We start from the raw sequence: 57,671 nt of genomic DNA on the forward strand, positions 1-57,671 counted from the left end.
ATGCGTAGCAGATCGAATTCGTCCGAGTTCTTCTTCTGGGATGTGGTATTTGAATAAGGCTTGGTAACGCTTCGCTCGCGTTTCCTGCTGACGGCTCAGCTTGAGATAAAGTTCATGTGGTTGCCAGAGCTCACTTTGTAGAGCCAGTGACTCCTGAGCATGAAAGCGATAGCTCGACCATTGGTAGTCAGCTGGATGAGCGACCATATTAGCTCTAACGGGATTTAGCTCAATATATCGCTGGCAGATAAAAAAGTATTCCTCAGCACTGATGACACAAGATTTAAATCGCCCTTCCCACAATGTGCCCGTTCTTTGGTAAGTTTTCTATTTTCATCTGACTCCAATTTCAGCCCCCAATTTCATTTCTGAGTAGGCTTGTTCTAAAGCGTCAAAGGCATCAGTGGGCACTTCATATTGAAACTGATCTCTACGTTTCTTAGATATCTTGCCGCTTTGCTCTAAACAGAAGACGACCAACTTTGAAAGTGTTCGGTCATTAATATCGTACTGCTTATTGATATGGCGTTTTAGAGTGTCGTATTGGTTGAGATACGCCACTTCCTGCTTGATATAGTGTTCCATGGCTTCGTCGCACGCTTCCGCCATCAACTCAGCACAGGCGGTGCCATCCCAATGGCGATAGATAGATTCATGACCTTTGAACTCAAAAGCATAGTTTTCTGTGTCGAGGTAGTCAACTTGCCAGAAGGTTCTGATTTCGGAGGAGTAAGCGCTTAATGTAGCCAGATACTCTCGCTCTTTGTTATACAAAACGGCCGAGACAGGCAGTAACAAGCCATTCGCGAGCTGACCGCTGCGGCATAATACGTGATGAAACATAAAGCGTGATAAGCGTCCATTCCCATCCATAAAAGGGTGTAAGAATACAAAACCAAATGAGATGACCGCACCAAGTACAATAGGATCTACTTGCTCTGGTAACTGGTTGGTCAATTGCTCCCACTCTTGCATGAGTTCACGGCATAAATTCGGTGAGGGTGGTATATACGTAACGCCAATAGATCCAGGAGCATTAATTAAGTAGTTCTGCTCATTGCGATAGGAGACGGCCCATTCATAGGGGTTGTTGATCGTGGCCTTTTGCAATTCTGCTAAATAGTCTTCATCGATTGCACGGGGAATGTGTGCTTGTCTCAGTAGGTTGGTATACCGCTGGATTTTATTGGTATCGGGCTGCTCTTTCTCGATAGCGAAGGAATCTTTGGTTTCACTGAGATACATCCAAGATAAAGCTCGGTTGAGCATGGCGTCATCTAACTCATCAGTAAACTCTTTGGCTTTTTGCAAAGTATTTTTGGCCAATGCTTTTTCAAGTCGCTCAGTTCGCTTCACGATGATGCTGTAGTCTAAGGAGCCGATTACATTGACATGGACGCGCCAGCGTTTATTCGTCTTATTATCTGCGGTGATAAAACGCTTTGGATCTAATAAAGGGATATAGTTACCACGTGTTAGTTCAGCGGTGCGTGGTAATGATTGCTGATGAAAGTGTTCCCAAAGTAGGCAGGCAATACGGATATATTTCCCCATAGGAGCGGATTCATAGCACTCTAGGAGCGCTTCTGCGCTAACTTTGAGCAGTGTTTGGGAAAGTATTTGTAAATTAAGGTCTTCGTATTTCAGTGCAAAAAGAATGTGATCGAGTATCTTATCCAAAGGCTTTAATGAGGCTGGCGTTGCTAATGTATTGTCAATTAGTTGCACCTTAGTTACTGACATAACACGGGCAGATACTTGCAACGGTAGCGCTTTGATATCTGCGCGCTCTAGTAAGTAAGCGTAGCCTACGGATGTATTTGTCATATTCAGTACCAAAAAATGTTTACAAAACTAAGATTTTAGTTATATCTGCTTCATTCGCTAAGATAATAGTTACATTCTAAGCATTGTTACTTGGTGTTGGATACGCCTAACTGCAATTTAGTCTAAGAAAATGTTTACGGAGCTAAGATTTTTGTTACAAATCTCCATTTCTTCATGAAAAAGATTACAGCAATTGGGATCTGTAGCAATTGGGGAAAAATTGGGGTCAGATAAAAATTAAGCTCTCTGACTCTGTTTCCGCCCTCGCTTCATAGGCGACACACGACTGCCCGTTAGCATTTCAATCTCTTTTTAAAATCTGTCATTCTCCAATGCTATGTCGGAACGGATGACTGTGCGTACTCGACCTAGCTCCTCATCTGATGCATGTACTTTGAACAAGGCTTAGTTCAGACTAAGTTTTTATACCAAGAAAAAGCGCTTGCAATCTGTATTAATATGCACGAGGCTTGTCCTGTGTCCCGAGACACAGGACAAGAGGTTTTATAATGCCATGAAAAGTCAAGACATTGGTTTGCTATTAAAGCTCATCTCTCTCGAACACCAAGAAAACTCGTCCTCACAAGACAGAGGTATATTCACATGGCCTCACGACTGGCGAGACTGGGAAAGCCATAGCGATGACATTGGTCAGCCGTTACTCTTCCCAACAGTAAGCAGTGAATTTCGTGATTTTGCCTATACCACTCGTAACCTTGAAGCAGAAACAGGCATAAGCAAAACTCAGATCAGCGAATCACTAAGACGCTGCATAGACATTGGGTTAGCTAAGAAAGATCGACAATTTGGCGTGCCGAGGGCCAATAAAAAAGCTCTATTTGAGTTTATTATTTCAGGTATTAAATATGTCTTTCCTGCCAAGCTAGGCGAAGTAACTAGAGGTATAGGAACATCGTTCGCTGCGCCTATCTTACAAAACGATATTTTAAGTTCTGGGGAACTCATTCCTGTGTGGCCTGATGCCAGAGGCACGAATAAAGGACAAGCTGTTGAGCCCTTATTTAAATCAGCGACACTAGCAATAAAAAAAGACCCTGACATGTACGCCATGCTCGCCTTAATCGATTCCATACGATTAGGCAATGCGCGGGAAACCAACATAGCAAAGGACAAGCTAAAGTCTTTTTTGGAGTAAGCAATGAGCGCAAGAGACGTCCAAAAAGAAATGCTAAAGCAAGTCGCCTTAGCATTAGATGAGTTAAGGGGAACGGTAACCTTTGTCGGCGGCTGCACAACAGCCTTGCTGATCACAGATGAATTGACCGTTGAGCAAGTAAGACATACCGAAGACGTAGATCTGATTGTTAGCATAATGACCTATGTAGAATACAACAAACTAAAAGCACAACTACAATCAAAAGGTTTCAAAGAAACACCTCTTACAGAAGAAGATTGGCCTATTTGTGCAATGAAGCCTGTATCGAAAGACACGGGCTTTTTTATACCTGCCGCAGACGTCCTCACCATCACATCTAAAAAACACTAAAAAGTGGTGAAGCGTTACCATTTTCTTAGCAAAATGGTGAAATCTAGCGAAAAGCTTAGCTTCAACAGCAAAACATCCAAAATACTCTCATGACCAAAAAATCAGACTCCTCCCTTGAATATCGGCTATTTACACTCTTTTCATCAAATCCCAATTTACAATTTTGTGGGGATACCTCAACATCTGCCCCCAATTTACGCACTCTGAATAATGAATAAAAATCGCAAAAACGGCTGTTTAGCCGATTTGCTTGCGTAGAAATGGTAGTTTTTAACGTGTTTGCTACTCACCAGAAGTAGCCACGCGAAACACACACACTTGAATGTATTGTTGCTCTTCGGTGTATGTAACATCAGTGAAACAACAAATGCCGTTAACCATACCTCATTTTAATGGCCGATAAATATGGAGAAAGTCCGATGAAAAACAGATACCAGTTACCCTTGTTGGCCATTTTTGCCACACAATTGGCGTACGCGGCAGACACGAACCCACAGAATAAGAGCGACAAATCTTGGCAAGGCTCTGCCGAATTAGGTGTGTTATTAACATCCGGTAACAGTGACACCACCAACCTCAATAGTAAGTTCAATGTGACTCAACAGCTAAAAACCTGGCGTAACACTTATACCTTTGCTTCCATTTACGCTGAATCCGACGACATCAAAACAGAAGAACAGTATCGCAGTTCAATACAAGCAGACTACATTTTTAACGACCGTCAATTTTGGTACTTACGAGGCGCTTACAATAAAGATTTGTTCTCGGGTTATGAATACCAAAGTTCAGCATCAACCGGTTATGGTAATCGCTTCTGGCAAGAAGAAGATGGCTCTTATTTAGAAGCGTCGGTGGGTGCCGGTTATCGAAATAATAAGATAGACGAAGACTACACAACGGACTCTTCAGAACGGACGCCGATAGCGCGATTCAGTGCAACCTACGAAGAGCACCTCTCTAAAACGTCGTTGTTTAGACAAGAGCTAAACTCCGAAATCAGCACCGAAAATGGCAGCGCCATTTCTGAGTCCATTTCATCGCTTCAAGCAAACATAGTCGACAACCTAGCGATGAAGCTTTCCTACCGTGTCAAACATTCGACGGATGTGCCTGTAGATACGAAAAAAACCAACACGGAAACCTCTGTCTCTGTGCTCTACTCATTTTAGGTTAATTAGGGGCGGATGAAAATGACGCTCTCAGGCTCGGGTTCTGCCTGATGAACAGCCTTGTTTTCATCCGCCCTCAATTTCCCAATCACTAAAAAGATCCAATCGGCTGTTCAGTACGTAAACAAGGCTATGACACACAAAAAACCTCATTTACCTGAAAAGATTTGCCTTGTCTGCCAGCGTCCATTTGCGTGGCGTAAGAAGTGGGAGCGCGATTGGCTGCAGGTGAAATACTGCTCTGAACGGTGCAAGCGCCAAGCAAAAAAAGAGGCCAATTAACCAGCCTCTTTTTTGTTTTTTGACGCCTATTTAGTGTTAGCCAATGGCCTCTTGAAGCTGTGTTGACAGGGCTTTTGCTTCGAGTGTTTGTTCATTGAGACGTTTTAATCGTTCGTTCACTTCCACAGCCAACTTGCCAATATTGATTTGTTTGGCCGAATTTTCCTGAACCAGTTGGTTAATACCATGCACTTCGGTACAAATTTCCGTCAGAGATTCACCGGCTTTGTTGGTGAGCTCGACGGTATTTTGTACCGATTGAACGCTGCCGTCGATGTTGTTTACCGCTTGTGTCACGCCCTTTTGCAGGCTTTCAATCATGGCTTGAATGTCTTGAGTGGATTGTTGAGTTTTGCTGGCAAGGTTACGTACTTCATCGGCGACAACAGCGAACCCTCGGCCTTGCTCGCCTGCCCGCGCGGCTTCAATAGCAGCATTCAGCGCCAACAAATTCGTTTGGTCTGCAATACTACGAATCACGTCGAGTACAGAGGAAATTTGCACCGAATTGTTCGACAGCTGGTTAATCACAGCCGCTGTCGAGGACACTTGCTGAGTAAGCTCTTGCAGGACATTTTCGGCTAATTGCAAATTGCGCTGACCTTGATTGGCATCGTTTACCAGAGTACCGACTTTTTGGGCGATAATGTCGGTGTTGGCGGCAACGCCTTGAATAAGTGGCGCGCTGTGCTGGCGGCGTTCAAGAATATCGGACAAATCTTGTTCTTGTTGGTTGGCAATCTGACTCAGCGCATCAATGTGACTCTGCAGTACGGTATCTCGTTCCGTGACAGACCCGGCTTCTTGTTTTGGCTGTGTTAACTCGTGAAAAACACGATCGACCCAACGTGGAAAGTCATCTGCATTTGTCGGCAAGCTCAACTGAGAATGATCGGCGTAATGCTTAGCCATTGTGTCCCTGACAGATTGCAACATTTGATCTTGCTGGCGACCTTTTTTCTGGCCAATGGCAATCGCCAGTATGGCGACGGCGGTAAGCAGCCAAACCAATATCAAACTGATAACCGTTGGCAAACTAACGGTTAGTGTGAACTGAATTGTCAACGCAATGGCCGCAAGGACTGCGGTGATCAGCAACCCAGCCAGCCACATATTCTGTCTCGCATTCATGATGAATTCCTATTCTTATTGTTGTGAATAATGCTTTTTAAAAGATTGGATCAGATCACAAAACAGATGTTGTGAATAATTGTTTATCTGCTAACCAATTTCAATTTTGAGATAGGCACCTTAAGTCCCCCTTTTTCTATTGCTTTTACTGACGGTCATGACAAAAAACACAAATTCCACACCGCTTGTTGACCATCTATGCTGAGTTAATCAACTTTCATACAGACCGCTTTGCTTTACAGTATTCGTATCAATTAAAAGTGATTCAGGAGCGAGTTATGTCTAACTACAAAAGCGGTGTTTCGCTAAAGGCAACGCGTTATAACGACAAGCTGTTACTTAACATGAAAACATCAGGCCACCCAAGCGAGCTGGATTTTGAACGCATTACGCCTCAGTTAGAGGCGGCGATTTATTCTATCCATTCCCCTTACGCGGTGTTGCTAGTCGATATTAGTGAATTCGAAGGCTGGAGTATAAAAAGCGCGTGGGAGGAGTTTTTATTAAGCCAACGACTCGGTGGTGAGTTTAATCGTATTGCTATCTATGGAAAGAGTCGTTGGCAAAATAGACTCATTCGCGTCATAAGCTGGTTTATCTCAGCGGACATCAAGGTATTCAAGCGTAAGAAAGAAGCGACTGACTGGGTGATGGCTTCTTAAGTCGGTCTTGGACGGTTGGACTTAACAAACCCTTTATAAGTATAGCAGTAGATTACTAATATCAGAGATGTAAGTGGCTCCATAAATCCATTTGCAACCACATTAAATGAGCAAAACTATGCTCATAAATAACCTTAAAAGATATTTTTGAGCAATTATCTTCTCATAAAATACTTTTTATAGCTATAATGAGCAAAACTATGCTCATAAAGGCATTCGATGAAAACACTTACTATCCAAGCTCTGACTCAACAAGAATGGCGCGATATCGCTATATTAAAACTACTCAATCCTGAAAGAGGGACAGCTAGCCCGAGTCGTCTTGGTTATGAGTTTGAATATTCCGTCGAGTGGTTAGATCTTAACGATGAGCGTGCTTGCAGCTTAGTGCTACCTGTACAAATTATGATTGAGCATGAAGCCGATCATTGGTTTGGCTTTTTAGAAGATATTGTTCCGGCTGGTGCAGCCCGTCGATATTTAATCGACTTATGGGGACTTCAAACCCTTTCTTCTAGTGAACAAGACACTGCCTTATTGGAGAAAGGTACTATTGCGCCAGTTGGCAATCTGAGAATAAAAGAGTCTCTCCCCACCTTACCAGCTGATTCCACTCTTCATCTTAGAAAATTCACTTTACATGATGTGGTCGAACGCGACTCTAGCTTTTTAGAATATGCTCAAGAGATGGGAGCCATTAGTGGCGGTGCAACGGGCGCAGGGGGCGAAGCCCCCAAACTGTTAGTGCGTTGCTCAGCACAAGGAGAAATTTGGATTGATACGTTTCAAGAGCAACATGATATTGCTGATGCTCATTATCTGGTGAAGTTCCCACGTGGTCGCAAGACACGAGATGACTGCGATATTCTACGAGCGGAGTATCATTTCTACCATGAATTAACTGATATGGGATTTAATACGATCAGCACAGAGAAAATGAAGCTACTAGAGGGAAGCCGATACCCTTCTCTTTGGCTTCCAAGGTTTGATACTCATTGGAATGAACTCAACTGGGAACGCTATGGTTTGGAATCTATTTTTTCTGTGTTAAACAAACCTGCTGGGAGCTACCTTAATCATTTTGAGGTCATCCGTTCTGTTTGTAACGTACTACAAAAGCAATCAACAGAGTTTGATACTGCACGTTTTGTGTGCGAATGGCTAAGCCGCGATTTGCTCAATATCGCTTTCGGCAACTCAGATAACCATGGTCGTAATACCGCTCTCCTTAAAAAGCCTAACGATATTTGGTTATCCCCTATTTATGACTTTGCACCAATGAAAGTAGATCCTGAAGGTATCACTAGAACCACAAAATGGGGATCACCATTTGAAGAAGGCGGAGAGTATCGCTGGCAAGCCATTACAGAAGAGCTTGATGATTTATGCCCGTATGACACTTCATTCTCAGCATTAAAACAAACCGCAAGCAAGCTTATTGGTTTACAACAACGCCTGGAGGCGAGAGGCGTACCTGAACGTATTTTAGAGGTTATTCAAGTTAAATGGTTAGAAACGAAACTAGCACGTTGGGGTCTTTTATGAACATGACAGCTTCCGAACGCCAAGCTTTATTAGTAGAGCTTCTACAACAGCACATGTTAGGTGGGCTCACCCAAGGACAAATGTTAAAACGCCTTCGTAAGGAGGTATTGGGCTTTTCTCAAACTCGTTATGCAGAGTTAGTTGGAGTGAGCCGTCGTACCTTGACGGATATCGAACAAGACAAAGGCAGCCAAGTACAAAGCATTATCGACAAGGTATTCAAGCCACTGGGAATGAAATCTGGACTAACGCCAATTCATCCTCATGTCGCGAAACATATAATGGCTGGCACTCAACTTGATGGCGACTTAAAGGTGAAATAGCAATATTGTGAGCTCTAGCTCCACAAGTAATCGAATTAATCCAACCCCTACTTTATCCACTCAGCTAAACGTTCTGACTCCGGCCACCAAGTAAAAACATCCAGCCAAGCATTGGCATCTGGGCTGAACCAGTAACCCACAGCACAGCCGAGCACTAACATCAATGAAGCCAGTGGTTCGCCCCAATCCGTTAGTTTCAGTGCGCTACCAAATGAGCGTTTAATACGCATGCCAGACAGTTCAATACTGTAGAGTTCATCCAGAATCAGATGGATGGTCGCGCCGAAGAAGATAAATCCGCCAATGCCCCAGGCGGTTTTCGCCTCCAGTGCAAACAAGTGGTAAGCGGTAGGTACGGCAAGAGCCGCAAACATAAGATTCGCAAGCAAACTGTGCAGCGCCCCTCTGTGTATGGTGAATTGTTCAAACACACACTGGATGGGGAAGCGCACGACGAGATAGCTCACGATCGCTAAGGCAAGCACTTGCCAATGGAGCAGTTTATCCAACGAAAATGCGATGGCGAGCCCCGCGACCAATGCTCCAAACAATCGAAAGACTAATCGAATCGCGGCGGAGTCATCGGCGTCAATATCAGGCAATAAGCCTCCCAGCGTTCCAGCCAAAACGTAAAAAATCGCCTCGTTCATATTGGCGTAGCCCAAAATAAAGGCGCTCGCGGCCAATGGCGCACTGAGTATGGCGGCCACAGTAACGTGGGTTTTGAAGTCAGCCATATAGGAGTTTCCTTGTTGTTTTATAAGGTGAAATCCGCTTTTGCGGAGGATGAAATTTCGATGGGCGCATGCTACAGGAATCGAGATCTAGAATCTGCGCACGCTAAATTAAAGATTCATTAAAGATTCGCTTCTTTATTGTTTATACTTGTGTAAGCAATAGGCTAAGAAAAGCCTCGTTAAACCGATTAAGAGACAATGAATGGCAAAGCGTAAACGCGGTATTTTCAAAACAATTTGGGCCATTCTGTGGCGTACTTTGCTGTTACTGGTGCTTGTTTTACTGGTGTTTCGCTTTGCGTCAATACCCACAACAGCGTTTATGCTGCAAAGCGATTATCCAGTGAAACAGACATGGATCAGCATTGATGAGTTGCCGCCTCATATGCCGTTGGCAGTGGTGGCGTCGGAAGATCAGCGTTTCCCTGAGCACTTTGGTGTCGATTTCGCTGAAATCAGCAAAGCACTCAGCCAATACGACGAAGGCGACGGTCTGCGTGGCGCGAGCACCATCTCGCAACAAACCGCAAAGAATCTTTTTCTATGGTCGGGTCGCAGCTTTGTCCGCAAGGGGCTAGAAGCCGGTTTGGCGATAGGGCTGGAAACTCTTTGGGGTAAAAAACGTATCTTAGAAGTGTATTTAAACGTGGCGGAATTTGGCAAAGGCATTTACGGTGTCGAAGCCGCCAGCCAACATTATTTTGGTCGCTCCGCCAGCAAACTCAGCATGAACCAAGCCGCACGACTTGCCGTGCTGCTACCCAGTCCACGAACTCGCAACCCTAATAGTTTAACCTATTATCTTGGCCAAAGAGTCGACTGGGTCGAACGCCAAATGCAGCAACTAGGGCCTGACTATTTAAAACCGATTCTTGATCATTAAGAGATAAATCAGCTACCCATTTTTGTCTTACCTCTTAGCTATGTGAATAGCAACTGTTTAAAAGTATTCGGACTATCAACGAGCGTTCCACCTATTGGAACACTTTCTAGTTTTTCATTTACTTTTTTTGTCTTAACGTAATGATGCATGTAATAAAAACAACAAAACAGGCTCAGATTATGATGAAGCAAATTTCCCAATACGCTCTTTTATCGATAGGTTTGGTAACTGTACCAGCGATAGCGAAAACACAAGTAATTACACTTGGCACTGGTACGCCAGTGACAACCCCTGAGCGGGTCGGCTCTTCTACCGCCGTGGTGTATAACGACAAAGCTTATCTTTTCGACATTGGCCCAGGAGCAGTCCATCGCGCTATTCAGGCAGCGGCAAATGGCTTTCCTCAACTTGCTCCAACCAAGATTGAGCATTTATTTATCACGCATCTACATAGCGACCATATTTTGGATTACGCAGAGCTTGCATCAACACTCTGGTGGCGTCGTGACAATCAGATTTCTGCCTACGGTCCGAAGGGTATTCAATCCTTAACCGACGGTTATTATCAAATGTTGCAAGTCGATTTAGATTTACGTATCAATGGTTCACAGCCAGTCCAAAGCCCAGAACTATACAAAGTTAAGGTCAATGAATATGAACAGGGTGGATGGGTGTTTAAAGATGGTGATGTAACTATTGAGGCCTTTGATGTCCCCCATGGCGATATTAAACCAGCCTTTGGCTATAAAATTACGACACCAGATAAAACGATCGTGATCTCTGGCGATACTGGTTATAGTGAAAAGCTCATTGAGATGGCACAAGGCGTTGACATCTTAGTCCATGAAGTAATCAATGATGAAGCATTGAAAAAAGTCTCACCAGCTTGGCAAAATTACCATTCTCATGCCCATACGCCTGCCACGGAGTTGGCAAAAGTCGCCAATGCCACTAAGCCAAAATTGTTAGTTTTAACGCACCTTCTGTATTACGCAGAACCAGTACAGTCGACAGCCGAACAGGTACGTGAGCATTATAATGGCAAGGTCGTTCTCGCCAATGATTTGGACGTTTTTGAATAACAAAGCGAGCTTACATTTATGACAATAGCCCTTGATCGTGGTATCAAAATCCTAAAAGAGCTTGGTAATGCTCAAGGGCTAACATTGTCTGAAATCACTAAGCGAACAGGCATTCCGAAAAGCACCACACATCGGCTTTTAAAAAGCCTTTGTGGGCAAAACTTAGTGAGACAAAACAGACTCGATCAACGTTATCGAAGCAATGTATTATTACCCCAGCAGTCCGAGATTCACATCCCTCCTGCAGATCAACCTCTGCTTGAAATTGCATGCAAATATGCAGAGTCACTGACCAGTCAAGTACTCTGGCCTTCCGATATTTTCATCCCAATAGGAGATGAACTTTTTTTTATTGAAAGCACTCGCGCGTTAACCCGCGTGTATATCCCACATTGTCGAATTCAAACAAAAATAAATATTATAAATTCCGCCGCTGGTCGCGTATTACTTGCTTACAGCGACGATCAAACAGCCGATAGATACTTACAGCAAACTTGGCTGGAGAAAACCTCCTCCGAGATAGAAAAGAAACAATTCTTAGAGGCTTGGCCCACACTGCGTAACAAAATACGTCAACAAGGATTTGCTTTTCGTGCACCGACCTACTTTGGAAAACCTGGAGCGGGAGATGGGCTCCGAGCAATAGCGGTACCGATATTAAACGGCAATAAAGTAAGAGCCTGTATCAATTTAGTTTGGCCTAGTTTATATGCAAGCGAAGAGGCTTTTGCCAGAGATTACGCTAAACTACTCATCCAAACCGCCAATGAAATTAGCTCGTGCTTAAAAGACTAGATGGCTTTCAATTCCTTAACGTCCGCTCTACGACTTTCCCCATATAAAGCCTCACAGGTCCCGAATTTACAGGGCTTTTTTGTAGGTCATTTGCTAGAATCTGCCTTATTCCGTTTCGGTATTATTTTAAAGGCAAGCTATGACCGTTCTTCTGATGACCCCACCCATGACGCAATTGAATACGCCGTATCCCGCGACGGCGTATCTGACTGGCTTTTTGCGATCTCGGGGCTATGAGGCGGTGCAACGCGATCCGGCCATTGAGCTGTTCCTTGAGATGATGACAGCACCGGCGCTGGACATTATTCGTCAGCATGTAGAAGACAATTTTGAGTCATTTGAAGACGATGAACTGCCCGATGCGGTGTTTTGTTTCTTAGCCGAATTTGACCGCTACCGTCTGTGTGTCGAACCGGTTATTCGCTTTTTACAAGGCAAGGATTCCAGTCTTGCGCTGCGTATTGTTTCGCGGCGTTTTTTGCCAGAAGGCCCAGCGTTCGACACCATTACGCAGATGGAAGAAGTGTCAGGCGATATTCTCAAAACCGCTTTTGGTCAGCTTGGCGTGCAGGACAAAGCCAAGTATTTGGCTACGTTGTTTATCAATGATTTGTCGGCGGTGATCACGCAAGGCGTTGACCCGTATTTTGAAGTCAGCCGTTATGGCGAGCGTTTGGCAGCGGCCAACCCAAGTTTTGATGACCTCTACAATACCCTGATGGGCGAGCCGAGCTTTAGCTCAGAAATCCTAGAGCAGTTAGTTGAGCAGTACTTGGAAGAAACTCAGCCTAGTGTGGTGGCCTTAACCGTACCGTTTCCCGGCAATATGCTAGGCGCATTACGCATTGCGCAAACGTGTAAAGCCATCAACCCTGACTTGCCTGTTGTGTTGGGCGGTGGGTTTGTCAACACAGAACTGCGCGCACTGAAAGATCCTCGCGTATTTGAGTTTGTCGATTTCATCTGTCTGGATGATGGCGAACGCCCGTTTATGACCTTGCTGGAATTCTTTGACGGCCAGCGTGAAATCGATGAGTTAGTACGTACTTACTTTCTTGCTGAAGACAACAATGGCGAGCCTTATGTTCACTACAATGAAAATGCCGAGCTGCATGATATTCCGCAAACCGATGTCGGCACGCCAATTTATGACGGCTTGCCGTTAACCGAATACTTGTCACTCTGTGAAATGCTCAACCCCATGCACCGCATCTGGAGCGATGGACGCTGGAATAAGCTAACCATCGCCCACGGTTGTTATTGGCGTAAATGCAGTTTCTGTGATGTGACGTTGGATTACATCGATCGTTACGATGCGGCTGGCGCCGATATTCTGGTAGATCGTATTGAAGAGTTGATTGCCGAAACCGGTCAGACTGGCTTCCACTTTGTCGACGAAGCCGCGCCGCCAAAAGCGCTGTTTGCGCTAGCAAGACGCCTAATCGAACGGGGCGTAGTGATCAGTTGGTGGGGCAATATTCGTTTTGAAAAAACCTTTACGCCAGAGCGCTGCCAGTTATTGGCGGATTCTGGCTGTATCGCCGTAAGCGGTGGTCTTGAAGTGGCCTCTGATAGATTGCTAAAACTGATGAAAAAAGGCGTCAGTGTTGAGCAAGTGGCGCGCGTAACCAAAGCTTTCAGTGATGCGGGTATTCTAGTGCATTCTTATTTGATGTACGGTTTCCCCACACAAACCGAGCAAGAAACCATTGATGCGCTCGAAATGGTGCGTCAAATGATGGCGCAAGAATGCTTCCAATCGGCGTTCTGGCATCGATTCGCGGCTACGGCACACAGCCCAATTGGCATTAATCCGGAAGAATATGGCATCACGCTCGCGGAACGCCCTGATATCTTGTTCGCGGAAAACGATGTGGATTTCACCGATCCAACCGGCACGGATCACGATATGTTGGGCGACGGACTGCGCAAAGCACTCTACAACTACATGCACGGCATCGGCTTTGATCAACCCATGGATTTCTGGTTTAATAAACCCGTGAAACGCACCTTGGTGAAAAAAGACCTAATTGCCAAAGCCTTAAACGACCTGATTGTCAGCAGTTAGTAACTAGACTGGGACACTGTCTGACGTTATTACAGGTAAGGCTTTTTCAATGACATCAATAAAAGCCCATTGGTGTCTTCACTCGCTCCTTTTCTAAACCTATATCAGGTTTCACCTGCCGGGCTTTTTTATATTTGAAATACGCTTGTCATACTATCAGATAAGGGGTGTCATCATTCCTGCAACAAAATAGATACAAATAATAACGATTACCATTATAATTTGTGCTCTTCTATATCTATGGACAAGACGAACATTAAGGAGCCAATAAACAATGACGTTAAATATAAACGCTTTCGATACAACGAACCAACGCACAGTGCAATGGCGCGATAGCCCAAGCCGTTATGGCCGAATAAGCCGTGTACTGCATTGGCTCACTGCCATCTTAGTGATGCTTCAATTCACCGTGGTACTGGCATGGCGAGGAACGGGGAAAAACACGGTTACACTATTTTTATCAGACATTGGCCCTCATGGCACATTGGGTCTGATGATCTTGATTGTCACCCTAGTACGTTTCATTTGGGCATGGCTTAACCGACAGCAGCGCCCCCCAAAAACACCGAGTGTATGTGGTAAATTAGCGCGCGTTGTGCACGTTACTTTTTATGTGATACTGCTGTGTTTACCCACTTTAGCACTGCTACGCCAATACGGGGAAGGCTATGCGATTCAATTCTATGGCATGATTCTCGTGACCGAAGCAGAGCGCGATATTGCTTGGATGATTGCTCCAGCCGACCTTTTACACAGTCCGCTTGCATGGCTGCTCGGCGGATTAATCACAGGGCATATCATCATGGCGCTGACTCATCACTTTTGGTTTAAAGATAAGACTTTGGCACGTATGTTAGGACAAACCAGTGATGGATCACCATCATAGATCACAGACGGCTTAAAGAATAAACGAACCTTCCAATCTGCCATTTAGAAGCGTGTGTGTTACTCTTTAACGTAATAACTGGATACTAGGAGCGTCCCTTGTTTAAACCAAATTATTATTTATTGATCACAGCTGTCTTTGTCTTGTTCACTGTTATGACCAGCAATGTGTATTTTCAGTTGGCTTGGGCATGGTTTGCCTTGTCGTTTTTCACCGTCAGTCTTGCTTATCTGCTAAACAAGCCCACTATTTTTCGCAAGCGCTCCGATGGCACTGTACCCGTGTACGTTCGTTGGATTTTTATGCCTTTTCTATGGGGCACGCAGCTTTATAACAGCTGGGCACGAAGCAATGATCCGGTTCCGGCTTTGCAGGAAATTGATAAAGGGTTGTATCTTGCAAGGCGTCTATTTCCCTCTGATATCCACGATATTAAAAACGCTAATATCAGTGCAGTATTAGACGTAACAGCAGAATTTAGCTCATTAAACTGGGTGGCTTTTCAAGCCGATATCGATTATTTGAACATCCCTATTCTTGATCATTCGGTGCCGTCTGATACACAAATCCACCGCGCATTAAACTGGATACATACCCATCGTAAGACAGGACGTTCCGTTGTTATTCACTGCGCTTTAGGCCGTGGCCGTTCCGTATTCATGATGGCGGCGTACTTACTCAGCCAACATCCCAAATCGTCACCCAATGACATCATGGAGAAAATACGTAAAATCCGCCAAACGGCTCGTTTGAACAAACGCCAATTTAAATATTTAAAACGCGCTTTAGACAATAAGCTTTTGGTGGTGCATAACTCCGCGTGGTTAATCGCCAACCCGGTATCGGGCTCTCGTCAATGGGAAGAACAACAAGACGTTATTTTGCGCTATTTATCTGCCTACTTTAATGTCACGGTCAAAACCACCACGCCAGAAATGAATGGTACCGATCTAGCCAAAGAAGCGGTAAAAGCATCCCCCGATATGATCATCGCCTGCGGTGGTGATGGAACGGTCACCGAGGTCGCCGCAGCGATGGTTGGCACTCATATTAAATTGGGGATCATTCCCTTTGGAACGGCCAATGCTTTAAGCCATGTACTGTGCGGCACGCTCTCAAAAGTGGCTTCACTTGAAACCATCTGCTTAAATCTGATCGATGGTTGCGAACAGCGGATTGACACCGCAACCTGCAATGGCGAATTGATGCTATTGCTCGCTGGCGTTGGCTTTGAGCAACAAATGATTGAAAAAGCCGACCGAGAAAAGAAAAATACCAGCGGTCAACTGGCCTATTTAAAGGGCTTATGGGAGGCAGTTGGTCAAAACGAAGTGCATGAATTTACCGTAAAACTCAATGATGAAGCGCCCTTTACCATCAAAACGCCAAGCTTAACCATTGCTAATGCCGCACCTGTTACGACATTATTGGCGCAAGGAAAAGGTGTGCCCAATATTATGGACGGCGAACTGGATTTAACCTGGTTAGACCCAGAGCGCATGCAAATATTGAACTTGGCAGAACTCGCCATGCTTGGCATGGGCGATCAACATGAAGACAGTGAATCCGCTGAAGGCAACAATGGCATTTTCCACCGGTCAGCACAACGCGTCACCGTGGATATCAGCCAAGTCGGTCACTATGTGATAGACGGCGAAACGCGCGAAGCAGAAACACTAGAAGTCATCGTTAAGCCTAAATCATTAAGTGTCATCGTGCCAGAATCCGTCGCGATTTAAAAAGGCGAGGTTTTAGACGTTAAAGGTACTAAGCGTCAAAATGCCCCGTAACATCCTGTTTAAACAATAAAAAAGCGGCATTCTGCCGCTTTTTTATTCAGTGTGCCGTCCTTGTTAAGACACGGTATTCCAAGGCAATTGCCCAGGCGCCGCATCAACAAAGTTGAAATACTGCTCTAGCTGGTCAATAAGATCTCGAATTACCTCATCTTGGCTACAGCCATAAAGTTCATAACCAAGGGCACCGTTGCGGATGTATACATCTGCTTGCCAATGAGTGTCGTACTTCGAATTCTCACTGTGCGCTTCTGGTATTTCATGTTCCGTGGCGACTACTTGGTAATAAAAATCCAATTTTTCGTCACGCTCTAGCTGGAACGTCACACCATTTTCTTCTTTGGTGATGTTGGCTTTCCAACCATGAGTCGCCAGTTCCTTCTGCACTTCTACCATCGCCGGCTCGACAACATCTTTAATAAAATGCTTTACCTTGGCTTCGCCAGGGAATTTAAACAAGGTACTTAAACGCTTGCGCCAACTGCCTTCAGTACTAAAGGCTCGTCCTGGTGCGGCCGCTGCTTCTACTGCTGCACCACGGTGTCCTTCAATGACCAAAGCTCGCCATAACCCCAACGCAGCGATCAACATAATGATAGCAAAAGGCAATGCCGCCAAAATACTCATGGTCTGCAACGCACTCAGTCCACCAGCCAACAATAAGGTAGCTGCAATAATACCTTCAAGCGAAGCCCAAAATACACGCTGCCAAACCGGTGTTTCTAGCGCGCCACCAGATGCCAATGAATCCACCACTAAGGAACCCGAATCCGACGAGGTAACAAAAAAAGTAATGATCAAAAAGACGGTGATCACTGATAAAAAAGTTGACCAAGGCAACAAGTCATAGAACTGGAATAACGCAACAGAATGATCGGCTTGTACTTCGCCAATCAAAACATCCTTGCCCTGTTCCATAATCAAATACAGAGCGGTATCACCAAAGATAGCAAACCATAAAAAGGTAAACAGAGTCGGAACCGCAAGCACGCCAAAAATAAACTGACGAATCGTACGACCACGGCTAATCTTGGCAATAAACAAACCAACAAACGGTGCCCAAGCGATCGTCCAAGCAAAAATAAACAGCGTCCAATTACCAATCCAATCACTTTGCGTATAAGCCTGTAGATTAAAAGTACGCTCGACAATGTTACTCAGATAGGAGCCGGTGTTTTGTACGAAGGCATCAAGAATATGAATGCTTGGGCCAACAAAAAACACAATCACCATGATGAATACAGCCAAGCCCATATTCAAAATCGACAGGTTTTTCACCCCTTTATCCATACCCGCAACCACAGAGCCAATGGCAGCTAAGGTGATTAAGCCAATAGCGGTGATTTGCACCATGGTACTAATCGGAATGTCTTCCCAAAGGTAATGCAAACCTGCGTTGATCTGGGTAACCGACAAGCCAAGCGTAGTGGCCAAACCAAATAAGGTACCGAGAATCGCAAATACGTCGACAATATGACCAATAGGGCCGTATATACGATCACCAATCAGAGGATACAGCGCCGAACGCACCGACAGCGGCAAACCATGACGGAACGCAAAATACGCCAGCACCAGCCCCATCAGGCCGTAAATGCCCCAGATATGTAAGCCCCAATGGAAATACGCAATCTGCATGGCTTCGCGAGCAGCACCGATTGTCTCGGCGGTAGCGTTAGGCGGTTGGGAGAAATGTAAAACAGGTTCAGCCACGCCAAAAAATAACAAAGCAATCCCGTAACCAGCCGAGAACAGCATGGCAAACCAAGCGGGAAAACTGTATTCAGGGTCTCCATGGTCTGGGCCTAAGCGGATATTTCCCCAGCGGCTAAACCCGATACAAACAAGAAATACCAGAAAAATCGCGGTTGCCAGCATGTAAAACCAGCCAAAGGTCTTAGTTACCCAAGCCAATGCGCTTTGAAATACTTCTCCTGCAAGCTCTGGGTTACTTAAGGTTCCGACGATAAGAAATAGGGTAACGACAACGGTTGGAATAAAGACCGGAAGCAAAATCGCCCCCGTTGCCGTCTTTTGTGAATAGGTCATAAAGGCTCCTCCTTTATGCATACTTTGACAAAAGCGGACAATAATTGCAAGAAAATGATTAGATGTCTAAATATTTTACGTATTAAGTGAACCCGTCAGATAGACACAAAAAAGCCAGCATTGCCCCTAATCTGCCAATGCTGGCTTTTGTGTTAAAGCGGTATTCAGCGCTTATTTTTCTTAAGTTTCACCTTGGTCTCGTTTTAACAAACGGACGCTAATCGGCGAAATAAAGCGCTGTTTAATTCCTGTACAAATTGTTAATGTTGAGCGGCCACTTGCAGTGCTTTCATTTCGTCATGGCACTCTTTCATTCTGACTTTAACGCGGCGCAGAGTCATTTCACAGTCTTGGGGTTGGTTCCGCTCTAGGGCAAGATCAAGTTCTTCTAGAACCTTATCTTCCACCTCTTCCAACTGATCGACATAAGTAAAAGTGCTTGGTTCGCTGGTGATTTTTGATATTAACTTAGTGTAAGCCTGACGCGCTTTGACTAGATTATTGGTATCCGTCTCTACTTCACCTTGCTGATCAACAGCAAATGGCTGAAGCTCCGCAACGGCTTCTGATTTAGCACCTATCATGCGGTCAAAAAAGGCATTATAAGTCGTGTCGTCTAATTTGGTTTTCGCTTCTTGGTAGAATTCAATACCGCCGTTCATTACTTTAATAATGTCTGTAATGTGGTGGGCATGTGCCGTTTGGTTTTGCATCTTTCCTCCTAAGCTAAATAGCGCCTAATTAGCGTTTCTTTTATTGCGTGTTCCTGTCTACATAGTTGGCGATGGCAGGATGAAAAACAACCGCATTGGAGGAAATGCACTTAGACTGCATGTTTATTACAAGAAGTAGATACACCATTAAGGGTTACACTGGTAATCGGGTGGACGATTTCAATTCTCGCAGAGAAATATTCGAAGCAATCGCTGACACGCCCGGTAACTTTCTCAGAACATGGTCGACAAAGCGACTGTAATCGTCTAAATCCCTAGCAACCACTTGCAACAAGAAGTCCGCCGCGCCTGTGGTGTTATGACAGGACAATACATTGTCACAGTGCTGAATGATCTCTTCAAACGCTTGTGTGGTGTCTTCATCGTGTTGATTGCAAGTCAGCTGGACAAACGCCATCACACCAAAGCCTAATTTACGACGGTCAAGATTCGCCTGATAATCGGTAATAATGCCCTCCTCTTCCAGCCGTTTTAAGCGGCGCCAACAGGGTGTCTCACTCAACGACAGCTCGCTGGCTAATTTGGCATTGGTCAATTTTCCATCTTGCTGCATACGTCGAACAATATCAGTGTCTACCTTATCCAAAGCCACCATTGAAAGATTCCTCTCTAATTTGTCTATTATTAGAAATAGTATTTCTTAAAAGCGACAATATACACGAAAAAGAGCAAGGTAATTTCTTCTGCATTCAGTAGTCTATTAAGCTGATGCAATGACCACCAAGGAGCAAACAATGAAAGCGGTTGTCTACGAGAGCTTTTCGACTACCCCCAAAATCATGAATGTCGACGATCCAACACCAGAAAATCATGGTGTGGTGATCAAGGTAGAAGCGACCGGAGTGTGTCGCAGTGATTGGCATGGTTGGATGGGACACGATCCAGACATTGTACTGCCACACGTTCCCGGCCATGAGTTTGCCGGTATTATTGAGGCCGTGGGCAAAGACGTTAAACGCTTCAAAGTAGGCGACCGTGTGACCGTACCTTTTGTTAGCGGATGCGGTGCTTGCCCAGAATGCCATGGCGGCAATCATCAAGTCTGCGGCAATCAAACCCAACCGGGATTTACCCATTGGGGGTCTTTCGCAGAATACGTCTCTATTCATCATGCGGATGTGAATCTCGTTACTCTGCCAGAGACCATCGACTTCACCACAGCCGCAAGCCTTGGCTGTCGCTTTGTTACCTCGTTTAGAGCGGTTGTCGATCAAGGTAAAGTCAGCGCAGGACAGTGGGTGGCTGTGCATGGCTGTGGCGGTGTTGGCTTGTCAGCCATCATGATTGCCAACAGCATTGGTGCCAATGTGATTGCCGTAGACGTAACAGACGATAAACTTGAGCTCGCAAAAGCCCTAGGCGCCTACGCAACGATTAACGCCACCAGCGTGGCAGATGTGGCTGAAGCCATTAAAGACATCACCCGCGGCGGCGCTCATGTATCAATCGATGCGCTTGGTCATCCGACAACTTGCATCAACTCGATTAAAAGTTTGAAAAAGCTCGGCAAGCACGTCCAAGTCGGTTTGCTGTTAGCGGATCAAGCCACACCGCCGATTCCGATGAATCTGGTCATCGCCCATGAGCTTGAAATCATCGGTAGCCATGGTATGCAGGCGTTTCGTTATGACGCCATGTTGGCGATGATTAAATCAGGCAAACTCAGCCCAGAAAAGCTGTTGGGGCGAACCATTAGCCTAGAAGAATCCATCGCCGCGTTGACGAATATGGATAAAATTAATCCACCGGGCGTCACCGTCGTCACACGCTTTTAACCATTATTGTGTTCTATAAAAAAGCGCTTACTGTTGTGGTAAGCGCTTTTTAAGCTAATCAGCAGGAATACCTGTTTGTAATCAAGCCACTGAGTGCTTTTCTAAGGGCTGATCCGTCGTATTTCCCGCATCTGGGTCATCATAAATCTCTTGGTTAAACTGACCTTCGCTTTTTGCCACGACCACAGAGACCACCGCATCGCCAGAAACGTTAACCGCCGTACGAATCATGTCCAATAAGCGGTCAACGCCTAGAATCAAACCAATGCCTTCAATCGGCAAACCGACTTGTGCAAACACCATAGACAACATAATAAGACCAACACCAGGCACGCCGGCTGTTCCAATAGAGGCTAAAACGGACATCATGATGACAGTCAAATACCCTACCATGCCCAGCTCAACATTATAGATATTGGCGATGAATACCGTTGCTACGCCCTGCATGATGGCGGTGCCATCCATATTGATGGTCGCGCCAAACGGCACACTAAAAGACGCCACCGAGTTTTTCACGCCTAGACGTTTTGTCACCGCACGCAAGGTCACTGGGATCGTCGCATTAGAGCTGGAAGTACTGAACGCAAACACCTGCGTATTACGCATTTTCTTCATAAAAGTGATAGGGCTTAAACCTGACAATACTTTTAATACCAACTGCAAAGTCACAAATAGGTGGAACAGCAAGACACCAATCAAGACTAAGACATAACCCAGTAATTGAGCCAATAAATCCATGCCAAGATCCGCAATGGCTCTGGCAATAAGACAAAAGACCGCATAAGGGGCAACCGCCATAATGATTGTGACCATTTTCATCATGATCTCATTAAGAGATTCCACAAAGTCACTGACCACAAGCGCTTTCTTGCCCACCATTAAGATACTCACGCCAAACATGATAGAAAAGAAGATCACGGGCAACATATCGCCCTGCGCCATCGCACTGATTGGATTAGACGGTATGATATTAATTAATACTGTCGACAAAGGAGGAGACGCTTTGCCATCAAAACTGGCCGCAGATTCTGCATTCATGCCTTCCCCAATACCAAGACCAGAGGCAATCAACAACGCCGACGCAATCGCCAGAGCCGTGGTAATCAAATATAAGAAGAATGACTTTGAGCCAATGCGTCCGAGCATCTTGATATCACCAATGCCGCACACACCAGACACTAATGAGAAAAACACCAATGGAACCACCAGCATTTTTAAAGCGTTAACAAACATGGTGCCAACGACGTAAAAAACACCATCGGTTAAATAACTGTTCGCCCACGTCCCTGGCGCATTTGCACCTGTCAGGTTGATAATCAACCCAACAACGATACCAAGCCCCATGCCCAGTAATACCTTAAACGTTGTATTCATAACACACTCTCTCAGTTTTATGTGCGCTACGAGGCCATGTTCATGGTTACTCGCGTCGCCATACGAAGGTTTGCTTAGCTAAACCGCCAATAGTCTGTATGACAAAGAAACGTTTTGCCGTACACAAAATGAATAAAAGTTCGACATGATACAGGTCATCCCTGACGATCCAAACTTATTTTTTTATTGTAGAAACCTAATGCAGCACTAAAGTTCACTAAAATGCCGTTATTCCATCCTTAAAAATTGTACGATCACTGCTTTGTAAATAGCGCCCTAAGGTGCTTTAATTCTCCTACTCTTCGCTGTCTCTATTGATTAAAACGACAGCGCAAACTAATACCCCAAAAAGGAACACGCCATGGTTACCGCTATCATTATGTTGTCTGTTGAAAAAAAACACATCAACCAAGTCGCTGAAAAATTAGCCGCTATCGATGGTTTATCTGAAGTGTATTCGGTAAGCGGTTCATACGATATCGCCGCTATCGCTCGTGTGCAGACTAATGACCAACTATCTGAATTGGTGACAAAACACCTTGCTCAAATCGATTACATTTTGAAAACAGAAACCATGCTGGCGTTTCAAGCGTATTCGAAACATGATTTGGAAGGCATGTTTTCGGTTGGTGTTTAGTTTTAAAACTCTTTTTTGGAGAGAGCAGTTATGAGTCATCTTCACACCGGATCTTGCTTATGTGGCGCGGTGACATTTGAATTGGCAGGCGAATTTAAGAAGTTCTTCTTGTGCCACTGTAGCCGTTGTCGAAAAACCTCAGGCACAGCCCATTGTGCTAATTTGTTTGCACCTGATGCGACACTTAGTTGGTTGAGTGGCGAAGATAAACTGAGTTTTTATCACCTTGAGGGGACTCGTTTTGCACGGACATTTTGCTCTGTGTGTGGTTCAAATGTGCCTACCGATGCGAAAGCTCGTGGCTTGGTCATCGTTCCTGCTGGCTGTTTAGACACTGACGTTGATATCACACCACAAGCGCACATTTTCATGAACAGCAAAGGCAACTGGGATAACCATTTAGGCGATGTTCCCGCGTTCGATGAAATGCCAAACTAAAACCGAATCAAAAGCCAACATCATTTGATATTGGCTTTTTTATATCACTCACAACTGAGCTAATCGTCGAGCCGCTTCAAGTAGAGTGCTGTCTTCCTTCGCAAAACATAAACGAATAATACGCTGATCTTTAGGCGCTTGTTGATAAAATACACTAATCGGAATCGCAGCGACGCCAACCGCATCTATGAGCCATTCACAGAACGCCACATCTTGCATATCACTGATCGCGCTATAGTCTAATAATTGAAAGTACGTGCCTTCACATGGCAGTAAGGTAAATCGGCTGTCAGCCAGTGCCTTTCTCAACACATCACGCTTTTGCTGATAAAACACTGCCAAGCCAGTACTCGCTTCCGGTAAAGCCATCAAATGCTCCGCCAAGGCTTGCTGTAAAGGCGTTGCCGTACAGAAAGAAACAAACTGATGCACCTTGCGCAATTCGACGGTTAATTCCGCTGGCGCCACGACATAGCCTACTTTCCAGCCGGTTAAATGAAAGCTTTTACCAAAAGAAGACACCACTACGCTGCGTTTCTTTAACTCTGAGTGTTTGTGAACACTCACTGCGGATTCACCAAAATGTATAAATTCATACACTTCGTCGGACAGTACATAAATATCTCGACTCGCAATCGCTTGCCATAAGGACTCTAAGTCTTCTGCCAACCAACAACTTCCCGTTGGGTTGTGTGGCGTGTTGATTAATACCAAACGCGTCTTATCGCTAAGCAATTCAGCAAACGCCAGCCAATCAGGGCGAAATTCAGGGGCGCTCAACGTAACTCGACGACAAATACCACCGGCTAAGGTCACGGCTGGTTCATATAAGTCATAGGCGGGATCGAACAAGATCACTTCATCACCGTTATGCACTAACGCAGCAATTGCATCAAAAATGGCTTCCGACGCACCACTCGTCACGGTAATTTCATCTAACACGCTGACTTTTCGGTCGTAATGACGTTCGATCAGATTGGCAATCGCCTCCCGTAATATCGGCAAACCAGCCATAGGAGCGTACTGATTATTACCAGTTAAAATCGCCTGCGATGCGCGTTCTAATAATCGAGCATCCGGTGGAAAATCAGGAAATCCTTGCGACAGGTTAATCGCACCTTTTTCTGCGGCCAACGCCGACATTTTGGTAAAAATAGTGGTGCCGACAGAAGGCAGCTTAGAGGTAAGAATAGACGCGTTGGTCACAATGATGTCGCCCCAAAAGAAATGAATGCGACTAAGTTAAAAGACTTATGGATAGATCGTCAATGATCTTTGAATAAGAAGCACGTCTTGATCGATAATGGCATATTGGTCGGCAGTAACAAAAACGCCAAGACACAAGTCTTGGCGTTTTAATCACACTTTTATGACCTCGAATTACGCCGTCATGAACGGATAATCCGTATAACCTTCTGCACCAGGGGTATAAAAGGTATTTGGATTTGGCTCGTTCAATGCGGCACCGGCTTTGACTCGCTCAACAAAATCCGGATTCGCCAATATCCCTGTACCAAATGCGACGCTGTCTGCTTGATTATTAGCAAGCACCTGATTGGCTTCATCTGGCGTGTAACCCATATTCACCATTAAATGGCCTTGGTAGGTTTCACGAGCCACAGCGACGACGTCGGCTTGCTGGATACCAAAGAAATCCGCACGCATCAGGTGCAAATAGGCCAAATTAAAACGGTTTAAATGCTCACACAAGAAACGCGTCCACTCAACGGGATCGCTTTCTTTCATGCTTTGAAAACTATTAAGAGGAGACAAACGCAGGCCAACACGATCGCTGCCTAATACGTCTGTTACTGCTTCAATTACTTCGGTTAAAAGGCGCGCACGGTTTTCCAATGAGCCACCGTATTCATCGGTACGCTGGTTGGCGCTTTCACGTAAAAATTGATCAATCAAATAACCATTGGCACCGTGAATTTCTACGCCATCAAAGCCAGCTTCTTTAGCATTGATCGCCGCTTGACGAAAATCCGCCACAATGTCTTTGATTTCAGCCACAGTTAAGGCACGAGGCACGGTATACGGTTTTTTACCTTCCGGCGTGTGTGTCTCGCCGTCAATCGCAATGGCGCTGGCTGACACGGCTTCTTTGCCGTCATTTAGCAACGGATGCGCGGCACGGCCAGCGTGCCAGATTTGCATAAAGATACGACCGCCTTTTTCATGCACGGCTTTTGTTGTTAGCTTCCATCCTTCAATTTGCTCAGCGGAATACACGCCTGGATCATCACCAAACGCCGATGTGCCTTCTGTCACCATGGTGCATTCCGTGATCAACAACCCCGTGCTGGCACGTTGAGCATAATACTCTGCCATCAAGGCATTTGGCTGATGCCCAGGTGCACGTGTGCGTGTTAATGGCGCCATAACAAAGCGGTTTGATAGTTCTACAGCACCCAATTTAACGGGGTGAAATAAAGTCGTTGTCATTCTGTTCTCCAATTTGTTTCAATCTTGATATCAAGGATACGCACTACATATGGCAGTTATTTTAAAATACAATCGCGTGCACTTTCTTTACTGAATATAGTACAAAAAATACTCTTTTTAAGACCTTGCAGGTCCTTTGCTCACGGTCTATATTGCCTGCACTCGGCGATGTATTTATCGTCTTTTTTGGTCCTATCAAACACTTATGTGTGAGGCAATTCACCGCAATGACATCCGATTCCAGCAGGCCAGTCGCTCCTTTTGGCACCTTACTAGGTATCGCTCCTGGGAATGTGCCCGTGTATTCATCTGATTATGATTCTGCCGACGACAACGAGTTACCCAATCGCCATGCCTACCGCAGTTATGTGGATGGTATTTTTATGGGATACAAATGGCAGTGTGTGGAGTTTGCTCGGCGCTGGTTGTATCTAAACAAAGGCTATATTTTTGATGATGTGGCCATGGCTTATGATATTTTTCGCCTTACCTCGGCGCGTTTAATCGCCGACGAAAGCCGCTTACCATTGAAATCGTTTCGTAATGGTTCGTTGCGTCACCCTGAAGTGGGCTCTCTGCTTATTTGGAGCGAAGGCGGCGAATTTGAAATCACCGGTCATGTGGCGATTGTGACTAAAGTCTTACCAGACCGCTTATACCTGGTCGAACAAAACGTCGGCCACCAAGTCTGGCCAGAAGGCCAAGATTACTCCCGCGTATTAGATGCTAGAATCAGTAAAGATGGCGGTTATTGGCTACGCTGCTCTTATGGTGACGCTTCTATTTTAGGCTGGGTAATACAAACCGACGACGACCTGCATGCCGAAAATATTGAGCCCGATGATCCGGCTTTATTTGATTTACAAATACGTCATGTACCCAACAAAGGCCAAGCTTCCCGCGCTTGGTTAAACATCGCCAATCCTGCTGAAGAAGCTTTTGTCGATATGATGGGCGGTCACAAACTCGCCAGCCGACCGGAAGACGACTATAAGTATATGGTCATCACCGACACCGCTGAGCGTGAGCTAAAACGCGCCACTAACGAATTACATGCCTTGTTTATGCACGCTACCGATTATGTGCTGCAAAATGACGAACTGCTTTCCAGTTTTAATATCCCCCCTGCGCTGTGGCCTAAGATCCATCAATCTTGGGATAATCGTCGCAACCAGATGATCACCGGGCGATTTGATTTTAGCCTCTCAGCAAAGGGCATTAAGGTTTACGAATACAACTGTGACTCAGCCTCTTGTTATATGGAGGCTGGCATTATTCAGGAAAAGTGGGCCGAGCACTACGGTGCAACGGAAGGCGAAGGTTCGGCAACAGATTTGGTCGACGAACTCATTGAAGCGTGGAAAAACAGTGCGGTCAAAGGTGTGATTCACATCATGCAAGACACGGATCTAGAAGAAAATTATCACGCCCTTTTCATGAAGCGTACTATGGAAAAAGCGGGGCTGGTTTGTAAGGTCATCAAAGGGGTCAGTAGCCTAAGCTGGGATGAAGACGGTGACGTAGTAGACGCGGATGGCGTGAAAATTTGTTGGGTATGGAAAACCTGGGCATGGGAAACGGCTCTCGATCAAATCCGTGCTGAATGTGACGACGACGAACAGCGCCTACGCGACTACCAAACGGATATGCCGCGTAATGAAGCACCGCGCTTGGTCGACGTTTTACTGCGCAAAGATGTCATGGTGTATGAGCCTCTTTGGACGCTTATTCCTAGCAACAAGGCTATTTTGCCAGTGTTATGGATGCTTTTTCCCAATCATCCCTATTTATTGGAATCTTCCTTTGAGTTAAGCGATTCCTTAAAAAACAACGGCTATGTGAGCAAACCCATTGCGGGACGTTGCGGTTTTAACATCAGCCTATACGATGGTGAAGAGGCCTTGATGGAAGAAACCGCTGGGCGTTTTTCCCACCAAGATCAAATATTTCAAGCGCTGTGGAAGCTGCCAGACATTGAAGGCTATCGTTCACAAGTCTGCACTTTCTCAGTAGCGGGACATTACGCAGGCAGCTGTTTGCGTGTTGATCCAAGTTTGGTCATCACCAAAGACAGTGATTTGATGACCCTACGCGTCATTGAATAACCTCTAAGATATTGATTTATAAATACATAAGCCTTTCCCTCTACAATGGAGGCAAAGGCTTTTTTTATTCTAAATCCTCTCACAATCATTCCATTTACTCATGTTTTTACCTCTGATCGTGCAATTAGTCATTGACTATACACTTACCAGCTCTTAAATTATTTCAAAAAATATAACACGTGTAACATTTATTATGACAAAAAGAATGGTCTACCAAACCGAGGCGACTCGGGACAAAATCATCAGCATCGCCGAAGCGCTTTTTATTAAAAATGGCTTTGCTGATACGCAGATGAAAGACATTGCGGCGGCCACTGGCATGAGCCGTAATACCTTATATCGTTACTATCAAGATAAATACGACTTGGGATTTGCCATTCTGGTGGTGGTACTGAAACGTAAAATCGATAGATACGATGCCATCATGAAAAAGATCGAAGCGGGTCACTTTGTCAGCATTCTTGCTGGACTCAAGGTCTTAATGCAGGCTTATTCAGACGTTCAATATGAAGACGATGACCGCTTCATTGCCGAGTTTGATGGCTACTACGCTGGCTCACGCATCCCCACCGAATTTCGGGAAAAGCTGACACAATTACTGCCTGATACCGTCAGCCAATCCCTTACCAATATTGTCACTTTGGGACAAAAAGAAGGCAGCATTCGAGCCGATATTCCAGCCGCTTATCTCGCAGTCACGCTATTTAATGCGGTCCCAACTTTTTTCAGACGTATGTTGTTACGTCGCGACGCCTTAATGGAAATCGAACAAGATGCTATTCCACAACTGACTCCGATATTAATTCAATTACTACTAGATGGTATGAAGCCGTCACCACAAACCTAGAAAAGGATGAAATAATGAGTAATACAACAATAAAACAACTCTTAGCCGAACTAACTCTAGAAGAAAAAGCCATGCTCTGTGGCGGCAAGGACTTTTGGAACCTACATGGTATCGAACGCTTAAACTTGCCATCCATCATGGTGACAGATGGCCCCCATGGTTTACGCAAACAAGCCGGCGAAGGTGACCATGTAGGACTCAATGCAGCGGTTAAAGCCACCTGCTTCCCAACCGCATCTGGGCTTGCTGCCACGTGGAATACCAAGCTCATTGAAGAGATGGGCGTCGCACTCGGCAAAGAATGCCGTGCTGAAGAAGTGTCTGTCTTGCTTGGCCCTGGAACCAATATTAAACGCAACCCATTAGGTGGTCGTAACTTCGAATACTTTTCCGAAGATCCATTACTGGCTGGCGACATGTCGGCTGCGTGGATTAAAGGCGTACAAAGCCAAGGCGTGGGCACCAGCTTAAAACATTTTGCGGTAAACAATCACGAACATTGTCGTATGACGGTCGATGCCATCGTTGATCAAAGAACCTTACGTGAAATCTACCTGCCAGCTTTTGAAAGAGCGGTTAAGCAAACCCAACCTTGGACGGTCATGTGTTCCTACAACAAGGTAAACGGTACCTACGCCGCAGAGCACAAACAACTGCTAGACGATATTCTCGTGAAAGAATGGGGCTTTGAAGGCATTATCGTCACCGATTGGGGCGCTAATAATGATCGTGTAGAAGGGGTAAAAAACGGCCAACATCTTGAAATGCCAAGCTCTGGCGACATGAATACCAAGAAGATCATCGCTGCTGTCGAGAACGGCCAGCTATCAATGGAAGCATTAGACAAATCCGTCGCTCGCGTATTAGAACTGATTCTGAAATCACAAGCTTCCTTAGAAAGCGATAAAGTTACAGCAGACCTAACCGCTCACCATGAGCTTGCCGCCCGAATCGCAGAAGAAACTTGCGTGCTGTTGAAAAATGATGGCCTATTGCCAGTTTCCGTCGGTAAAAAAGTGGCCGTCATTGGCGCTCTAGCCAACAACACTCGCTACCAAGGTGCAGGCAGCTCGAAAATTAATCCATTCAAATTAGAGCAACCTCTCGACGAAATCAAAAAACTATTTGGTGCAGATAATGTCACTTACACTGAGGGTTATCACCTAAATGATACGGGAGATAGCAGCGAAATCGTCAATGCGGTTGAACTTGCAAAACAAGCCGATGTGGTTTTTTTGTTTGCGGGTCTGACACCAAAATACGAATCTGAGGGCTTTGATCGCCAGCACTTAAACTTGCCACAGGTGCAGCTTGATCTCATTAATGCACTTGGTGATCAGTTAGCTAAGACGGTGGTCGTTTTACAGAACGGCGCACCAGTCGTGCTGCCATTTGTGGAAAAAGTACCTGCAATTTTGGAGGCTTACTTAGGCGGCCAAGCAGGCGCTTCTGCTATCGCTAAAGTCCTTTCTGGTGACGTGAACCCAAGTGGTAAATTAGCAGAAACCTTCCCTGCAAGTTTAGACGATGTCCCCAGTCAGCCTTATTTCCCAGGCTCCACTAAGCAAGTGCAATACCGTGAGGCTATTTGGGTGGGTTATCGCTATTTTGATACGACTGGCACGAAAGCGCTTTTCCCATTTGGTCATGGCTTGTCGTACACCAATTTCACTTACTACCATTTAACCTTACTCAGTGGTGATAAAGCACTATTTAATGAAAGCGCTTCCATCAAACTGCAAATCACCATTACCAATACAGGAAACAGAGCCGGAGCCGAAGTGGTGCAGTGCTATGTAGGTCAAAAATCCCCTTCCCAACCACGCCCAGCCAAAGAATTAAAAGCGTTCAAGAAAGTCTTCTTAGAACCTGGGGAAAGCAAAGAGATAGTGTTTGAATTGGATTATCGAGCGTTCGCCTACTGGCACAAAGAGAAAGCCACTTGGGTTGCAGAGAGCGGCGAATACCAGATTCATATTGGTGCTTCTGTGGCGGACATTCGCGATACAGCAAGCATTGTATTAGACACTGACAACACAGCGGAACAACCCAACCCAGCCCTAGAGAGCTATTTTGCCCCTGCAAAACGCGACTTTAATGACGCAGCTTTTAGTGCACTACTGGGTTACGACATTCCTGTCCCCACCCCCATCCAGCCTTACACAATGAATTCAACCTTAGGCGATATTGCCCATGAAGCATTAGGCAAACCGCTGTTCGACAGCATGCTGTCAGTGTTTACAAAAATGATGGGAGGAGACCTAAATGATTCTGCTGCAGAAGCAGATAAATTGATGGCTGAATCCATGGTGGCGGACATGCCGCTGCGTAACCTACCCGTGTTCAACAGCCAACAGTATTCTGAAAATCAGATCTTGCAGCTCATTGCCTCACTGAATAATCAGGAACCCCGTCTCTAAAAGGCACCTTTTAATACTGGTTAAAAAAGCCGTCATTACGACTATCGGTTATACGTAATGACGGTTTTAGGGTTGATACATAATAAAAACAACGAGGCAACTATGTCCAAAACAAACTACGAAACCCGTCGTCTTGAACGACTAAGCTATTACACGTTTTTCACCGGTCAAAACATTATCTTTATGTTTGTAACCATCTTTATCAGTATTTACTACACCTCTGTACTGGGCTTATCTGCCAGTACGGTGGGGATTATCTTTCTTTTAGCCAGAGTATGGGATGCGGTTAATGATCCCATTCTTTCGATTCTCGTCGAACGAAGCCGCTTCAGTGGTGGAAAATTCAAACCCTGGGTAAACGCTATCGCTTGGGCCGTGCCTCTTGCTACCGTTTTGATATTTGCCTTTGGCGATTATCTTGCTGAGCAACCAATGTGGCTACGCATTACTTACGCCTTCATCACGTATGTGGGCTGGGGAATGTTATATACCGTCTCTGATGCGCCAGCCTACGCTATAGGCTCAGTAATGACACAAAACAAAGATGAGCGAAATGTTATCTATTCTTTTGTGCGTTTCGGTGGCTTTGTCGGCATGGTGATCGCCATGGCAAGCGCACCTTGGCTGGTCGAGAAACTGGGCGGTAAATGGACACTTGCTGCAGTCATTATGTGCTCCGTTGCCATGATATTGATGTTAACCATCCGCTCAGTTAAAGAGCGCCATGTAGTGGAGCAAGAAGTACCAACGCTGAGACAAATATTAGGCACCGTTACTAACAACAAGTATTTGTTGATGTTTATCCTCGCCTTTGTCTTTATTGGTGGATCAAATGTTGCCTTTACCTTAATGCCCTATATCGCGCGCGATGTTTTCAACGATCCATCACTGTCTGGCTTATTGCTTTTCGCCATGATCGGTCCTGCTATGTTGGCTTCACCGCTAGTACCAATCGGCATTCGTAAAATTGGCAAAATTAATACCTTTGCTTGGGCTTCTGCCGCACTCGCTGTCTTGTCGATCATTACTTGGTTAATAGGTTACGAATATCTTGAAGTATTCATTGCTTTAACTATGTTGAAAGCCATTGCGCTTGGCGTCACCTTAATTATGCCAAGTATCTTCATTGCCGACTGTATTGAATATGGCTATATCCGTTCCGGCCAACGCTTAGAAGCCGTCACTTTTGCCACCCAAACCTTTGCGAATAAAGCCACAACAGCCGTTGGTGGCGCCATTGCCATGGGCTATCTCGCTATGGTGGGTTTTATTGAATCAACAGGGGGAACGTTCGTGCAGCAACCTCCACAGGTCATTCAAGGCATGTGGGACGCACTCAACCTAGGCAATGCGATTGGGGCGACAATAGGTCTGGCCATTTTCTTGTACAGCTACAAACTCACCGACAAAGTACTAGAAGGCCTGAAGACGATCGCTTCTAAACAAACGACCTAAACGAAAAGTATTTAATGTTTTCGCTACGGCTTACTTCCAACTTACTGTGAAAAGCTAGGAAAGAACAGAGACTATTCAAAAAAAAGCAAGGTAACCCCTGCACGAGGGAAGAACAATATCATCAGAAAAGGGAGTAACCAACGATATTGTTCTTATCTTTAACTACACGTTAGAAACCGTAGTTAAATCGAACTCGTGCTGCGGTCGTTTTGTCATTCGCTCCAGCGGCAACATCATCGGCCGCTGAATAAGAGCCTGCGAAAGTCACTGTCGCATTGTCAATGTCTAGTACTGGTACAGTGTAAGCAATATAAGTGGTCACTAGAGATGGATCCGTTGCGCCATCATCAACACTAGATGCAATCACACCCAAACCAAAGTTGCCGTATACCATGTTGGCAACAAATGAAGAAATTTTCTTATCTGTGTTATCGTCTTTGCTGAACGCGGCAGCCAGGTTAACGTTCGCCGCAGCCACATCAAAGTTTGCTGTCACGCCGTAACCAGATAGATCTACATTAGTACCACCAACTTGATCATACTTAACACTCTCAAAACCCGCACTGATAGTGGCGGCATCTGTCATGAAGGTTACAGAAGGACGAACACCAGAAATTGCGGTAGTGTCATCACCATTACCAACAACGCTAGAATCACCAGAATCGCCATCACCGTAAATTGTATCTACTTCAAATTTCACCATTTCACTGGCTTTGTAATGGAATGCAATCTGACCGCCGCCATCGCCTACGCGACCACGAACTTTATTGGCTTCATAAACGCTGTCATCAATCGCATGAACAATCAAAGTATCTTTCGCTAATGGGAATAAGTTAATCGCTTCAAAACGACCAAGTTGGAAGTCCCAAACATTGTTACCGAACTGAATAAATGCATCATCAACCGTTGCTTCGCCGTCGGTATTCAGTAAAACAGAACCTTTACCAGCAAAAAAGTTATCACCAGACGTATGCTTACTGTACGCGTTTAGTTCAACTCGACCATTCTGGTCATAAGTTGTATCGCCTGTCGCTTTATCGACAGCGTCGGTATTTAACTCGAAGTTGGCATCAAAGACAGGAGCCGCTTGAACAGCACTTACAGATAGGATACTGCTAACAATAGCAGTCGCTAGAATAGTTTTTTTCATGATTTCAGACCTAATTGTATGTTGTTTTTATAATAAATAGACTTCAACAAAAACGTGTGTTTTCACTATTAATAATACATTTCAGTAACTTTATTACAAGAATCAAACATCAATAATTTTTCTTATTTTTTACTTAATTTCTTTGAGAAGACAAAATCAAAAATAAGTTATTGATATATATGGAATTTAAAATCCTACTCGATATGATCAATTTGAAATATCTTAATAAATAAGCAAGCAATGAAGAGAAAATAGCACTTTATGTTTTTTTGCTACTCAGTTATGAAATTTTAAAACATCCAGCCATCATCACTGTATTGTTGTCCTGAACATAGAGACAGGACTCAAGATGTCAGAGCCACCAAAAGCCTCTGCTTTTTTGTTGTCAATGCCGCTAACTCGACATAACAAAGTGCTACACTAGCGTTCTTTATTTATACCTTTAATATTAGCGAGACAGCCATGGGCTTTGCGTCTTTAGGACTTCATCAAGACATTTTAAATCAGGTAAACGAGCTGGGTTATAACACACCAACCCCAATTCAACGCGCCGCTATTCCAGCGGTTTTAATTGGCAAAGACGTCATGGCTGGCGCACAAACGGGTACTGGAAAAACAGCCGCTTTTGCTTTGCCTCTTCTGCATCGCATTCAACACAATAAAAGCACCAATCAAGCCCAATGCATCCAAGTTCTGGTGTTAACACCGACACGAGAATTGGCACAGCAAGTTCACGCTAGCTTTGTCAAATACGGTCAAAATTTATCCATCCGTTCGGTTGTTGCTTACGGTGGTGCTAGCATTAACGTACAGCTAGATGCCTTGCAGCAAGGTTGCGATGTACTGGTTGCCACGCCTGGGCGCTTGCTTGAGCTAATCATGAAGAACCTCATTGACGTTAGTACATTACAGACTTTGGTTTTAGATGAAGCGGATCGAATGTTGGACATGGGCTTTATCATCGATATCCAAAGAATTTTAAAAAATTTGCCACAGACACGACAAACACTGTTCTTTTCTGCGACCTTTAATGATGACATTTTCGCCCTGAGTAAAACCCTATTAAAAGACCCTCAACTGATCGAAGTAGACAGTCGTAACACAACGGCAACGCAAGTAGAGCAACGCATTTATGCGGTGGATAAAAACCGAAAAAGTGCCCTATTGTCTTTTCTTATCGGTTCTAAAAATTGGCAACAAGTGCTCATTTTTACCCGCACTAAACAAGGTGCCGACGAACTTGCAAGTGAAATGCACAAAGACGGCATTGCCACCCAGTCCTTTCATGGGGACAAATCTCAAGGGGCTAGAGAACGAGTATTAGCCGACTTTAAAGCTGGCAAGGTGCGGGCTCTTATCGCAACCGACGTTGCGGCAAGAGGCATAGACATAGATCAATTACAGTATGTGGTCAATCATGAGCTCCCTTATAACGCTGAAGATTATATTCACCGCATAGGACGTACAGGGCGTGCTGGCGCAATGGGCCTGGCTATTTCTTTGGTCAGTGAAGCGGAACGCTATTTATTAACAGACATTGAAAAGCTGGTGGGTGAAAGTTTTGTACCACAATGGTTACCAGGTTTTGAACCCGACTTAACCAAGACAGTCGATGCGCCTAAAAAGCGCCAACCCTCTAAAAAAGAATTAAGGGCCAAGGCGTTAGGGCTGACTTCTTCTAAAAATAAAAAAGCCAAAAGAAAACATTAGACAGAAATGAATTCGCTCATATAATCTGACGATCTCATGCTCAAATAGACGTGGATAAAAAACCATGTACAACGCTCGCTTTGAAAGGAAATCAAATGTTCACAACGATTAAATCTCGTCTCTTATCCACGGTTCTTTTGCTCAGTGCCTTAGCGAGTGTTAGCTACACTTTTCATCTTTATGATGTACGGAAAACCGATCTGTATAGCCAAATAGACAGCAATCTTGTTTTTGCAGCTCAGGTTGCTAGACAATTAATTGACGACAACGTATATGATGATGCATTCAACGGAAATTTTTCCAAAGCTGAGTCAGATGCTCTGCAATTAAAAGCCTACAACATACTGCAATCATCAGACATAAAATACATGTACACCATGATTAAACCGTCTGATAAAGTGCTCTTTGTACTCGACACGCCAGAACAAGAAGATGTCGAAAAAAGAACATTCCGTGCCCCTCTGGCGACTTACGATGAACCAAGTGATAAGTTGGTTGATGCTTTTTCAAACAACAATGCCACGCCTATTTTTGATGAATATACCGATGAATGGGGCACCTTCCGGTCAGTCTTCATACCCTACAAAACCAGCACAGGTAAAATCTTTGTGGTGGGTGTTGATACGCCTATCTCTACTATTCAAGCCGAACTAAACTCTACCTTATTTGTTTCCAGCATGATTGGCTTAGTCATCTTTTTACTCTCTTCTGCGATCATATTCTGGCTTGTATCCCGTATACTTAAACCGTTAGCCGATGCGCAGGTACTCATGCGCACCATAGCGACCACGCGAAACCTGACGCTGCGTACGAAAACCAGTTCCGATGAGATTGGCCTTCTTTTAGCAGATTTCAATAATCTGATTACCGAATTCCAATCTACTTTGGCGATATCGACACACTCCGCCATTGAAAACTCGGCCGTGTCCTCTCAGTTACAAGGCAGTAGTAAAGAAATCCGTGTCGCCGCACAAAAAATCGCCCATGCCGTTGATGAAGTCCGTCTGCATGCCACCTCGACTTGCGATCTACTTGCTTCTTCCGATGAAGAGCTAAGCTTAACCGTGGAAGACACGCAAAAAGCAAGCAGCTCTCTTGAAAAAGGACAACATGCCTTTAGCAAGGTAACAGACATTATCAATAGTACAGCAGAATCCCAATCAAGACTTTCTGACGAGTTGAACACACTTTCACGCAAGGCCGAAGATGTGAATAATATTCTTTCGGCTATTAGTGGCATAGCGGATCAAACCAATCTATTAGCATTAAATGCCGCGATTGAAGCCGCCCGCGCGGGCGAAGAAGGTCGAGGCTTTGCTGTCGTCGCCGATGAAGTTCGACAACTTGCGATTCGAACACAAAGCAGTTTGAATGAAACCAGTACCGCCATTGCTAACATTGTTTCAGCGATAAGCAATGTCGCAGAAAAAATGAAAGACAGTGAAGGTCAATTCAAGCAACTGCTTTCTGAATCATCTCAAGCAATGCAAAGCATTACCGACAGCTCCACAACCATGTTGGATACGCGTCAGAAAGTACAGCACACCTCTGGCAACGTGGCTAAGGTGCTCATCGATATTCGACAAGTGTTGTCCCTCGTATCGAATGTCGAAAACCAAGCGGCTCATAATAGAAGCAGCACTGAAGAAATTGCAGATGCCGCTGATAGACTACAAATATCAACCTTGTCATTAAAAAATGAATTAAATCGCTTTATTGCCTGATCCATTTTTTAGTCTCTGCCAAGATAGTAAAGTCGCTTTCTAACAGTTTCGACCTTAGTATCTTGGTTTACTAAAAGCTACTTTTGTGTCATCGCTATTCACAGTATTACCTTGTAAAAACACGATACTCTATCTAGTACCGTGCTCATTTTTTAACGCAAAAGTCTTACGGCCTCTGTCTTGACACCACACAGCCAAAGTAAGCGACATCTCATCGATTAGACCGCTCCTAAGTGAGGAATAGATTGTTTTGTATGACAAACTATAACCATCGCCAAGACGCATCCAAATAAAAGCCATTCTGTCTTATCAAAATGAAGTACACGCCCGATGCTATTTGGAGTTTGACCCTGTCATTTCATACCGTGCGAGTCTTCTACGCCGTCACCTTCACTCATTTTACTCTCGTCAAACGCACCACAACCTGCTTTCTTTTCTCAATATCACCAAACTTACTTCGCTCTGACGCATCCTACCAAAGCTGCCCCATATCAACTTCGACCATCCCTCTTTGCTAGACATTTTTTATCCATTTCATTAAACCTAACCAAAAAAAACACATAAAATACAAACAAATCAACTGTAAAATTATTGTAAGGTTACACAAATACACGTAGTATTTACGAAACATACTACACAGTAATAATCAATATTTTCGAATGCTCTAATAACAAAAAAGGAATGAATAAATATGATTAAAGGCGATACTGAATTTCTGGAAGTGAGATCGGAAAGAGAATGTGCTTTTTACACTGATTATTTATTAAGTAGCATTCGAAGTGCTTCGCTGAAAAACTTACGAGGGGATACTCATACCGAACGTGTAAAAAAACTCAATGAAGAGCTAGACAATTTAGTCAAAAGAAACCGAGCACCTAAAAATTTCGCCACGCAAATGCGCTCAGCTTTTAAAGCAACTCAACTTCCCTCAAGCTACTTTCGTTGGATTGATAAAAAAGACGAACGATTATGCAATTGGATTTGGTGTTACTTAAAAAGCCATACAAAAAAGAGAGAGGCCAACCAAGAGCAGGGAGTGATTCAAGAAAACACATTTTTATTACTGTCAGAGAAAGCCTTTTCTACAGAAAGAGATAACGTCTCGGACAGACTAGTCGATGTTTTAAATGCCTTTTATGATGGCGAAGCGGATGCCCAGCAACAGCAAGATTTGCTGGACGAGTTAAAAACCAAATGGCAAAGCATTCGTTTTAACGAAACCATCGTTCAGTGGCTTGAAGACAATAATCCAGCTCAATGGGCTTGGGCATGGTCCTACCTGCAAAACATCACTCAAAGACCTTTAGAACAGGCCTGGATTCCCACCTCTAATACAGAAAAAAAAGCCGCAGTTATTGCTACTATCGATTTATCTGATAACGTAGACCGTAAGGCACTCGTCATTGATAAAATGAAGAAGGCATGGAGTCAGAAAAAATTCCGTGAAAAGTCGAGTGGTAAAAAACCCTACAGCATCAGCATGACGCTTAATACCAAACAAAAGCTTAATGCTTTAGCTGAAGAAAAAAACATGAAAATCAATGAAATGATTGAGTATTTGGTGAGGAATGAATATAAAAGACGCGATTCTGACGAATAACCTGGTTCACTTTAAAGTGGAAAAACTGTCACTATGTCTGTGATAGGGCTATTTTTAACTGAGTATTGGCAAGCACCACAGTCATTCTCTGGTTGTTTCATTTATCATCAAATCACTGTATAACGAGCCGCATGAAAATCCCAAAAAGAATACAACCCCTCATCGAAGATGGTTTAGTAGACGAAGTCCTTCGACAATTAATGAGCGGAAAAGAAGCCACCGTCTACGTCGTTCGCTGTGGATCAGAGATCCGTTGCGCGAAAGTCTATAAAGAAGCGGGTAAACGCAGCTTCAAACAAGCGGTGCAATATAGAGAAGGCAGAAAGGTTCGCAATAGCCGCCGCTCTCGTGCGATGGAAAAAGGCTCTAAGTTTGGCCGCGACGAGCAAGAAAGTCTTTGGCAAAGTGCTGAAGTCGATGCCTTGTTTCGTTTGGCTGATGCGGGGGTGCGCGTACCCGTGCCTTATGGCTGTTTTGACGGCGTATTATTAATGGAGCTTGTAACCGATGACAGCGGTGAAGTCGCTCCACGCCTCAACGATGTCGTACTAACAGAAGAACAAGCTAGGCGAGACCATGACACCATTATTCGCGATGTTGTGCGCATGTTGTGTGCAGGCTTAATACACGGCGATTTGTCAGAGTTCAATGTGCTTGTCGATTCCCATGGCCCCGTCATTATCGACCTTCCTCAAGCCGTTGACGCGGCCGCCAATAACAATGCCGAGTGGATGTTAGAGCGTGACGTCAACAATATGCGAAATTATTACGGCATGTTCGCTCCTGACTTGCTGGAAACAAAATACGCCAAAGAAATTTGGGCGTTGTTCGAAGCTGGCAAGCTAAACCCTGATACGGAACTTACTGGCGAGTTCGAAGAGCCTACTGAGGCCGCCGATGTTGACTCTGTATTACAGGAAATAAAAGACGCTTTTGAAGAAGAGCAAGATCGATTGGCGCGTATTAACAGCACCAATGATGACGACTAAGTCTCAGCGAATTTAAGATACAGTTTTCATTTTTCGCTTAAAAGAGCAACAGCCATGGCTTTTGCTCTTTTGGCGGCGTCTAAGTCGCCCGCAACATAGGCTTGAGAAATAGCCCCTTCCTTTAACACACTGATGCTCTGCGCTAACTCAGCCGATGACAGATGAGCACTATGACCAACAAGGTTTGCCTGTATAAACGCGGTTATATTGTGTTTATGGCGCTGACATAAGCTGTTCACCATATGGTCTGAAAACTCGCCATTCGCTTTCATGAAAAAACAGCCTTTAAAAGGTAGTAACACCTCAACCCTGTCGTGAAACCAGTCATCAAGCGCATCAAATAGCGCTAACACTGCCATTTTTCCCTCTCCAGCGGCCATCATCCTTGAGGTGAGCCAATCCATAAAAATCTGATCTCGATACATTAATACCGCTTCAAGTAAGGCGTCTTTGCTAGCAAAGTGATGATATAGGGTTTTCTTCGCCACTCCAGTTTCTTGCAGAATGCGGTTTATACCGACAGCATGAATGCCATGTTCATAAAAAAGTTTAAACGCGGCGTGTATCAATAAATCTGGCTTCGTCATCTTACTTCCCCTTTGATAAAAGAATATTGACATAAGTAAACCGATCTGTCTACCATTATAGAGACAAGTCGGTCTACCTACAATTTATCATCAAGGACTCTTATTATGTTATTGCGTTTATGTCGCTCTTTTCATCAATCACGTTTTTTCATTATTAGTCTCGCAGGTGTTGGTGCTGCTTTGTGCATCTTCATGCTTGCTCAGGGTGAAAAGATTGCTCCAGCCTATCTTGGTATCATGGCGCCTTTTGGTGCGACTATGGTGATTCTATTTGCTTTGCCTAAAAGCCCTTTGGCACAGCCAAAAAACATCCTTGGTGGTCACTTATTAACCAGCCTCATTGGTTTACTAACCTTGCATTTTTGGGAGGTGACACCGCTCAGTATGGCCGTCAGTATTGGCGTAGGTGTTTCTTTGATGATGCTAACAAATACCCTGCATCCGCCAGCTGGCGCGAATCCTATCCTAATAGCGTCGCTTAATGTGTCTTGGGGATTTCTCTTTACCCCCGTGCTATCAGGTTGTTTGTTCATTATTTTCTTCGGCTGGCTCTACCGCAATTGGATCTCACGTGTTGGTTATTCGATCACTGTAAAGCCTTTCAGCAAATAACGCGGTCAAATATCAATGGGCATTTCTGGTTCACAGCATCACTTTTTTCACCATTGGCGCTTTTTTAACCAAAGTTTTCATGTATAATCCCGCTCCGCATTTGACCACAAGGTCAAATGCGGCATTATCAAAAAGCCAAAAGTTCGTTTTACCAATCCGAGCTTTTTAATTTGGGTTCCCTCACCCCAATCAAACGAAAAAGGTCACAATATGAATACGTTTACGCCTGCACAGCAAGGTAAAGCATTATGCTATCTTGCTCTATTTCACTTACTGATCATTGCCTCTAGCAATTATTTGGTCCAAATTCCCTTCACCATTTTAGGGTTTCATACCACTTGGGGCGCCTTTACCTTCCCCTTTATCTTTTTAGCCACCGACCTGACTGTGCGTATTTTTGGCGCGCCGCTAGCCCGTAAAATCATCTTTTTGGTGATGATACCGTCTTTAATCGTGTCTTATGTGCTGTCCGTCTTATTTGCTCAAGGGGAGTTTCAAGGTTTTGCGGCATTAGGAACATACAACAGTTTTGTTGGACGCATTGCGATTGCCAGTCTGATGGCGTATTTACTGGGTCAAGCGTTGGATATTCAAGTGTTTAACCGACTCCGCCAACTAAAACAATGGTGGGTTGCACCGGCTGCTTCCACTCTATTCGGTAATGGCTTAGACACCTTGGCTTTCTTTGGCATTGCCTTCTATCAAAGCCCTGATCCTTTTATGGCTCAACATTGGCAAGCCATAGCACTGGCTGATTTCGGCTTTAAAATCATTATCAGCTTAGGGTTATTTATCCCCTTGTACGGTGTATTGTTGAATTATCTGATTAAAAAAATCACACACATTCAGCACACCTCTACACGGTTAAATAAAGAAGCTCGTGCATAAAAGCACGGCCCAAAAAGCAATAAACGCGGATTAGGGTCATTCCTATCCGCGTTTTTTTATACCGAAATTTCTATTTGGAACTCATTAACATTATTTTTTAGGATTCCAAGCAGATACCGCACTGAAAAACGCCATGGTTTCTTGCTCAGCTATGTCCATTTCCGCTTGCGGGAAATAACTTAACTTCACAATCACAGTGCGAGTTTCCGGATCGACATAGATAAACTGCCCTTGTAATCCTATTGCTGAATAGGCTGTGGTGTTTGGCATAGTCCACCACTGGTATCCGTAGCCGCCCAGCTTAGGATCTTCTTTCAAAAATGGCTCTGTCGACATTTTCACCCACTCAGGAGAGACAATTTGCTTACCATTGATGCGGCCATTGTTCAGCATCATCGAACCCACTCGAGCAAAATCTCGCATAGTAGCGCTGTAGCCTGCACCGGTAAATTCGCGACCCACTCCAGGCTCTCCATCCATAATAAAGAAACCATCTGCTTGTGCTCCTAACGGTTCCCATAAATGTTGCGCCATATAAGCAGACACATTACTGCCGCCGCTCACTCGCTCTAATAACAAGCCTAACACCGCCGTATCAATGGTTTTATATTCCTGTACGGTGCCGGGTTCATGCAAACGCTCTATGGTTTTTGCGGGCTCAACAAAGCGCGCCACATTTTTTACTAGGGCTAAAATATGATTACGAGCCGCAGTACCAGGGTTGGCAAAGTCATAACGCTCTTCGTATTTCACCCCTGAACTCATGCTCAAAACTTGACGAATCGTCACGCCTTTATAGGCGCCTTTCGATAGTTCTGGAAGATAAAGGGTAATGTCTTCATCCAATGACTTGATACGACCTTCTTCAAGGGCAACCCCCACCAAAATAGAAACCAACGATTTCGTCATAGACCACGCCATAAAATGCGTATCTTGATTGGTGTTATTGCGATAGTTCTCGTAGACGATTTTATCGTCTTTCATGATCAGCAAGCCGTTGGTAAAAGTCCGATCAAGAAATTGCTCTGGCTGATAGCGGGCACCGTCAAATTCATAGGAAAAATCAAGCGAATGGTCTTCATGCATTAAAGGTGAAATCTGACCGGAGCGAGCCACATGGCGAGTGGTAAACAACTGATCCATTGAACGAAACGTGAGCGTATTCACATCACCATCTAGCATCGCCCAACGTAAATTTTGTATCGCAATAGGCACATGCGATTCTGGCCCCACCGCCGCCACCAGCGGATCAACAACCGAGCCGGCATGAACGGCAACGGGTAAAATAGCAAGAGACAATAAACCAGTACTCATTAGTCGGCGGAATGTTTTTATTTTAATCATTATATTTCCTCTAACGTCTTCTTAACGTCTTTTCAAATGCTCTGAATAATATGTGACAACGCCTTGCTACGATCTTAATTGGCAGGAAACGTGTCTACATGATCAAGATAATGAGCTCGACATTAGACGAAGTCATATCCCAAATAGGATATAGAAAAGCATTTACTAACTTGGTAAGGAATCAATAAGTAAAGAGGAATCGATAACAGGACGAGTACGGGCCGAGACCGAGGCCCACAGCACTCTAACCAGTTCTTGTTGGCGAGTGATATTCATTTTTGAGAAAATACTTTTTAATTGGATGCGAACGGTACCAATAGAAACACCTTTTTGCTGGGAATATTCCTCCAGCGATAAACCATTCGCTAAGGCAACCGCCAATCGAGACTCTGCTGGCGTCAAACCATACAGCTGACTTACTTCCTCATCCAAATGGGTAAAACCATGATCATTTTCAGAGAAAAAGACAGCAATCATCGTTTCTGATGGCCGTCCCATGTCATGGACTGGCACATCGACACAAGTCACCAATAATTGCAGAGGATTGAAACGATATTGTCCGATGGTTGCCATTAAACGAGGAGAGAGTTCAACTTGCGAAAGCGCTTCAGCCAACATAGCATTAAACACTTGCTGGTCCGCCGAATGCGTTAAAGTGAGCTTATCATTGGACAAACCAATGTGCTCAGACCGCTGAACCATATCCATTGCGCATTGATTACTCCAATACACACTGCCATTGAGTGTGAGTAGCATCATTCCCGTATTGATGTGATTAGTCACTTGATTAATATAAGCATTTCGCAGAGACAGTGTATTGAGTTTTTCACTCAACGCGACACTTTGCTGGATATGCGGCGCTAATTGTTGAAAACAATCATCAAAAGATCGACCGAAACTTCGTTTATCACCGTATTTACGATGGGCAATAAGGCTAATGTACTGGTTATTAGGAGCCTTAATATCAAGAGCAATGGCATGACCTAGCTGTGCTTGCTTGAGCCTTTCATGAAAGCGTTCAACAGCCGGTGACAGCAAAGAAAAAATCTCCTCGTCCCGAATAATCGCTAGACTATCCGTTGTCTCTATGTACATTCGAGGGTTATCCGCATTGTTCACCCATTTATCATGTAACGCCGCATTCGCTAGCGAAAATGAATCCCTCATTACCCAGTTTTGTACCAAGTCTCCAGTATTAGACCGATCAAACACTTGCACGACAACACTACTGACATCAAGGTCATCACGCAATTGATCTAATACCTTGACCCATTGCGTAGGATGATCCACGCAGCGATAAAGTTCGGGTAAGAGTTTATTGACATAATAAGCAGACATGCGACCCCCTCAACGTAAGAACGAATAAAGACCTACCATTCACGCTGTCATTATTTGGCAATCACTGTCTTTTTCATGGCCCTCGGGCTAAATAGAGGACCCGTTCTCGACTTATTTCATTATTTTTATGGTAAAGCGACAGAAGATAAAAAGTGCAATAAATGAGAATACACGAGCCCCAAAATAAATGATAGCCAAATGATTTCTGGGCAATACAACCTTTCAGGCCATTAACATCGCGCTTGCGCATTCACGACAAATCTTTTTCATTAAAAACACACGCTTATCCTAAATGGGATATGAAGCAGCGGTTAACACTTGGCATGCTAGACAAGGATCTACCAATAAAAATAAAAAACCATTAGAGAGAATTAGACATGAATAACAAAACATTTCTTTCCGGAATAGCGATCAGCGTTGGTATGGCATTATCTACCATGGCCTTTGCCACAGAAAACGGAGCGCCTAGCACGGCTCCTGGGGTGTATGGTTTTAGCGCTGGCTATATGCCACCAGTAACGGATGTGGGTGCTTTTTCTATCAGATCCTCTATTTATCGTGCCGATAAAAATTTAGACGGTAAAGGTGATGACAAACTAGAAAAGTTTTCTCAAACGGTAAAATCACTCTCCTTGACCTATATAAATATGACAGAGCATACCTTCCAAGGCGCTAATTATGGCTATGGTATTGTTGTCCCCGCTTTAGAGTTAGAGATTGATGGTCGTGTGCCTGGAGCAAATATTGCGGTAGTCGGATCGGACTCTAGTATAGGGGATATCCAGATTATCCCTTATATTCTGCAATGGCATCCATCTGATAATTTAGCGACCAATACACAGTTGCAAATACAGATTCCAACTGGCCACTACGATAAAGATGACACCATCACAACAGGGCTCAATCACTGGACCATTTCTCCCGCTTTTAACGTCACCTATTTAACAGACAGTGGATTTGAGGTGTCATCCAGTTTTCAATTAGACATAAACACCGAAAATAAAGACACCAATTACACCAGTGGTGTGGAGTATCGACATGAATTTGCCCTCGGCCAGCACGTCGATGATTGGACTATCGGTCTGGGTGGTTTCTTTTACAAACAGCTAACCGATGACAAAGCGCCAGCAAGTAGCAATATCGTCAACGGCAATCGAAGCTCTGCTGTTGCTGTAGGGCCTGAGTTAAGCTTCTTCCGTCCAGGTTTACCCTTCGTCTCTTTCCATATTTACAAAGAATTCGAGGCAAAAAATCGTACTCAAGGTTATAACGCGGCACTCTTAGTGTCTCAAAGCTTCTAAGTCGTTTAAAACATCACAGCGTGATGGTTTCCCCTTTCCATTACGCTGTGATGCTATAACCAAAGTTCCCCAAAGTGGTCTCGATGGCTCAGATACAAACGCAGATCGAATTCTAATTGATGATAATCAGGTTCCATGTAACAACAAAGCTTATAAAACGCTTTGTCATGGGCTTTTTCCTTCAGATGAGCCAACTCATGCACTAAAATCATTCTCAGCAAGGGCTCTGGCACTTGACGAAACAAAGAGGCTATGCGGATTTCATTCTTGGCTTTCAGTTTATTGCCCTGCATTCTTGAGACATAAGTATGCAAGCCAAGCGCATTGTTGATGACATGAATTTTGTCATCGTAAATCACCTTACTGATCGGAGGTGAGCTGCGCATAAAGGTATTTTTTATCTCTAACGCGTAATCATACAAACCGCTCGCGCCACCCAGGCTATGGGCGACAGGATACTTGTTTAACAACCACTGGGCAGATTTTTCTGACGCTATTAAGGCTTGTGCTTGTTGTTGTACGTGGGGACTGTAACCTGAAAGATAATTCTTTGTGCTCATAAGCGGCTTTATTGAACCCATACATTTTACAATTGATGTTGCGACGAAAAAACGCAATTACGCCCTGCCGCTTTTGCTTCATAGAGAGCATGATCTGCTGCGTTTAATAATTCAGTAACCGTGGTACATTTATTGTGCTGACGATAAGCAACGCCTAAAGATACCGTAAAAGAGACAATATGGGCCCCCGTACTGAACACCACGCCTTTTTCGATGTTTTCCCTTAACCGCTGTGCGACCCGAAACGCTTCTTGTTGATCTGTCGCAGGCAATAGCACGGCAAACTCTTCACCGCCAATTCGGCCAATTATGTCACCTTTTCTTAAAATAGACAGGCTCATCTCAGCCAGCTTTTGCAACAGCGAATCCCCCACTTTATGCCCATAGGCATCGTTAACGCTTTTAAAGTGATCAACATCCATCATCAAAACCGCAAGAGGCGCGTTTTCTGCGATGGCTTTGGATAAGACATCTTCAAATTGCTGAAAAAAATGCCCTCGGTTCGCTAACCCAGTCAAATGATCGAAATAAGCTCGTTGCTCAAGCTCTTCTTGCACTCGAAAACTTTCAATCGCAATACTCGCCAGATTACTGGCGAAATGAATCATTTCGAATTCTTTCTTTGTGGGAGAGGATGGCACACGTTTGTATACAGCAAACGTACCTAATAAATCGCCTTTTGATGACATAATAGGATCTGACCAACAAGCAGCCAAACCAGCTTGCGCTGCAAGCTGCGTATAATCCTGCCAATATCGATGGGAAAAAATATCGTCCACAATGACACGCGTTTTTAAATAGGCCGCCGTGCCACATGAACCAACATTGAGGCCAATTTTAATGCCATCAACGGCTTTATTATAAAAATCAGGAAAGTCTGGTGCCGCCCCTAAACGCAAACACTGTTCTGCCTGGTCAAAAAGTAACACGCTGCACAGAGAGAGCGGACTTTCTTGCTGAATCTGCTTCACAATAACGTCAAGAATGTCCGTTAACGCCGAACTCTTCGCCACCATTTCCAACATGTCACTGCGCGCACGCAACCTTTTTTCAGCAATCCAATAATCGGTTAAATCATTGAAATACCACAGCCTTTTGTCTGCGACGATAGAGAAAGAGATTCTCACTTTTTTAATCGAACCATCCTTGCAAAACATCCTAGTACTCAGCCCTTCCACTGGTACATTTTCTAGATAGTCGCGTATCCAAGGTTCGATCACCTGTTGATAATAACGAGGATCTGGAAAAACATGCTCATACCATGTTTTAAGATCAGGAAGATCTTCTAACAAATACCCAAAAAGCGTGCTAAACGACTCATTGATATAATCGATCCGATCTGAGGCAATACTCGACCAAGCCACAGCAATCGGCACAGTCTCCAAAACACGTTCCAACTGGATAGTAGTTTCTGGTCTATTTTCCATACAAAAATCCACGCTTTAGCCTAGCAATACAGCAATCTACAAGATGCCTTGTTCATACCAACTATTATGGAACATCAGCCGACAATACAAGACGGAACGCAGCTATTTTTGTATGTTTTTTGTACAAATAATTAAAGCAAACTGTTTAGCTCCTGCCATAACTGCGGGCTCGCTGCCCACACGGCGTTGCCTCTTAACAAACCATCATCTTTCAGAAAATCAGGTATCTGACCACCCGCCTCTTTGATGAGCAAAAGCCCTGCTAACGCATCCCAGCTATTTAGATGAGATTCATAATAGCCATGCACGAATCCCGACGAAACATGTGCCAGCATTAAGGCTCCCGCACCAAAGCGTCGATATTCAATGTTACCTCTGTCCAAGATCACCAGTAGATCAAGATAATCCTGAAGAGGCCGACGATTTGAGCGCCCTAGCCCAATAATAGCCTGACCTTTCTCTGGCTCATGGATGGTTAATTGGGCGCCATTTAAATACGCGCCTTGCCCTCGCTGGGCAAAAAACATTTCGTCTCTGTCTGGTGCATAAACAAAACCCACTTGTATTGCGTTATTTTTCACATAGGCCACAGAAACACACCAATAATCCATACCTTGCAAATAATTGCTGGTGCCATCGATCGGATCGATCACCCAAATACCGTCATGCTGTGTGTTGGTTGCGTCCACCAAACCACTTTCTTCACCTAAAAAGCCATCATTAGGAAATAAACAATGAATGACCTGTTTTAGCTCCTCTTCCACCGCAATATCCGCTTGCGATACGAAGTCTTGTCGCCCTTTAATCGTTATGGATAGCCCCGACTGACGAATGACCTGAGCACGCTTTCCAGCCTTTCTAATGGCCGATTCTAAAACTTGATACGCCGCTTTCACCTGCTTTATCCTTTTATTATTCATTCTGACCCGGTGACGTATTTCTCAGCACCAGCTTTACCGGAATTTTTTCCATGCGTTGAACAATGCGTGGATCATGGCTTCTGGCTTCTAAACAAGACAACACGCGCTTCGCCGTTTCGGTCACATCTTGATGAATCGTGGTAAGGCGATAGCTGTATTGCGCGGTTTGGGGGGTATTATCAAAGCCAATAATGTGAAAATCGGTTGGTGCATCCAAACCGTTTTCGCGCATACCATCCAAAAAACCACAAGCAAGCTGCGCATTGGCACAAAAAATACCATCTAGTTTTTTGCCTTCTGCACAAAATCGATGAGCGGCTTGCCTTCCGCCTTCGTAACCATCGGCTTCAGCGATAATGTGCTGAAAGTCACAGTCACCAAGCAGCCCTTTTTCCGTCATCGCCTGACGAAACATGTCACCTCGGTTAATACCAGACCACGTCGACTGTTGATAATTCAACCAACCAATAGAATGGCAACCACAACGCATAAGTTGTTCAGCCACCAACAAGGCCGCCATCTTATTGTCAGAACAGACAAAATCCACATCAGGAATATCCATGTGACGGTTAATCCCCACGACAGGAATACCATGTTGTACGCATTCTTTAACCAATTCGGCAGGCGGCTGACCAGAGGTAACAATCACCCCAGACACGCGAAATTGCGTAAAACGTCGCATGGTCGTTTCCAACTCTTCTGCGCCCCGTACTTCGGTTACAAGAGCCTGATAACCCTTGTGCTGAATTTCATTTAACAGCCCTTCCAACAAGCTACTACGGAAAGGATCACTCAAACGTGCGACCACGACACCAATTAACTGACTGCGTTTGCGGTTTAAACCCTGAGCCAAAAAATTCACTTGATAGCCCAATTCATTCGCCGCTTTTACTATCTTCTCATGCGTTTCACGCGCTACGTTACCTTGATTACCAAAGACCCTAGAAACTGAGGCGCGAGAAACACCGGCCAGTTTTGCCACATCTTGCGCGGTAACAGAGCGATGACTGCGACTCCCCATTAAAATATCTCCCTTTCAATTATCGATGTGTCGTGCATCAAACCAGGTAGAAAATCCTCGTTACCTAGGTCAATAACCAAACCATCTCGGCTAATAAAAGCCTTCTCTGTTTGATCCACAGCCCTAACAAGATGAGCAATCGCCTCATCAAAACAGTGATAAAGCCCTAATGCTGACACCGCAGTTTCAGCCAATAAGCGTAAACAATCAGGCAAGTCACCATGAGAAGCGTCCTCAGGCAGCGCATCAAAAGAAGCACACTCCTGAAAAGCAAGATCGGCACCTTGCATTAACGCTTGGCTCGCTGCTGTTGGCCGACCATCACCACTGTAAAACAGTGTTTTTTCACCAATGGTAATACGAATCGCTTTGTTCGCCATTTCATGCTGAGTATCAGCGGTGCGGATTTGCCAGTGCTGCCAAGTAAACGCCGCACTAATATCTTGCCAATCAATCTCAAAACACAACTGGGTCTCAGGCCAAACCGCCAACGCCACTAATGCCTGTAATGGTTGCTTTTGCTCCGCTTGACAAAATATGGTCAAAGGCTCAGTACGCTTAAAACTTTTCCATTGATTAATTAAGGCCGCCAATCCAGAGCTGTGATCGGGATGAATGTGGGTAAAATAAATCACCTTTATCTCATTCACACCGATATTTCGTTGCCAAATTGCCCTTGGCACCGTCGGGCCACAATCAATAAGCCATTGATTTTGTAAAGAATCTATTACGCGAATCGAAGAGGTATTATTACGTTTTGAAAACGCACTGCCGCTGCCTATTACATCAATTTTCATACCGCCTCACTAAGATGTCTTTTTAGCTTAATTAAATTGTCACAAAGATCCGACAAAGTAGGCCACCATAATGTCGGTTACAGATTGCATTTTTTTTACAATAAGCTGAACACGTGTTCATTTGATGAAAAAAAGTAAAAAAATCACCCGACTCTCGTTTTATCGACCTTTTTATCGGCTTGGAGCAGGTATGGCGCACTTACATATAGAAAATCTACAGGTTGGCTATGGCAACAAGTTGATTTTGAAAAACATTAATCTTGCCGTCGAACAAGGCGAAATGATTGCGCTGCTTGGCCCATCCGGCTGCGGAAAAACCACACTATTAAACGCATTATGTGGCTTTATTCCGGTTAGCCAAGGCGATATTTTTGTCGCCAACCGAGCCATTTCCAAGCGGCCAGCAGAAAAACGTAATATCACCATGGTTTTTCAAAGCTACGCCCTTTGGCCCCATATGACCGTTGCCCAAAATATTGGTTACGGGCTTAAAGTGCAGAAAATGAAGCACGCAGACATCACAACTCGCGTCACAGAACTGTTGAAGATAGTCAAACTAGAAGGATTAGAAAACGATAGGGTCACGGCTCTTTCAGGCGGGCAACGCCAACGTGTTGCCCTCGCTCGCGCCTTAGCCATTCGCCCTGACGTTTTGGTATTAGATGAGCCTCTTTCCAATCTGGATGCCAAAGTCAGATTAAGTGTACGTCATGAGATCAAAGCCCTACAAAAGCAACTGGGTTTCACATCATTAATCGTCACCCATGACCAAGAAGAAGCCCTTGTCATGGCGGATCGCATCGCGGTGTTAAATCATGGCACGATAGAACAAATAGGCACCCCAGAAGATATTTATCATCGTCCCAAGACACCATTTGTGGCGGATTTCATGGGCGCGGATAATCACTTAACTTGGCCGATTCAGAATGCGGCGATTACCTTAAACATCAACCCTACCATCACTCAGGCCGAGATTTACTTTCGCAGCGAAAATGCACTTGTCTCAACCCGACCACCAGCGACTAACGTAGACGTTAACCCTTCAAACATGGGACTACTCATCGAAGGCCCCGTCGAGCAAAGCGTTTTCTTTGGCAATAACTACCAAATTAGTGTGCGCTGCGGGACGCACACCATACAGGCAAATCATGATCAGCATCTGCCTGAACACACTCCCGTTCTCTTACGTGTCCCTACCGATGCTCTGCATATCTTCGCCACTGAGGCGGGAAATTCAGCGCCTCAACATTCGTTGTCACCTTTATCAAATCAATGAGGATAAGTCATGTTTGCTAACACTAAAATGGCCGTAGTGGCTACGCTAAGTCTCACCCAGTTAGCCGTTTTTGCCCACGCAGAAACCACACTCAATGTTGTGTCTGCTGGTAGTCAAAATATGGTCGACTACGTGAAAACCTACCTTGCCCCAAAATTTGAAGCCGCACACCCTGGCGTAAAGGTCAATGTGGTTGGCACCGGCCCTGGCGATGCGGGCTCCCATAAAATCATGGAAAAGCTCTCCGCACAAAAAGACAGTGGCCTAAACACATGGGACATCGATGTGGCCGTTGTTCACCAGCAAATTGGTGGCGAACTGGTAAAAAATGGCTTGCTTGCAACCTATCGCCAAGACATCAATACAGGAAAAATGGTCACACGAGACAGTGCAGTCAATGCGCTAGGCATCAATGTTGATGGTTACGTGATGCCCATGTTCCACAGTCAAACAGCCATCGCATACAATAGTGATTTTGTTAGCAACCCACCAAAATCCTATGATGAATTGGTCACATGGACAGAAAAAAATCCAAAAGCGTTTGGCTACAACGGCATCAAAAACGGCATGTCTGGCGTGAGCTTCGTTACCGGCTGGATTTATGCCTATGGCACCGATGCAGAGACATTATCAGCCATGCCTTATGATCAGAACCTAGCCGCTTCGTGGGACAAAGCCTTTGCTCAGCTTAAAGAGTTCAACAAAAACATTACCTTTACACCAGGTAACGCGGGCACATTAGACATGCTAAACCGTGGCGAGATATTCATGGGACCGGTGTGGGTAGATATGTTCTACAGCTGGAAAGAGCAAGGCAAGATTCCGCCATCCATAAAACTCTCATTGATTGCCCCTGGAATGCCGGGACAACCCATGTACTACGTGACACCAACGAAAGCCGAACACCCAGAACTGGCTCGTGAATTCATCGAATTGGCCACCAGCCCAGAGATTCAAGCAGAAGGTATTGTAAAACAATTCAACTGGTATCCGGGCATTGATGCCAATCACGTGCAAGGAAAATTAGACCAAGCCACTTGGAATAAGCTGTTTGCAGAGATCACACCAGAAGACTTATCTCAATACGGCAAGAGCTTCCCAATCGGACCTTACTTTGATGACATCAAAGAAGGATACGAACGCAAAGTGTCAAATTAATCACGCTTTGTCACACACGCCCTAAGCACCCTGCTTAGGGCCATTTTTATCGTGTTGGTTAGTGGAAATAAACATGCGTCGAACGACATCACACTTTCTTTGGTTAATCGCCCCTGCGGCGCTCATGGTCGGTATTTTCTTTTTATACCCCTTGTGCTTTTCACTCTACTCGGCCGTCACCTTAGACAGTGGTGAACTCACATTAGCGCACCTTAATAAGGCCTTCGAGCTTTACTCAAAGGACATTATTTTTACCATTCTTATTGTATTGATATGCGTGGCAATACTGGCGGTTTTATCGATTACCATTGCCGGAATCATAACGTTATCGCCTTTTCGAACCTTGTCCAAAACGCTCGGCTTTCTGTATCGGTTACCCTTGTTTATTCCTTTTATTGTCACCGCGCAGATGATGCGAACCTTTTTGGCGAAAAATGGCTTAATGAATAATACCTTCATCGCCAGTGGCTTATTAACCCCCATGGAAACCGTGTCTTTTCTGGGTTGGAGCGGCATTATTATCACCTTTGTCTGGAAACAATTAGCTTTTTCAACCTTATTAATTGCTGGGGCCATGGCCGCCTTAGACGACAGTCAAATACGCGCAGCACGTAATTTAGGTGCGTCTCGTTGGCGTATTTTGTTGCAAATAATCTTACCGCAAATCGCTCCAACCATAGGTGTTGCCATGGTGTTATCAACCGTCACCATTATGTCTGTGCTGTCTGTGCCACTGATGATAGGAACAGGCACACCGACTATGATGACCGCCGATATGGCGTTTCGTATCAACTCCTATGGCGATTATCATGTAGCAAACGCACTAGGCTTGGTGTCGTACAGTATTTGCGCTGTTTTAGCGTGGTTTTACCTACGTCAAAACCTCAAAGAAAAAGGAGCTCAGTCATGATTCATTCCCCCATTCACTTGCTGACTAAGCGATTCAACAAGCGTTATTTTCAAGCCAACTTTTGGCTACAGTGTCTCTTTATATTGCTGCTAGCATTGGTGTTGTTTGGGCCTATTCTGAACTTATTAATTTGGACCATTGCAGAACGTTGGTATTTTCCACACGCCTTGCCAACGCAGTGGGGGTTGAAATACTGGCACCAAGTTTTTAACCCCTACAGTGACGTCTCAGGCTCTCTTTTTAACAGTGTATTCATTGCCGTGCTAACGGTGATCGTCTGTTTACTCGTTTCGGTTCCCGCAGGCTATGCACTATCTAAGCAAACGCTGCCCTTACGAGTCTTTTGGATGTTGCTATTTTTGCTCCCCCAAGCCTTTCCAAACCTCACGGTGTATATCAATATTGCGCGGATTTTTTACGATTTTGGTCTAAATGGCACCTTTTTAGGTGTCATCATAGTACACAGTGTTCACGGCTTAATGTTCTCAATCTGGATCAGTGTGGCCGCATTTTCCACCACAGACCCCATGTTAGAGCGAGCGTCTCGAAACTTAGGTGCGGGTCCCTTTTATACCTTTTTTCATATTGTGCTACCGCAAGCCGCTCCGGGAATCATTGCCAGTGCAATCTTTGTCTTCTTAGAGTCATTAGACGAATTCACTGGCACCTTCTTCGTAGGCTCACCCAATATTAGCACCTTGCCGCTGTTGCTCTACACCGCCAGCATGGAAGGTAACTATCAAATCGCGTCCATTACCGCATTAATTCTGTTAGTGCCTTCCGTTTTATTCATGGTCATCATTACGAAATTTATGCGGCCAGACATGTTGTCCAAGCTGGGAAAATAACACTATGAGAAAAGAAACAACTTCACGGCCGCAATCATCGACATAATGCGGATCATCCATTTGAACTGAACTGGGTTCACTTTTTTCAAAAAGTGATAGCCAATAAATGAACCGACCATTAGCCCTGGCACGGCATACAAACTGGCTTGTGTCGTTTCCAGGGTTAGTAAACCTAGGCTGATATAAAAGGGCAACTTCACCACGTTAATGATAAAAAATGCCCACGCTCGGGTACTCACATACGTCTCTTTACTCAGTTTCTGCTCAAGCAAAAACAAGCTAAAAATGGGACCCGCCGCGTTGGCCATCATAGTCACAATACCGCCAAAAAAGCCCATGGAGTAAGCCGCCCATGGTTTTTGCATGAACGAGGCCGGACGAAAATCCAGATACAAGCCCAAAGCGATCATCACAATAATCATCAAGCCTAAAAAGCTCACAAATTGGTCGGCGTTGATGTTAGCCAACAGCTGGCTGGCGACCAGCACGCCCAAAAAAGCCAAAGGCAAAAAACGCGCCAGCACTGACCATGCTATTTTAGATCGATAGCTCCATACCGCCAAAATATCGGTAATGATATACAAGGGTAATATCATTCCCAGAGCTTCAGGGCCTGGAAAGGCGATCATCACAATAGGCAATACCAACAAGCCCATACCACCGACTGAAAACTTAGAAAAACCGGTCATTAATCCCGCTAAAAATAGCACAATAAATGCAGAGTCCACTTATTCTCTCCTTGTTCATTGATAAAAATAATCTTCGTTTATGTGAGTCATCATAAGACATATAATGAACAATAAATAATCTCGTTTTATTATTAAAACGATCAAAATAAATGATCATGTGGTGAACATTATGAAATTGGATCAGCTAAGAGCCTTTATTGCGGTCGTCGAAACAGGAAGTTTTCGTTCCGCGGCAGACTCTATCCATAAAACTCAACCGGGGATCAGCGCCGCGGTCAAAGCCTTAGAAGAACAATACGGCATCCAATTATTTGATCGAAACAGCTATCGCCCAACATTAACGACAGAAGGTCACGCTTTTTTTCAACAAAGTAAAAAGCTCATGTCGCAAGTACTGCAACTGGAAAACTTAGGTCACGATCTTGCCCAAGGCACAGAAGCTCCCCTGCACATTAGTTTAAGCCAGATGGGTCTCGACGAGGATTGCATGACAAGAATCAAAGCCTTTCAAAACCAATATCCGGACATCGCCCTAGACATCACCACAGATCACCTTCATGGCATTCAAGAAAAACTGGCAAAAAATAAATGCGAAATTGCCATTGGTCCAAGATACGGACTCGATGACCGACATGCTTTTATTCAACTCAACAAAATCAGCATGATAACGGTGATTAGCCCCAGTTTACTCAGCAATATCAATGCAAATGACGCCAAAATCAAACAACAATCATTGTACGCCGTACCGCAAATACTGGTCACCAATACCGCAGAAAATTCGCCTGAAAATGGCCATAGATATATTTTACCAACGGGAAAGCGTTGGTACGTCAATGATTTTTTAGCCAAAAAAACCATGCTATTACACGGTCTTGGCTGGGCGAGAATGCCAAGGCATTGCATTCAAGCCGAATTGGATAATGGTCAACTGGTGCCGATTGAAGTGGAAAACTTTACCTCACACAATCAGCTGCCTATTTTTATGATTCGTTTACGCCATCAAACACAAAGTTATCAGGCGAATCTTTTTTGGGAAATGATGAAGAGTTTTTCCCCCTTCACAGGATCGGATTTATAAGGTTTTATTCAACACCCAGTCATAATCTAAAAAGCGGATCGACATCTTTTTCTCTGTGAGCTGTGTTATGTCTTCAGGGCTGAGAGACAAAGAAACCGCGTAGTTCACTAGAAACTGTTCCAGTGAGTCATACCCTTTCCAACCTTTTTCAAAGTCTTCTCGATACCATTTAAAAATCGAGGAAAGCGCTAATTTGCCGCCTTCTATTCGATTTCGACTGCGATCCTCGAGGAAAAGCTGTGTTTGTTGCTCTAACTGAGCCTCTAACTGCCCTCCGGTATAGGCTTGGTTACGCAATGCTGGACAACCGATGCTGGCGCAATTCACCGCAAAATGAATACGTGGGTCTTGATAACGATCAGAGCCGCGAATCATCACGTGTTCGATCTCATCCAAAGATCGAGTTTCCCCTAAAAGCGGAATAAACGACTTACTCCATGGCGAGCTAAACAAACGGCCCAGTTCTTTGATCGAGTCCACATCAGGCCACTTGGTCAGAATCAACGCCACCGTCCATGCATTATAGGCATTGATCAAAAAAGCCAATTGCTCGTCTTCAGACCAAGCATCAAACTCGACCTGAGTCACCTGAGATAACTCAGCCAGATACCCTTCTAACGGCACCTTGTCATCAGCAAAACCTTGATAATCAACTTGAGTGACTTGACCGCCATTTAGTGGCAGCACATGCTGTTTTAACAAAGCATCCCATTGACCATGATCGAAGGTATTTTCCGCGCTAGCCAGAGAGCTAAACAAACCCAACACCGTA

General features: G+C 44.6%; 52 protein-coding genes and 1 pseudogene (1 of these 53 running past the window's edge). 32 read left to right on the top strand and 21 right to left on the bottom strand.

Annotated features, from left to right (window positions below; genetic code table 11):
* Window positions 1-207, bottom strand: a pseudogene (locus DK187_RS16685) (transposase); the annotation flags it as partial.
* A 126-nt stretch (window positions 208-333) separates the two neighbouring features.
* Window positions 334-1,827, bottom strand: coding sequence for a Fic family protein (locus DK187_RS16690; RefSeq protein ID WP_111608472.1), 1,494 nt, complete (start codon window positions 1,825-1,827; stop codon window positions 334-336).
* A 514-nt stretch (window positions 1,828-2,341) separates the two neighbouring features.
* Here DK187_RS16690 and DK187_RS16695 point away from each other — a divergent pair.
* The 4 genes from DK187_RS16695 to DK187_RS16710 all read left to right on the top strand — a co-directional run bounded on the left by DK187_RS16695 (window position 2,342) and on the right by DK187_RS16710 (window position 4,785).
* The gene (locus DK187_RS16695) at window positions 2,342-2,983 is read left to right on the top strand and encodes a hypothetical protein (RefSeq protein ID WP_111608473.1); all 642 of its coding nucleotides are present in this window, start codon (window positions 2,342-2,344) and stop codon (window positions 2,981-2,983) included.
* 3 nt (window positions 2,984-2,986) lie between these two features.
* Window positions 2,987-3,334 carry a hypothetical protein gene (locus tag DK187_RS16700; protein ID WP_111608474.1) on the top strand — a complete coding sequence of 116 codons (348 nt, stop codon included), beginning with the start codon at window positions 2,987-2,989 and terminating at the stop codon, window positions 3,332-3,334.
* 419 nt (window positions 3,335-3,753) lie between these two features.
* Complete coding sequence (locus DK187_RS16705) at window positions 3,754-4,503, top strand: DUF481 domain-containing protein (protein WP_111608475.1); 750 nt, start codon at window positions 3,754-3,756, stop codon at window positions 4,501-4,503.
* Between the two features lie 132 nt (window positions 4,504-4,635).
* Window positions 4,636-4,785, top strand: a complete 150-nt coding sequence (locus tag DK187_RS16710) for a DUF2256 domain-containing protein (protein ID WP_111608537.1) — start codon at window positions 4,636-4,638, stop codon at window positions 4,783-4,785.
* Window positions 4,786-4,821: 36 nt separating this feature from the next.
* On the opposite strand, the gene DK187_RS16715 is transcribed toward DK187_RS16710, so the two are convergent.
* Window positions 4,822-5,916, bottom strand: a complete 1,095-nt coding sequence (locus DK187_RS16715) for a methyl-accepting chemotaxis protein (RefSeq protein ID WP_111608476.1) — start codon at window positions 5,914-5,916, stop codon at window positions 4,822-4,824.
* 278 nt (window positions 5,917-6,194) lie between these two features.
* Between DK187_RS16715 and DK187_RS16720 the strand changes: the two genes are divergently transcribed.
* From DK187_RS16720 to DK187_RS16730, 3 genes are all read left to right on the top strand, one after another.
* Complete coding sequence (locus tag DK187_RS16720) at window positions 6,195-6,578, top strand: SpoIIAA family protein (protein ID WP_111608477.1); 384 nt, start codon at window positions 6,195-6,197, stop codon at window positions 6,576-6,578.
* Window positions 6,579-6,797: 219 nt separating this feature from the next.
* Window positions 6,798-8,123, top strand: coding sequence for a type II toxin-antitoxin system HipA family toxin (locus DK187_RS16725; protein WP_111608478.1), 1,326 nt, complete (start codon window positions 6,798-6,800; stop codon window positions 8,121-8,123).
* The gene (locus tag DK187_RS16730; protein WP_111608479.1) at window positions 8,120-8,446 is read left to right on the top strand and encodes a helix-turn-helix transcriptional regulator; all 327 of its coding nucleotides are present in this window, start codon (window positions 8,120-8,122) and stop codon (window positions 8,444-8,446) included. The genes DK187_RS16725 and DK187_RS16730 overlap by 4 nt, the downstream gene beginning before the upstream one ends.
* Before the next feature lie 47 nt (window positions 8,447-8,493).
* On the opposite strand, the gene DK187_RS16735 is transcribed toward DK187_RS16730, so the two are convergent.
* Window positions 8,494-9,183 (bottom strand): metal-dependent hydrolase, encoded by a 690-nt coding sequence (locus DK187_RS16735; RefSeq protein WP_111608480.1) that lies wholly within the window; start codon window positions 9,181-9,183, stop codon window positions 8,494-8,496.
* 202 nt (window positions 9,184-9,385) lie between these two features.
* Between DK187_RS16735 and mtgA the strand changes: the two genes are divergently transcribed.
* From mtgA to DK187_RS16765, 6 genes are all read left to right on the top strand, one after another.
* Window positions 9,386-10,066, top strand: coding sequence for a monofunctional biosynthetic peptidoglycan transglycosylase (gene mtgA, locus DK187_RS16740; RefSeq protein WP_111608481.1), 681 nt, complete (start codon window positions 9,386-9,388; stop codon window positions 10,064-10,066).
* Between the two features lie 179 nt (window positions 10,067-10,245).
* Window positions 10,246-11,148, top strand: a complete 903-nt coding sequence (locus DK187_RS16745; protein ID WP_111608482.1) for an MBL fold metallo-hydrolase — start codon at window positions 10,246-10,248, stop codon at window positions 11,146-11,148.
* 18 nt (window positions 11,149-11,166) lie between these two features.
* A complete protein-coding gene (locus DK187_RS16750) occupies window positions 11,167-11,943 on the top strand; it encodes an IclR family transcriptional regulator (protein WP_111608483.1) in 777 nt (258 codons plus the stop codon).
* A 139-nt stretch (window positions 11,944-12,082) separates the two neighbouring features.
* The gene (locus tag DK187_RS16755) at window positions 12,083-14,011 is read left to right on the top strand and encodes a B12-binding domain-containing radical SAM protein (protein WP_111608484.1); all 1,929 of its coding nucleotides are present in this window, start codon (window positions 12,083-12,085) and stop codon (window positions 14,009-14,011) included.
* 274 nt (window positions 14,012-14,285) lie between these two features.
* A complete protein-coding gene (locus DK187_RS16760; RefSeq protein ID WP_111608485.1) occupies window positions 14,286-14,897 on the top strand; it encodes a cytochrome b in 612 nt (203 codons plus the stop codon).
* 98 nt (window positions 14,898-14,995) lie between these two features.
* Window positions 14,996-16,636, top strand: coding sequence for a diacylglycerol kinase family protein (locus DK187_RS16765; RefSeq protein ID WP_111608486.1), 1,641 nt, complete (start codon window positions 14,996-14,998; stop codon window positions 16,634-16,636).
* 114 nt (window positions 16,637-16,750) lie between these two features.
* Here DK187_RS16765 and DK187_RS16770 read toward each other — a convergent pair whose 3' ends face one another.
* From DK187_RS16770 to DK187_RS16780, 3 genes are all read right to left on the bottom strand, one after another.
* Window positions 16,751-18,739 (bottom strand): BCCT family transporter, encoded by a 1,989-nt coding sequence (locus DK187_RS16770; protein WP_111608487.1) that lies wholly within the window; start codon window positions 18,737-18,739, stop codon window positions 16,751-16,753.
* 260 nt (window positions 18,740-18,999) lie between these two features.
* The gene (locus DK187_RS16775) at window positions 19,000-19,452 is read right to left on the bottom strand and encodes a PA2169 family four-helix-bundle protein (protein ID WP_111608488.1); all 453 of its coding nucleotides are present in this window, start codon (window positions 19,450-19,452) and stop codon (window positions 19,000-19,002) included.
* 154 nt (window positions 19,453-19,606) lie between these two features.
* Window positions 19,607-20,068, bottom strand: a complete 462-nt coding sequence (locus DK187_RS16780) for an Lrp/AsnC family transcriptional regulator (RefSeq protein WP_111608489.1) — start codon at window positions 20,066-20,068, stop codon at window positions 19,607-19,609.
* Window positions 20,069-20,207: 139 nt separating this feature from the next.
* Between DK187_RS16780 and DK187_RS16785 the strand changes: the two genes are divergently transcribed.
* Window positions 20,208-21,248: a zinc-dependent alcohol dehydrogenase family protein gene (locus DK187_RS16785; RefSeq protein WP_111608490.1), complete on the top strand. Its 1,041-nt coding sequence runs from the start codon at window positions 20,208-20,210 to the stop codon at window positions 21,246-21,248.
* A gap of 81 nt (window positions 21,249-21,329) precedes the next feature.
* On the opposite strand, the gene DK187_RS16790 is transcribed toward DK187_RS16785, so the two are convergent.
* Window positions 21,330-22,622, bottom strand: coding sequence for a dicarboxylate/amino acid:cation symporter (locus DK187_RS16790; RefSeq protein WP_111608491.1), 1,293 nt, complete (start codon window positions 22,620-22,622; stop codon window positions 21,330-21,332).
* Window positions 22,623-22,983: 361 nt separating this feature from the next.
* Here DK187_RS16790 and DK187_RS16795 point away from each other — a divergent pair, with 361 nt between their 5' ends.
* Entirely contained in the window at window positions 22,984-23,259 is a 276-nt protein-coding gene (locus tag DK187_RS16795; protein ID WP_111608492.1) for an Lrp/AsnC family transcriptional regulator, read from the top strand.
* A gap of 30 nt (window positions 23,260-23,289) precedes the next feature.
* The gene (locus DK187_RS16800) at window positions 23,290-23,697 is read left to right on the top strand and encodes a GFA family protein (RefSeq protein ID WP_111608493.1); all 408 of its coding nucleotides are present in this window, start codon (window positions 23,290-23,292) and stop codon (window positions 23,695-23,697) included.
* Window positions 23,698-23,745: 48 nt separating this feature from the next.
* On the opposite strand, the gene DK187_RS16805 is transcribed toward DK187_RS16800, so the two are convergent.
* Together DK187_RS16805 and DK187_RS16810 are read right to left on the bottom strand one after the other, a co-directional pair.
* Window positions 23,746-24,903: a methionine aminotransferase gene (locus tag DK187_RS16805; RefSeq protein ID WP_111608494.1), complete on the bottom strand. Its 1,158-nt coding sequence runs from the start codon at window positions 24,901-24,903 to the stop codon at window positions 23,746-23,748.
* Between the two features lie 174 nt (window positions 24,904-25,077).
* Window positions 25,078-26,145 (bottom strand): alkene reductase, encoded by a 1,068-nt coding sequence (locus DK187_RS16810; RefSeq protein ID WP_111608495.1) that lies wholly within the window; start codon window positions 26,143-26,145, stop codon window positions 25,078-25,080.
* A 227-nt stretch (window positions 26,146-26,372) separates the two neighbouring features.
* Here DK187_RS16810 and gss point away from each other — a divergent pair, with 227 nt between their 5' ends.
* From gss to DK187_RS16830, 4 genes are all read left to right on the top strand, one after another.
* Window positions 26,373-28,250 carry a bifunctional glutathionylspermidine amidase/synthase gene (gene gss / locus DK187_RS16815; protein ID WP_111608496.1) on the top strand — a complete coding sequence of 626 codons (1,878 nt, stop codon included), beginning with the start codon at window positions 26,373-26,375 and terminating at the stop codon, window positions 28,248-28,250.
* 193 nt (window positions 28,251-28,443) lie between these two features.
* A complete protein-coding gene (locus DK187_RS16820; protein ID WP_111608497.1) occupies window positions 28,444-29,097 on the top strand; it encodes a TetR/AcrR family transcriptional regulator in 654 nt (217 codons plus the stop codon).
* Between the two features lie 14 nt (window positions 29,098-29,111).
* Entirely contained in the window at window positions 29,112-31,517 is a 2,406-nt protein-coding gene (locus DK187_RS16825) for a glycoside hydrolase family 3 C-terminal domain-containing protein (RefSeq protein WP_111608498.1), read from the top strand.
* Between the two features lie 102 nt (window positions 31,518-31,619).
* Window positions 31,620-32,972 carry an MFS transporter gene (locus DK187_RS16830; RefSeq protein ID WP_162623542.1) on the top strand — a complete coding sequence of 451 codons (1,353 nt, stop codon included), beginning with the start codon at window positions 31,620-31,622 and terminating at the stop codon, window positions 32,970-32,972.
* A 169-nt stretch (window positions 32,973-33,141) separates the two neighbouring features.
* On the opposite strand, the gene DK187_RS16835 is transcribed toward DK187_RS16830, so the two are convergent.
* Window positions 33,142-34,122: a carbohydrate porin gene (locus DK187_RS16835; protein ID WP_111608500.1), complete on the bottom strand. Its 981-nt coding sequence runs from the start codon at window positions 34,120-34,122 to the stop codon at window positions 33,142-33,144.
* Between the two features lie 462 nt (window positions 34,123-34,584).
* Between DK187_RS16835 and DK187_RS16840 the strand changes: the two genes are divergently transcribed.
* From DK187_RS16840 to DK187_RS16855, 4 genes are all read left to right on the top strand, one after another.
* Window positions 34,585-35,832, top strand: a complete 1,248-nt coding sequence (locus tag DK187_RS16840; RefSeq protein ID WP_111608501.1) for a DEAD/DEAH box helicase — start codon at window positions 34,585-34,587, stop codon at window positions 35,830-35,832.
* Window positions 35,833-35,927: 95 nt separating this feature from the next.
* Window positions 35,928-37,556 (top strand): methyl-accepting chemotaxis protein, encoded by a 1,629-nt coding sequence (locus tag DK187_RS16845; RefSeq protein WP_111608502.1) that lies wholly within the window; start codon window positions 35,928-35,930, stop codon window positions 37,554-37,556.
* A 691-nt stretch (window positions 37,557-38,247) separates the two neighbouring features.
* Complete coding sequence (locus DK187_RS16850) at window positions 38,248-39,156, top strand: hypothetical protein (protein WP_111608503.1); 909 nt, start codon at window positions 38,248-38,250, stop codon at window positions 39,154-39,156.
* A 131-nt stretch (window positions 39,157-39,287) separates the two neighbouring features.
* On the top strand, window positions 39,288-40,145 hold the full coding sequence (locus tag DK187_RS16855) for a PA4780 family RIO1-like protein kinase (RefSeq protein WP_111608504.1): 858 nt from the start codon (window positions 39,288-39,290) through the stop codon (window positions 40,143-40,145).
* Window positions 40,146-40,171: 26 nt separating this feature from the next.
* Here DK187_RS16855 and DK187_RS16860 read toward each other — a convergent pair whose 3' ends face one another.
* Window positions 40,172-40,732 (bottom strand): TetR/AcrR family transcriptional regulator, encoded by a 561-nt coding sequence (locus tag DK187_RS16860; RefSeq protein WP_111608505.1) that lies wholly within the window; start codon window positions 40,730-40,732, stop codon window positions 40,172-40,174.
* A 105-nt stretch (window positions 40,733-40,837) separates the two neighbouring features.
* Here DK187_RS16860 and DK187_RS16865 point away from each other — a divergent pair, with 105 nt between their 5' ends.
* Window positions 40,838-41,344, top strand: a complete 507-nt coding sequence (locus tag DK187_RS16865) for an HPP family protein (RefSeq protein WP_111608506.1) — start codon at window positions 40,838-40,840, stop codon at window positions 41,342-41,344.
* A 210-nt stretch (window positions 41,345-41,554) separates the two neighbouring features.
* Window positions 41,555-42,232: a 7-cyano-7-deazaguanine/7-aminomethyl-7-deazaguanine transporter gene (locus tag DK187_RS16870; protein ID WP_111608507.1), complete on the top strand. Its 678-nt coding sequence runs from the start codon at window positions 41,555-41,557 to the stop codon at window positions 42,230-42,232.
* 90 nt (window positions 42,233-42,322) lie between these two features.
* On the opposite strand, the gene DK187_RS16875 is transcribed toward DK187_RS16870, so the two are convergent.
* Window positions 42,323-43,576 (bottom strand): serine hydrolase domain-containing protein, encoded by a 1,254-nt coding sequence (locus tag DK187_RS16875; RefSeq protein ID WP_111608508.1) that lies wholly within the window; start codon window positions 43,574-43,576, stop codon window positions 42,323-42,325.
* A 165-nt stretch (window positions 43,577-43,741) separates the two neighbouring features.
* On the bottom strand, window positions 43,742-44,914 hold the full coding sequence (locus DK187_RS16880; protein ID WP_111608509.1) for a helix-turn-helix transcriptional regulator: 1,173 nt from the start codon (window positions 44,912-44,914) through the stop codon (window positions 43,742-43,744).
* Window positions 44,915-45,291: 377 nt separating this feature from the next.
* Between DK187_RS16880 and DK187_RS16885 the strand changes: the two genes are divergently transcribed.
* On the top strand, window positions 45,292-46,215 hold the full coding sequence (locus tag DK187_RS16885; protein WP_111608510.1) for a SphA family protein: 924 nt from the start codon (window positions 45,292-45,294) through the stop codon (window positions 46,213-46,215).
* Between the two features lie 53 nt (window positions 46,216-46,268).
* Here the strand turns inward: DK187_RS16885 and DK187_RS16890 are convergent, their stop codons facing one another.
* The 5 genes from DK187_RS16890 to DK187_RS16910 all read right to left on the bottom strand — a co-directional run bounded on the left by DK187_RS16890 (window position 46,269) and on the right by DK187_RS16910 (window position 50,940).
* Window positions 46,269-46,775, bottom strand: a complete 507-nt coding sequence (locus DK187_RS16890) for a YgjP-like metallopeptidase domain-containing protein (protein ID WP_111608511.1) — start codon at window positions 46,773-46,775, stop codon at window positions 46,269-46,271.
* Between the two features lie 26 nt (window positions 46,776-46,801).
* The gene (locus DK187_RS16895; RefSeq protein ID WP_111608512.1) at window positions 46,802-48,202 is read right to left on the bottom strand and encodes a bifunctional diguanylate cyclase/phosphodiesterase; all 1,401 of its coding nucleotides are present in this window, start codon (window positions 48,200-48,202) and stop codon (window positions 46,802-46,804) included.
* A gap of 131 nt (window positions 48,203-48,333) precedes the next feature.
* On the bottom strand, window positions 48,334-49,098 hold the full coding sequence (locus DK187_RS16900) for an inositol monophosphatase family protein (RefSeq protein ID WP_204355647.1): 765 nt from the start codon (window positions 49,096-49,098) through the stop codon (window positions 48,334-48,336).
* Window positions 49,099-49,114: 16 nt separating this feature from the next.
* On the bottom strand, window positions 49,115-50,143 hold the full coding sequence (locus tag DK187_RS16905) for a LacI family DNA-binding transcriptional regulator (protein ID WP_111608514.1): 1,029 nt from the start codon (window positions 50,141-50,143) through the stop codon (window positions 49,115-49,117).
* Window positions 50,143-50,940, bottom strand: a complete 798-nt coding sequence (locus DK187_RS16910) for an MBL fold metallo-hydrolase (RefSeq protein WP_111608515.1) — start codon at window positions 50,938-50,940, stop codon at window positions 50,143-50,145. The genes DK187_RS16905 and DK187_RS16910 overlap by 1 nt, the downstream gene beginning before the upstream one ends.
* Before the next feature lie 190 nt (window positions 50,941-51,130).
* Between DK187_RS16910 and DK187_RS16915 the strand changes: the two genes are divergently transcribed.
* The 4 genes from DK187_RS16915 to DK187_RS16930 all read left to right on the top strand — a co-directional run bounded on the left by DK187_RS16915 (window position 51,131) and on the right by DK187_RS16930 (window position 55,132).
* Entirely contained in the window at window positions 51,131-52,216 is a 1,086-nt protein-coding gene (locus DK187_RS16915) for an ABC transporter ATP-binding protein (RefSeq protein ID WP_111608516.1), read from the top strand.
* Window positions 52,217-52,225: 9 nt separating this feature from the next.
* Window positions 52,226-53,374, top strand: coding sequence for an ABC transporter substrate-binding protein (locus tag DK187_RS16920; protein WP_111608517.1), 1,149 nt, complete (start codon window positions 52,226-52,228; stop codon window positions 53,372-53,374).
* 73 nt (window positions 53,375-53,447) lie between these two features.
* Window positions 53,448-54,284 (top strand): ABC transporter permease, encoded by an 837-nt coding sequence (locus DK187_RS16925; RefSeq protein WP_111608518.1) that lies wholly within the window; start codon window positions 53,448-53,450, stop codon window positions 54,282-54,284.
* Window positions 54,281-55,132 carry an ABC transporter permease gene (locus tag DK187_RS16930; protein WP_111608519.1) on the top strand — a complete coding sequence of 284 codons (852 nt, stop codon included), beginning with the start codon at window positions 54,281-54,283 and terminating at the stop codon, window positions 55,130-55,132. The genes DK187_RS16925 and DK187_RS16930 overlap by 4 nt, the downstream gene beginning before the upstream one ends.
* Window positions 55,133-55,134: 2 nt before the next feature.
* On the opposite strand, the gene DK187_RS16935 is transcribed toward DK187_RS16930, so the two are convergent.
* Complete coding sequence (locus DK187_RS16935) at window positions 55,135-55,860, bottom strand: sulfite exporter TauE/SafE family protein (RefSeq protein WP_111608520.1); 726 nt, start codon at window positions 55,858-55,860, stop codon at window positions 55,135-55,137.
* Window positions 55,861-55,990: 130 nt separating this feature from the next.
* Between DK187_RS16935 and DK187_RS16940 the strand changes: the two genes are divergently transcribed.
* On the top strand, window positions 55,991-56,899 hold the full coding sequence (locus tag DK187_RS16940) for a LysR family transcriptional regulator (RefSeq protein WP_111608521.1): 909 nt from the start codon (window positions 55,991-55,993) through the stop codon (window positions 56,897-56,899).
* Here DK187_RS16940 and DK187_RS16945 read toward each other — a convergent pair.
* Window positions 56,894-57,671: the 3' portion of a DUF547 domain-containing protein gene (locus DK187_RS16945; RefSeq protein ID WP_111608522.1), read on the bottom strand. The gene runs 41 nt beyond the window's last position; the window shows 778 of its 819 coding nt (coding positions 42-819); its start codon lies beyond the right edge, outside the window — the gene reads right to left on this strand; the stop codon is at window positions 56,894-56,896. The genes DK187_RS16940 and DK187_RS16945 overlap by 6 nt on opposite strands.

Source organism: Marinomonas arctica, from assembly GCF_003259225.1.
In the GTDB taxonomy this organism is placed as follows: Bacteria; Pseudomonadota; Gammaproteobacteria; order Pseudomonadales; family Marinomonadaceae; genus Marinomonas; species Marinomonas arctica.

Bases quoted from the DNA above. Each gene is read 5' to 3' on its own strand.
- DK187_RS16865 (WP_111608506.1), top strand. From the start codon at position 40,838: ATGTTATTGCGTTTATGTCGCTCTTTTCATCAATCACGTTTTTTCATT.
- DK187_RS16845 (WP_111608502.1), top strand. From the start codon at position 35,928: ATGTTCACAACGATTAAATCTCGTCTCTTATCCACGGTTCTTTTGCTC.
- DK187_RS16780 (WP_111608489.1), bottom strand. From the start codon at position 20,068: ATGGTGGCTTTGGATAAGGTAGACACTGATATTGTTCGACGTATGCAG.
- DK187_RS16925 (WP_111608518.1), top strand. From the start codon at position 53,448: ATGCGTCGAACGACATCACACTTTCTTTGGTTAATCGCCCCTGCGGCG.
- DK187_RS16700 (WP_111608474.1), top strand. From the start codon at position 2,987: ATGAGCGCAAGAGACGTCCAAAAAGAAATGCTAAAGCAAGTCGCCTTA.
- DK187_RS16835 (WP_111608500.1), bottom strand. From the start codon at position 34,122: ATGAAAAAAACTATTCTAGCGACTGCTATTGTTAGCAGTATCCTATCT.
- DK187_RS16785 (WP_111608490.1), top strand. From the start codon at position 20,208: ATGAAAGCGGTTGTCTACGAGAGCTTTTCGACTACCCCCAAAATCATG.
- DK187_RS16775 (WP_111608488.1), bottom strand. From the start codon at position 19,452: ATGCAAAACCAAACGGCACATGCCCACCACATTACAGACATTATTAAA.
- DK187_RS16745 (WP_111608482.1), top strand. From the start codon at position 10,246: ATGATGAAGCAAATTTCCCAATACGCTCTTTTATCGATAGGTTTGGTA.
- DK187_RS16755 (WP_111608484.1), top strand. From the start codon at position 12,083: ATGACCGTTCTTCTGATGACCCCACCCATGACGCAATTGAATACGCCG.
- DK187_RS16840 (WP_111608501.1), top strand. From the start codon at position 34,585: ATGGGCTTTGCGTCTTTAGGACTTCATCAAGACATTTTAAATCAGGTA.
- DK187_RS16810 (WP_111608495.1), bottom strand. From the start codon at position 26,145: ATGACAACGACTTTATTTCACCCCGTTAAATTGGGTGCTGTAGAACTA.
- DK187_RS16880 (WP_111608509.1), bottom strand. From the start codon at position 44,914: ATGTCTGCTTATTATGTCAATAAACTCTTACCCGAACTTTATCGCTGC.
- DK187_RS16705 (WP_111608475.1), top strand. From the start codon at position 3,754: ATGAAAAACAGATACCAGTTACCCTTGTTGGCCATTTTTGCCACACAA.
- DK187_RS16820 (WP_111608497.1), top strand. From the start codon at position 28,444: ATGACAAAAAGAATGGTCTACCAAACCGAGGCGACTCGGGACAAAATC.
- DK187_RS16895 (WP_111608512.1), bottom strand. From the start codon at position 48,202: ATGGAAAATAGACCAGAAACTACTATCCAGTTGGAACGTGTTTTGGAG.
- DK187_RS16930 (WP_111608519.1), top strand. From the start codon at position 54,281: ATGATTCATTCCCCCATTCACTTGCTGACTAAGCGATTCAACAAGCGT.
- DK187_RS16735 (WP_111608480.1), bottom strand. From the start codon at position 9,183: ATGGCTGACTTCAAAACCCACGTTACTGTGGCCGCCATACTCAGTGCG.
- DK187_RS16710 (WP_111608537.1), top strand. From the start codon at position 4,636: ATGACACACAAAAAACCTCATTTACCTGAAAAGATTTGCCTTGTCTGC.
- DK187_RS16760 (WP_111608485.1), top strand. From the start codon at position 14,286: ATGACGTTAAATATAAACGCTTTCGATACAACGAACCAACGCACAGTG.
- DK187_RS16720 (WP_111608477.1), top strand. From the start codon at position 6,195: ATGTCTAACTACAAAAGCGGTGTTTCGCTAAAGGCAACGCGTTATAAC.
- DK187_RS16800 (WP_111608493.1), top strand. From the start codon at position 23,290: ATGAGTCATCTTCACACCGGATCTTGCTTATGTGGCGCGGTGACATTT.
- DK187_RS16750 (WP_111608483.1), top strand. From the start codon at position 11,167: ATGACAATAGCCCTTGATCGTGGTATCAAAATCCTAAAAGAGCTTGGT.
- DK187_RS16830 (WP_162623542.1), top strand. From the start codon at position 31,620: ATGTCCAAAACAAACTACGAAACCCGTCGTCTTGAACGACTAAGCTAT.
- DK187_RS16770 (WP_111608487.1), bottom strand. From the start codon at position 18,739: ATGACCTATTCACAAAAGACGGCAACGGGGGCGATTTTGCTTCCGGTC.
- DK187_RS16920 (WP_111608517.1), top strand. From the start codon at position 52,226: ATGTTTGCTAACACTAAAATGGCCGTAGTGGCTACGCTAAGTCTCACC.
- DK187_RS16855 (WP_111608504.1), top strand. From the start codon at position 39,288: ATGAAAATCCCAAAAAGAATACAACCCCTCATCGAAGATGGTTTAGTA.
- DK187_RS16725 (WP_111608478.1), top strand. From the start codon at position 6,798: ATGAAAACACTTACTATCCAAGCTCTGACTCAACAAGAATGGCGCGAT.
- DK187_RS16910 (WP_111608515.1), bottom strand. From the start codon at position 50,940: ATGAAAATTGATGTAATAGGCAGCGGCAGTGCGTTTTCAAAACGTAAT.
- DK187_RS16870 (WP_111608507.1), top strand. From the start codon at position 41,555: ATGAATACGTTTACGCCTGCACAGCAAGGTAAAGCATTATGCTATCTT.
- DK187_RS16915 (WP_111608516.1), top strand. From the start codon at position 51,131: ATGGCGCACTTACATATAGAAAATCTACAGGTTGGCTATGGCAACAAG.
- DK187_RS16885 (WP_111608510.1), top strand. From the start codon at position 45,292: ATGAATAACAAAACATTTCTTTCCGGAATAGCGATCAGCGTTGGTATG.
- DK187_RS16850 (WP_111608503.1), top strand. From the start codon at position 38,248: ATGATTAAAGGCGATACTGAATTTCTGGAAGTGAGATCGGAAAGAGAA.
- DK187_RS16940 (WP_111608521.1), top strand. From the start codon at position 55,991: ATGAAATTGGATCAGCTAAGAGCCTTTATTGCGGTCGTCGAAACAGGA.
- gss (WP_111608496.1), top strand. From the start codon at position 26,373: ATGACATCCGATTCCAGCAGGCCAGTCGCTCCTTTTGGCACCTTACTA.
- DK187_RS16890 (WP_111608511.1), bottom strand. From the start codon at position 46,775: ATGAGCACAAAGAATTATCTTTCAGGTTACAGTCCCCACGTACAACAA.
- DK187_RS16825 (WP_111608498.1), top strand. From the start codon at position 29,112: ATGAGTAATACAACAATAAAACAACTCTTAGCCGAACTAACTCTAGAA.
- DK187_RS16795 (WP_111608492.1), top strand. From the start codon at position 22,984: ATGGTTACCGCTATCATTATGTTGTCTGTTGAAAAAAAACACATCAAC.
- mtgA (WP_111608481.1), top strand. From the start codon at position 9,386: ATGGCAAAGCGTAAACGCGGTATTTTCAAAACAATTTGGGCCATTCTG.
- DK187_RS16695 (WP_111608473.1), top strand. From the start codon at position 2,342: ATGAAAAGTCAAGACATTGGTTTGCTATTAAAGCTCATCTCTCTCGAA.
- DK187_RS16905 (WP_111608514.1), bottom strand. From the start codon at position 50,143: ATGGGGAGTCGCAGTCATCGCTCTGTTACCGCGCAAGATGTGGCAAAA.
- DK187_RS16730 (WP_111608479.1), top strand. From the start codon at position 8,120: ATGAACATGACAGCTTCCGAACGCCAAGCTTTATTAGTAGAGCTTCTA.
- DK187_RS16690 (WP_111608472.1), bottom strand. From the start codon at position 1,827: ATGACAAATACATCCGTAGGCTACGCTTACTTACTAGAGCGCGCAGAT.
- DK187_RS16860 (WP_111608505.1), bottom strand. From the start codon at position 40,732: ATGACGAAGCCAGATTTATTGATACACGCCGCGTTTAAACTTTTTTAT.
- DK187_RS16875 (WP_111608508.1), bottom strand. From the start codon at position 43,576: ATGATTAAAATAAAAACATTCCGCCGACTAATGAGTACTGGTTTATTG.
- DK187_RS16715 (WP_111608476.1), bottom strand. From the start codon at position 5,916: ATGAATGCGAGACAGAATATGTGGCTGGCTGGGTTGCTGATCACCGCA.
- DK187_RS16790 (WP_111608491.1), bottom strand. From the start codon at position 22,622: ATGAATACAACGTTTAAGGTATTACTGGGCATGGGGCTTGGTATCGTT.